The sequence below is a fragment of the Chitinophaga pinensis DSM 2588 genome, from assembly GCF_000024005.1.
In the GTDB taxonomy this organism is placed as follows: Bacteria; Bacteroidota; Bacteroidia; order Chitinophagales; family Chitinophagaceae; genus Chitinophaga; species Chitinophaga pinensis.
In genome coordinates this window covers 6,054,421-6,112,091 of sequence record NC_013132.1, presented here as the reverse complement: position 1 = coordinate 6,112,091, position 57,671 = coordinate 6,054,421, and the positions used below count along the sequence as shown (strand labels likewise).

The window sequence follows — 57,671 nt, the reverse complement described above, 5'->3', positions numbered from 1 at the left end:
CTATCTCGTTCGTATCTTCCAGTGATGCCAGGTTCTTGAAACGAATGGCTAATATCTTCATGCGTAATTACTCTTCTTTTGTGTTAATCTCCTGCAATACCTGCTGAAACAGGGCCACCAGTTCCTCCGGCGTTTCGCGCTCATAGTCTTCCTGGTAAATCTTTTTAAAGATATCCAGCGGACTTAATTCCTGCAATTGTGCAGCGCTGGCGATCCTCTCTCCTGTTCCTTCGGCTGCGGAGGAGGGGTAGCGGACGTCTATTTTTGCCAGTCGCACATGTTTGCCGGCAAGGGCTGTTTCTATCTTGTGCCGCAGGGCAGGTTCAGGTCCTTCCAGCAGTACACGTACTTCCAGGTAAGGAGCGGTATGTATTGTTTCCGTCGCTTCCGGCAATTGTAATAAGGCTTCCAGCACCGCTTCGATGGGCTGCGGTTTGGCAGGTACCCGCAGTAGTTCAGTCGTTACCGGTATTTCCAGCATTTCCAGTCCGCTCATGACGCCATTACTGATATCAAAGCTCACCACCTGGTGTTTGTAGTTCATTTCAGAGAATGACATTGGCAGCGGACTACCGCTGTAGCGGATATGTTCTTTTCCACCTATTTTCTGGGCTTTATGAATATGTCCCAAGGCTACATACAGCAGCTCTTCGTGAAACGCTTTCGCAGGAACGAATTCAATACCTCCCATGATCACTCTCTCAGATTTATCGTGATCAGACAGCTCAGCATCCAATGTATGCAGGTGTGCCATTGCGATGATGCCCTGTCCTCCTTGTTTTTTTGTCAGTGCATGTTCATAGGCTTCTTTATACAGTGCGCTTACACCATCCGCATACAGGGTTTCGCTTTCGGCTACCGCCGGATAATCGCCCATACGCAGAAACGGGATCGCCATACACCACAGCACTGTTTCGCCATTCCTGTCTCTCACAGGGATCAGCATTTTCTCATAATTGATACTGCCATCTTCCTTCCGTTCTATCAGTCCGACGATATGGATGTCCGAAGATTCCAGTAAAGGCTTCGGCGCTTCCAGTCGGGCGGCAGAGTCATGATTACCAGCCGTCACGATGATCTGTAATCCTGGTTGTGCCTTTACGGCACTATTGAGAAATGCGTAAAACAATTTGATGGCAACAGCGGAAGGGTTGGCGATATCAAACACATCTCCGCTGATGATCAGCAGTTCTACATCGTGTGCTTTAATGGTATCCACCAGCCAGTGTAAAAACTGCTGATGCTCATACGTCCTGTCATACTGATAAAAGGTTTGTCCGATATGCCAGTCCGCAGTATGCAATATTTTCATCCACTCTTTTTTACAAAGATAAATTACCTGAGTGGTTAAGCCAGAAAAGGGAGGGGAAATGTGTAAAAATCAGGTATTTTCCGCAGGCAAAAACAGGCTTATTAGCCTGGAGGTGAGGGGGATAGGAATTAAGAATTAAGAATTAAGAATTACCGCGAAGATCTCCGCTGCATTCCAATTCTTAATTCTTAATTGTTAATTCTTAATTGTTACTTATCCTACGTTCATCCTACATTCATCAACGTAGGATGAACGTAGGATAATGAATATCTAAACGGCATGTGAACGGGTTCAAAGCATCAGAATTTATAACTATATCCGGCACGGATCACCTGGGTCTCATTATAATCAGTCGCGAGATAACGGAATCCATTGCCCCTGATTTCTCTTTTATTACGCAGTGTATTGGCCACATCGGTTGCATTCACAAAGATCTCTCCTTTTCCCTGTTGAATCGTTTTTTTGACACCCAAATCTACAGAAAAACGGGAATAGATTTTTCCCTGCGGTACCAGGTCAGGCGCCTGGTAAATCGCACTCAATTGTGCGTCTATCTGTTTAGGGAAACGGAACTGACCGTTCAGCTTGACGTTACCGGAAAAGATATCTTCACGGGCAGCACTGAAGGTGTTTTCAACCGGGTATTTGTTCACCACGGTAAAGGAATCGATGATATTGTTATACCCGTTCAGGGCCAGGTTAAAGGTGGCCCATTCTGCCATCTTTTGGGAGAATACCAGTTCGATACCCGTCATGTAGCTTTTACCGGCATTCTGAAAGATATTATAGATGATATTACTGCCTGGTACGGTGCTGCCGATACGGGTAATGGTAGCATCCATGCGTTTGTGATAAACGGAGGAGAACAGGTATCCTTTATTCCAGCTGGTTTTATCACCCAGTTCGAAGAGATTGGTATACTGTGGCCGAAGTGCAGGATTACCTACCTTGATGATTTCCGCATCGTCATATTTCGGGAAGATGCGTATATCGCCTTCGTTAGGCCGGTCTACACGGCGGTTGTAGAAAAAGGATACCTTGTTGTTGTCCGTCAGTTTATAAGCCAGTCGTAGGTTTGGGAATGGCTGTGTATAGTTGTAGCCGTCGCTTTTGTATACCGGGTGATTCGGATTGACGTCATAGGCCAGGTGTACATATTCCAGTCGCAGACCGGCTTCCAGTTCGAAGTGTTTGTTCTCGTAGACGTAGTTACCATAAATAGCCGGGATATTCTCCTTGTAGCGTGTAAATCCACCGGCACGGGCATCCAGCACAGAATGTAGACCTGGTTTGAAATCCATGTTCACCGGAATATACCGGTACCTGAATTTCACCCCACCTTCAAAACGACCATGGCGCAGGGGCTGTACATAATCGATAGTCAGGTCGGTAACGTGCTCGTCAGACAGGACTTTGAATGAGTCAATACCGGTATATTCGGGCATAATGTTCGTAAAGAAGTACTTTTCATCCTCCCTGTGGAAAGTGCTGCTTAGGCTTACATTCAGGGTTCTGCCGGGTGCATGGAAGTTGTGCTGCCAGATCACAGATCCTACTATGGTAGTCTTCAGTTCATCTTCCAGGAATTGCCAGAGGCGCTGTCTTTCGGTCAGGTTACCATTAAAGAAAGGTTCATCTCCGTGGTCCAGTATTTTCTCTGTACCATACATCCCGGAAACGGTGATGGTATTGCGGCCGTCAATGGCCCAGTCCATACCTGCTTTTACATTGGAGAAATTGGTATTCCGGTTACGTTTGGTCTGTTGTTTTACCACATCACCGTTATCGTAATACCTGTCTGCAAATTCGTTTTTATTCAGTGTTTTGGTATACAGATCGTCTGCCTGCAGGAACAAATTGACTTTGTTTTTGCGGTAGTTCAGCGACAGCGAAGGATTGATCTTGGGCGTACCCTGGTATTGACGTCTTATAGTAGGATAATTCTGTCTTTTTATCCATAAAGCACCCGCACCTGCACTTAAACCGATTTTGCCGTTAAAGCCGTCTTTTTTCTCTTTTTTGTAGATGATATTGATAATGCCGGCATTGCCGTTGGCATCATATTTTGAAGAAGGGTTGTTGATGATCTCTATCTTTTCGATGGCGGAGGCAGGGATATTGTCCAGGCTTGTTTGTCCGCCGAAACCTGTCAGCGCCGTCTGTTTCCCGTCCATCAATACCATGACCTTGTCACTGCCTCTCAGCAGAATTTTTCCATCCTGGGTAGTTACACCGGGGAGGTTTTTCATTGCTTCCAGTACAGAGCCACCTGCCTGACTGATATTATCGGCTACACTGAATGTTTTCTTATCCGGCCGGATTTCTTCCTGTTTACCGGTGATGGTCACCGTGTTCAGGGATTTGGGGTCCGCAGCCAGTTCTATACTGCCCAGTTCCAGTACCGGACTTAATTGTCCGATAGTCAGATGTTGTATCAGCGGCTGATAGCCAATATAGGAGAATTCCAGCAGGTAGTTGCCACTGCTGAGGTCTGCGAGTTTGAAGCGGCCATCATCACCGGAGATAGTACCGGATACAAAACTACTGTCTTTTGCTTTTTTGAGGGTCACACTTACAAATGGTAAGGGGTGCTTGCCGGAATCTTCTTTCATCTGCCCGGAAAGCGTCACTTTTATGGATTGCGCGTGCAGGTGCTTCGCAAAGAAAAGTAAGATGATACAGAATAACGGGACACCTTTCATGCAGTTGATATTTTCTGCATAGTTAAGACCCGATTCGAAAGGAAATCTAAACTAGAAAGTCACGGAGAAGATGTGCCGCATATCACTGAAAGTATAATCCGTTTTCCAGCTATAACGGCTGCAGATCTGTTTCACCAGAGATAGTCCCAAGCCGGTACCAGGTGTTTCGACAGAGGTGGTGCCGAAGCGTTTGAACAACTGTTCCTGTTGCAGACTGAGCGTACCGGGATTCGCAATAAACATAGCTTTGTGGTTCAATGTGATCTGGATCGTATTGTCATTGGGGGTATAGCGGATAGCGTTGGTGATCAGATTATTTAATAATATTTCCACCAGAATCTTATTACCCTCTATTGTTACACCTGTAGCGATATCCTGATCAAATACCAGGTTTTTATTCTCTGAGAAATTAGAGAACAGGACGAGTGAATTTTTCAGTAATTCTGAAAGATCGATGGTCTCTTTATCCATAAACTGACTGTTCTCGATTTTGGTCAGCAGTAACAGGTTTTTATTGATACGGGTGACGCGGGCCAATGCTTTATTCGCATCTTCAATGAGGTCGTATTGTTCGTCGGTCAGGAGTTTGGTCTGTAACAGCAGATCCAGTTTGGACTGAATAACAGCCAGCGGCGTCTGTAGTTCGTGGGAGGCATTATCGGCAAATTCTTTCTGTTGATTATACACGGCAATATTACCTGCAATCAGTTTATTCAGACTGCTATTCAGTTCTGAGAATTCTTCGATATCTGTTTCTTCAAAATTAACGGTTTGCTGCTGATCGAGGTTGAATCCTTTGATCTGTGCGAGACTATTATAGAAAGGTTGCCAGAGACGTTTGGAGATCCTGCGGTTCAGTAGTATAAATCCGATCATCAGCAGAAGAAAGAATAATACGGTCAGTAGTGTTACGAAGAGAATGATGAGATATCGGTCTTCCCGTCCGGCAGCGGCGGTTAGCTCGATTTTATGTTCATCAAGTTCGTGATGCCATAACATATTGATCACGTAGTAATACACCGGTATACTGATGACCAGTACGAGTCCGGCGTATCCCATAAAACGTTTCATGGTGCGGTTCAGCAGCTTGCTCATATTTCCCATTTATAACCTGTGCCGTAGAGTGTTTTCAGGTAGTTGTCGCAACCGGCTTCTGTCAGTTTCTTTTTCAGGTTTTTGATATGTACATAGATGAAGTCATAGTTGTCGAACATGTCGGCAACATCACCGGAAAGGTGTTCTGCGAGCGCGCTTTTGGAAATGACTTTGTTCTTATTGCTGATGAAGTAGAGGAGGAGGTCAAATTCTTTTTTGGTCAGTACAACGTTGTTGTCGTTAACGGAAACCGTTTTTGCCAGCAGGTTGATCTTTAATTCATTCAATTCGATGATATTGACGTTTCCGAATTGTTTACGTCTGATCACAGAATAAATGCGGGCGGCCAGTTCAGGCAGGTGGAAGGGTTTGGTCAGATAGTCGTCCGCACCGATCTGCAGACCTTTGATTTTATCGTCCAGTGAGTTTTTAGCAGAGATGATAATGACGCCATCCTGTTTATTCTGTTCCTTGATTTCCTCCAGTATTTTTAGTCCGTCGCCACCGGGCAGCATCAGGTCCAGCAGGATACAATCATAATCATATACGGTGATCTTGTCGATGGCCTGTCCGAAGTTACCCGCATATTCGCAGAGATAATTTTCGTCCGCCAGATAAGCGCCGATGCTCTTTGAAAGGGCCGGTTCGTCTTCTATTATCAAAATTTTCATCCGTGAAAATATAGAGGAATTCTAAAAACATTCTGAAGGTAAGATTTATCGCGCTGTTTTCATGACATATATTTTACTAGGCGTTAATGTATTGTGAAAATATGAGGGCGTCCGGGTCTTAGGGATGATCAGCACCAATTTCCGACAGAATTCGCTGCTAAGTTTGCAGGCAGATTAAAACAGCTTGGATAATGAAGAATGTGTTTCGCAACAGATTCTCACTGATTGTATTGATTGTACTGTTGATGCTTGTACTTTCCTTCCTGACACGTGTCGTCTTACTGCTTAGTACACCGGCTTCAGGCGTATCTGCCATACAGTTTGTGAGTGCCTTGTTTATTGGCGGAATGTATGACCTTTCGGTCGCTTCCCTTATTGTCATTCCTTTTGTACTGCATCTCTGGTTACAGAATGAGTTTATTTACCGGCTAAAAGTATTGCCTTTTGTTACGGCGGGATTCCTCACGTTCATGGGCATCTTGCTCTTCACGCATCTCGTCCCGAAAGATTACAACAAAGACCTGTATCATATCTTGTTGTATTATCTGACGGCACGTTTTGCCATTTACCTGTTTCTCTTTTTTATGCCGTATCACTTTCGCTTACAATGGCGCACAGGCTTCTTGTATATCGTGACGGCATTGACGGTATTCCTGTTACTGATGAACGCTGTGAGTGAGTGGTTCTTCTGGCGGGAGTTTTCTACCCGGTATAATTTTATAGCGGTAGATTATCTGGTGTATACGACCGAGGTGTTAGGAAATATTTCTGAGTCATATCCTTTAGTGCCGATTGTCAGTACACTTGTCGTGATCGCCATTGTGGTCGTTGTGGTTATGCGGCATCCGATAAAGGAAAGTGTCAGCAGGGTACATATGTCCTTTGCCAAACGATCGCTTATTGCTGGCGGTTTGTTCTTATTTGCTTTTAGCAGCTATAATATCGTTAACGGGAAATGGCGGCATTTCAGCACGAATGAATATGCTAATTCGCTGGCAGGCAATGGTATCTACGAATTTGCGGTGGCCTTTACACAAAACGAGCTGGACTTTTATAAATTCTACAAGACGATTCCCGATACCACCGCATTTAGTAAGGTGCGGCAACAGCTGACTACGCCCAATAGCCATTTTATTGGTAAAGATCTTTATAGCATAGAAAGGGATATTACTTATCCGGGGCCTGAACGTAAGCTGAATGTGGTGATGATTAGTGTAGAGAGTCTGAGTGCTGATTTTATGAAGGCATTCGGCAGTACGGAGAACATTACCCCTTACCTGGATTCGCTGTCTAAAAAGAGTCTGCTGTTTACCCAGCTTTATTCCTCCGGCACAAGAACAGTCCGCGGTCTGGAAGCCTTGTCATTGTCTATTCCTCCATCACCAGGACAAAGCATCGTGAAGCGCCCTGATAATGCACACCTTTTCTCTATGGGGAGCGTTTTGCGCGCACATGGATATACTACGCAGTATCTCTATGGTGGTTATAGTTACTTCGATAATATGAAGGAGTTCTTTGGTAATAATGGCTATACCGTCATTGATCGCTCTTCAATACCGGCTGATAAGATACATTATGAGAATATCTGGGGGGTAGCAGATGAAGACCTGTTTACGCTGGCACTGAATGTACTGGATAAGGATAACAGCGCTGGAAAACCTTTCTTTACGCATATTATGACGGTGAGTAACCATCGTCCTTATACTTATCCTGACGGAAGGATAGACATCCCCGCTGCTATGCAGGTAAGACAGGGAGCGGTAAAGTATACTGATTATTCCATCAATAAATTCCTCCGGGAAGCGAGTCATAAACCCTGGTTTGACAGCACCGTATTCGTGATCGTAGCAGATCATTGCGCAGGCAGTGCGGGTAGCGTAGAACTGCCAGTTACAGGTTATCATATTCCCATGTTGATCTATGCGCCTAAGATACTGCAGCCGCAGGAAGTAAATACCCTGACGGCCCAGATAGATGTCGCGCCGACTATTCTTGGTTTACTCCACTTAGATTACCGCTCTAAATTCTTTGGGCAGGATGTATTAAACACACCGTCAGACAAACAACGTGCATTTATCAGCACTTATCAGGGATTGGGGTACCTGCGGGATGGAAAGCTCGTGGTGCAATCACCCGTAAAGACAGTACATGAATATATTCCCGACTTCCATAACGGCAATGCGGCGCCTGTACAGGTAGAGCCTGACCTATCCCGGGAGGCGATCGCCTACTATCAAAGTATCAGCTGGTTGCTGAAGAACAGGAAACAGTCCTTTTGATACATATGACCAATCCCGGTCCATTTCCTGATTGTCGTCATTGTTGTGGCGACAGAATAGTCGTCTATTTGTACTCATTGTAATTGCCAAAGCAAAAAAACAGGAACGTATGCTAGGTACACTCAATCAACAGGAAATGGAGGAATTACTGCTTCGTAATGTAACCGGTAGAATTGGTTGCCGTGATGGTGATCAGATATATATTGTGCCGGTGAGTTACGCTTATAATGAGAAATATATCATCGCGCATTCAGGAGAAGGTTTGAAGATAGATATGATGCGGAAGAACCCGCAGGTGGGCTTTGAAGTAGACGAGATCAGCGATCAGCGTAACTGGAAAAGCGTGATCTGTCAGGGAAGATTTGAAGAAATATTGGATGAAAAAGAAAAATATTATGCCATGAAGTTTCTGGTGAGTCGGCTGATGCACACGCAGCTGAGTGAGACAGCACGACTACCGGATGCGATAGGAGAAGGGCATGCGGCTCCGCTGATAAGACCTATCGTATATCGTATTCGTATGGAGACGATGACAGGAAGATGCGAATTTGCGTAATAGTTGTATAATGTATCCGAAAGTTGCAACGAAGTCTGCTTTATAGCAGACTTTTTTGTTTTGGGGGTATCATGCAGATAAAGCAACAGTTAGCTTATCCCAGCCAGACGGCATAAGCTAACTGTTGCTCTTATATCGTTATTAACTGGAATTATCCTGCTAATCATTAGACAAAATCACCTTCAATGATTTCTCTTGCTCCGCATGTGAAAACGTTTCATATGCCTTCAGAATATCCTGCAATTCAAACCGATGGGTAATCAATTGTTTCGGATCCAGTTTTTTTGAGACGACTGTATTCAGCAACAATGGTGTAGTTACCGTATCTACCAGCCGGGTTGTAATCGTGATATTCTTTGCCCATAAATCCTGTAAATGCAGGGTGACAGGTTTGCCATGTACTCCGACATTAGCGATACAGCCTCCGGGAGCGATAATGGATTCGCATAGTTCAAATGTGGCGGGTATGCCTACTGCTTCAATAGCGGTATCAACGCCACGATTACCTGTGATAGCCATGAGTCGTTCCACTACGGCTTCTTTTTCACTGTTAATCGTATCTGTGGCGCCGAATTGACGGGCTACCTGTAGCCTGTTTTCATCCAGGTCGATCATGATGATTTTTGACGGGGAATAAAAGTCTGCGGTCAGTAGTGCCGCCAGACCAACAGGACCGGCGCCGACGATGGCAACAGTGCTTCCGGGAGCTACTTTCCCATTCAGTACACCACATTCATACCCTGTGGGCAAAATATCACTCAGCATCACCAGGGCTTCTTCATCAGCTCCAGCCGGTATATGATGAAGACTGGTATCTGCAAAAGGAATCCTGACATATTCTGCCTGTGTACCGTCTATCAGGTGTCCTAATATCCATCCGCCGTTTTCACAATGCGAGTACATGCTTTTACGGCAATATTCGCATTTGCCGCAGGCGGTAATGCAGGAGATGAGTACATGGTCACCTTTTTTAAAGTTGGATACGTTGCTGCCCGTTTCGGCTATTACACCGACTCCTTCATGTCCGAGAATGCGACCATCGGTTACTTCGGGTACATCGCCTTTCAGGATATGCAGATCGGTACCGCAGATGGTCGTTTTAAGTATTCTGACGATGGCGTCAGTAGGCGCCTGTATAACAGGTTGTGGTTTGTCTTCGAATGCTTTCTGGCCGGGGCCATGATATACCAGTGCTTTCATGTTTTTTTCTGTGAATTTACCTTATGTTGCAATGGTAATGCAATGACCAGATACGGGTGTGAGGATGATTGTTGTCATTCGGGAAGACTTTACCGTTTTTATATGGAAAAGTCGGATTTAGAAGACTTGTATTGCTGATCTATGCAATCCTGATTTATTTAAACTTTTCATATACATCTTCAAAGAAACGCACTTTGCCGTTTGCGTCAGGCCAGGCCACTTCATACAGGATGATGACAGGTATACCGGGTTTCATGGGGATAGTTATCGGACTACCCGCAGGCGGTGTTTTCATCCGGGATAAACTATCAATACGCGGAGCTTCAGCTGGTACGAGTAGCTTCGCCAAGGGAATGGCGTCTTCTACTCTGATACAACCGTGACTGAAATACCTGCTGTTGAACATAAAGTAACTTCTTGCAGGGGTATCATGGAGATAAGTGCTGTATGGGTTAAAGAAATTCAGTTTAATAATACCCAGCGAATTATCGCAACCAAACATTTGTCTCAGCGTATAAGGGAAATTATGTTTATTCAGCGTATTCCAGTTAATAGATTGCGGATCCAGTATCCTGCCTGATTTATCCAGTACCTGGTAGTTGCCCGCTTCAAGGTATATGGAAGGAGCGCCTTTAATACCCGGAAGCAATTCCTTAACAGCGATGTTGTGCGGCACTGTCCAGTAAGGAAACAGGATGACTTCATCTATCCTGCTCGCCAGGGGAGAGGATGGCGTTTTTGCTTTACCTACGATTACCCGGGAATTAAGCATGGTACTGTCGCCAAGATATACAAACAGCTCTGCGGCGGGAATATCTACGACCACTACATACTGGTATTTCCGCAAACAGTTTAACCAGCGGAAGGTGTTTATGGCATGTTTGAGTTCGGACAGCCTTTTCTCCAGTGAAACATTTAACTCCTCGATTACACCTTGTCTCAATGCTCCATCTTCCAGGAATTCGAACATATATTCAGCCGCTCTTATCTTTATGCGAAGGGTGTCTTCATGCGCAGTATAGTCAGGCGCATCGAGGAAGCCAAGCTGGTATAATTTATCTATCAATGGATGATTGCTGCTATCGGCTGTTTCGGAGGTGATTTTTACAGGGTGATAATCCTGCCGCTGTAATCTGTCATTATAAAATGCAATCATACTTTTTAAGGCATTGTATTGTGGTGCCGAAGGTTCTACTTTTTCCAGCAATTTGTTAAAGTTGTTATTAGCAAGGGCGCTATAAAGAAGAGTGGGGATATCAAGGCAATCCGGCACGTATTTCAGACCATCATATCCAATGCGTGTGATTGCAGGGCCATAGGCTACATCCGTAAAAAATGCAATTGCCGCCTGAGTGAGCGCCCTGTCTGTCATGAGAGAGTCTGTCGGCATATAACCAGATTGCAGTTGCTGTACCAGGGCAAAAGCATAGTCCCGTTGTTCCAACCCTAATAAAGCCGCCTGCTTAAAATAACTGAATAGTTGCTGACGATTTTGCGAGCAATCAGCCGGTAACCAGTACATCTTTTCTGCGGCCCGGCCGGCGTTGGCGTACATCATCATTAAGATGATCAGATAGGCTATTTTTCTCATCATCGGTTTTTCTTAAAGCTACACTGCTATTTCTCTATGAGCAATGACGATCATTATGATGATGACTGTCTGTGGTCATTTTATAAGGATCATATATGTTAAAATCCTTATTCACACCGCTACCGGTGACCGATACTCCCACATTTGGGGATATCCCATGAATTGATTTATCCTCAATTTTGAGTCGTGAAATAATTGTGACAGATACACAAGAACGAACGATGATAAAACTTAGCGTAAAAGAACGAAGGGAACAATTCTTATTCCTTGGCGGAATATTTTTGTTCACCGTTAGCCTCCTCGGATTTGGATTGTTTCATGATTTCGGAGATAGCAAAACCATATCAAAAGAGGACCTCACAGATAAACTTTCCCGTGATGCGGAGTTTGAAGAACTGGTAAAAGTACAACGTGCGACCATTGACACGGCGTACCGGCAGATCGTTAACTTCGATCCCGCCGTGAAAGCAGTATTCCTGGAAAATGATATCCGGTATTCACTCGGCTCTATCAGATCCAATTACGACAGACAAGCATTTGACCCAAGATATAAGTCCTTTCTGCAGGTGTCGCTGTTGTATAATACTTTTTTCTTCAACAGACGGGAGCTGAAAGGGAATATCAATGATATCGATAACCTCAGAAAGACACTGGAGGATTGCAAATTATCGACCCGTCAACTGAAAGAAAGTATCGGGACACAGGGTAACCATTAAGCCCCCAAAATAACCATTATTTTTTCTTAAGTAAACACAACACAACATGTTCGACCCAATCATCGACGATGCAAAGTCAGTGAACAGTAACTCGAGACGATCCATCTTTATCTATGTCATTATTGTTATCCTGGCGCTGACAGCATTCATCTTTCTGTTTAAGAACGTCTTTGCAGATAAACGCACGAGTGACGCCAGCATCCTGAAAAATGAGCTGTATATGAACGAAGAACTGGTCTATGCGGATAATACCAGCGGCGCAAAAAACTGGCGCTGGGAATTCGGGGACGGTACCAGTTCAAATACACAGAGTGGTACTTATCACTACGGAAAGGCAGGCTCTTATATCGTGCGTCTCACCATAGATGGGGATATGAAGGTACAGTTTCCCGTAACAGTGAAAGATACCGTGATCGCACAGACAGATACGACACTCATCATCAACGGACCCACTTCCGGCGTAGTCAATGAAGAAGTACGTCTGGAAGCAGAAGGGAAAGGAACACAGTTTGAATGGTCTTTCGGAGAGACGGGAAGGGTAGATGTAAACGGCCGTACTGCGCTGTATACCTTCCGGAAACCGGGTACCTATATGGTAAGACTGATCAGTGATAAGAGTCATCCTGTCACCCATATCATGTATATCACTGATCCGAGTTTAGATACGGTACTGGTGGTGCCCGGAGAAGGGGAGCGCAAGATCATTGACGATATTCGTGCACGTCTGCAGGCCATTGCTGATGGAGAAGACTTTAACAGTAATTACTACTACCTCATCAATAAATATCTGTGCGGCAATGAAAAGATCACAGTTGCTATTGAACAGGATAGCAACAAAAAAAGCAGTGACTTCTATACTTACTGTATGGGACTCACATTCGGTGGAGAAATTTCTGTCGATCAGGCACAGTTAACCATTAGTCCGAAAGCATCCTGCGCCACATTGTTAAACATTAAACAACACTCCGCCCGCACAGCGAATAAATAAGTAATCATGAAGCACATATTTTCTCTTTTTATACTGCTTAGCCAGGCGGTCTGGGTAAGTGCGCAGATAACGCTGCCCTTTCATCAGAAGGTAAAGCCTTTGCCAGACGCTTTTGTGAAGCCAGCCGAAGACACAAGACTCAGTACACAAAAACCTAAGACAGCAGCGCCATGGGTGGTGTTTTCTGACAGAGATGATAACTACACCACCACGACACCCGGTGGAAGTCTGGTCATGAAGAAACTGACCTTTATGGAAGCTTTCTATGTAACAGCGGAAAAAGGCGGTTATGTGAAACTGGTAAAATATAATACCGGCTTACTAAACGGCAGAAAGATCAATAATAGGAAAAGCGCTGTCAGCTATGGATGGATCTCCCGTTGGAAACTGCTGATGTGGAACAGGTCCTGGTCAGATACGAAGACCGGCTTTCCGGCGAAAGCCATCACCGTGATCAGTGACAAGATGCCGTTGACAGCTGCACAGACCTATTATGACCGTACGGATTCTGCTTTTGTGTATAGTTCTCCGGAACTGAAAAAGGCAGTTGCAAAGGTCAGATTACATCAGATCAGTTATATCTACAAACGCTCGGAAGATGGCAGGAAATACCTGATCGGTAATGAAACGCAGCTGGTCGCGGATAGTGCAGATAAGGTGATCTGTGGATGGATCGCGGCGGATGCCCTGCACAACTGGGGTGACAGATTATATATATCACCTGCTGTTCCTGCGAATGAATCACTGGTGGACTCAGCTTCGCTTATTTTGCACCAGGAACATGCAGACCCTTTACTGCGCGAAGAGGATTTTATCCTGAAAAGCGCACCGGTACTGAATAATACAGCTGCAGGATATAAGGTAGGTAAAACAGTCGATGTATATGATAAATCACACAATACACTGATTACGATCGATGGTTCTGCCTTGCAATACAATGATTATCTCGATCTGCGGAAACATATCCATCAGCTGAACGTCGTGTTTGTGATCGATGCCAGCAGCGCCATGAAGAAATACTATCCCGGATTGACCAACACGATCCAGTCACTGGAGAATGTTTTCGGTGAATATGATAAACAGCATGAGTTAAGCTTTGGCGCGGTGGTATACAGAGATAATCAGAACTGTGTGGCAAGAGGTATCGAAACTACCGGAGGCATCTATCCGGATTACCGTAAACTGATGGCCTTTCTGGGTACACAGGCAGAGAAAACCGCCCAATGTAATAACAATGTGACTGCTGAACCCATGTATGATGGTGTACGTGCAGCGCTTGAGCTGTTTAAGTCCCATCATAATGAAACCAATCTCATTATGCTGATCGGTAGCGTAGGGGATTCTGCAGAACATTTTCAGCAGCTCAGCGAACAACTTGGGAAGCAGAACGTTCGCCTGCTGACAATGCAGATGTACAGTGATTACAATGAATGGTATAACAATTTCGTGCTGAACGCAAAGAAACTGGTATCCGAATCGGCGGTCTATGCATCCGAAGTAAAAAAGAAATTCCTCATCAATGGCGAAGGACTGGATGAACGTCATGCCTACAATATCAGTCAGCAGGATTCTGTGTCCTATTTCCTGGATTATCCGGAGAATAGTCTGATACAGGGTGGTGTGGTATTCCCGACAAAAGGGGAAGTGAACTCCAAGAAGTATATCACAGAAGCTACCAAAAGATTCCTGCGTGAGACGGACTACGATATCCGCACACAGATCAATTCTTTGGATAGTGCCTTCCGGCTGCGTGGCGTTGCAAATGCCAATCTTTCTGAAACAGTAAAGGGACAGTTGCCACCTCCTGTAGGAGAAGACGTTGCCGACAGAATGCCACACAACGGGTTCAAATATTTTATGACAAGTGATGTTCCTGCGAATGTGGTGGCTGCCAATCCCGGACTACTGCAATACACCCTGGTGCTGAATGCAGCAGAGTACAAACAGATGAACGACATCATTGCCTTTATGGCGGGGCAGAACCTGGCGCCTGATCAGGCCTCTTTCAGAAAGAAACTGGTGACTAACTATATCAGCATCCCACGTCATCTGTTAGACCTCGATCTGTCGAAGAATGACATCCGGTCTATGTCGCTGACGGCCTACTTTAAAACGGTGACAGGCTTCCCATTACATCAGATGTCCTTCGACCGCTTTACAGTAGGTGATTTGAAAAAGGATAGCCGGATGCCCAAAGCTGATTTTGAAAATTATATCCGCTTCCTGATCCGTTCTGGAGAGCAGATCAAGATTGCCACACAGGTAGGACAGCAGTTCATCTCCAACGGGAAGATCTACTACTACATCACAAGAGACAATTTCAGTGCTGACACCACAAAGTAAATAGCAGTATGAACATTTCGAATAGTAATGAATCAGTGAAGATTGCCATCCGGATCGCACAATCCCTGGCAAAGGAATATCATAACGGTGAAATTACACCTGCGCATCTGCTGAAGGCACTGATGCATAAGGAAGTAAGCCTTTACAGCTTTCTGACAGCCATCAATAAAGATGCGGCATATATCGCAGAGTGGGCGGAAGTGAGGATAGAAGCATTGGAGAAGACCGCACAGGTGACGGATGAAGTGAAAGGCAGTGCAGCAATCGCCAGCGTCTTTGAAGAGGCAGATCATATCAGACTGAAGATAGGTGCTGATCTCATCAATCCGGTGTGTGTACTGGCTGCGCTTTGTAAACCGACCGTTGGATTCACCGTAGAGCAATTGAAGTCTTTTCCCCTGAAAGAACGGGAAGTACTGGATGGTTTTATGCGGGATGAAGAGATCAGACAGGTGGTTGCGCCAGCTACCCAGCAGGGTGAGAAGGCAGTTATTAATACTACTGGCGCCTTGTACAAGTATTGTATTGACCGTCTGACGCCGGCACGTGAAGGCAAAACAGATCCTATTATCGGAAGAGACAGGGAACTGCGGATGATGATGGAAATACTGTGCCGCCGTACGAAGCCGAATGTCATCATTACCGGTGATGCAGGCGTTGGTAAGACAGCGCTGGTAGACGGATTTGCTACAGATATAGTGGCCGGTGAAGTACCGGAACAACTGAAGCGTACACAACTCTTCGAACTGGACCTGGGCGCACTGATAGCAGGTGCTTCCTATAAGGGGGAAACAGAAGACCGCCTCAAGAACATCCTGAAAGAGATCAGACAGTTTGACAAAGCCGTACTCTTCATCGATGAAATACATACCCTGCTGGATAGTAAAGGTCCGCTGGGAGCAGGAATCGGTAATCTCCTGAAGCCAGAACTGGCCAGGGGAGAGATCACCGTGATCGGCGCTACTACCCTGGAAGAGTACCGCAAATATATTGAACCGGAACAGGCGTTCAACAGAAGATTTGAAGTATTGCAGATAGGAGAACCGACTGAAGCGGCCGCTATCCGTATGCTGGAAAAACTGAGCGAACGGTATGCCACCCATCACCAATTGCAGATACGGCCTGCTGCTTTAGCCGACTGTGTACACCTGGCTAAACGATACATGAAAGACCGGCGCTTACCAGATGCAGCTTTTGATCTGCTGGACCGTACACTGGCTGCCATTAAACTCATGAACGATACCAGTGCCAAAGTATTAGTGGAACTGCAACAGGCTTTACAGGCATTACAGACAACGGAAACACCCCCATCACTCAGCGATTATCAGTGGTTGTATACACAATTGCAGGACAAGGTAAGTCCGGTGTTGCTGGGACAGTTACAGGACGAAACCGCTGTCGCTGGTTTTGAGACGAACGCACAATACCAGGAATACCTGGACAGGACACTCACGGCTTTACAGCAACGCGCGACTATACCGGTACAGGAAGTCAGCGGACAGGAAATAGCGGCTATCGTCTCTTATAAGACTGGTATTCCGCTGGGTAAGATCCAGGCGCAGGAAAGGGAAAAACTGCTGAATATGGTGCCTTTCCTGAAGAATAGGGTGGTAGGACAGGACCATGCACTCAGGGTGGTGGCAGATGCCATTCTGGAATCCAGGAGCGGACTGAATAAAAAAGGACAGCCTATCGGTTCTTTCTTCCTGCTGGGACCTACCGGTACAGGTAAGACAGAACTGGCTAAATCCATCGCGGAGTTCCTGTTCAACGATGAAAAAGCCATGATCCGTTTTGATATGTCCGAATTCAAGGAAGAGCATTCCGCTGCACTGTTGTATGGCGCTCCTCCGGGATATGTCGGTTACGAAGAAGGCGGATTGCTGGTGAACAAGATCAGACAACAGCCATACACCGTCCTGCTGTTTGACGAGATCGAAAAGGCACATCCATCTGTATTTGACACGTTTCTGCAGATCCTCGATGAAGGACATATGCATGATCGTCTCGGGAAAGAAGGCGACTTCTCCAATAGCCTGATCCTGTTTACTTCGAATATCGGCAGCGAGCAGATATCGGCACAGATGAACCGGGGAGAGATCCCTGCCTCACAGCAACTGCTGGAAATCATGTCTCCTTATTTCCGTCCGGAGTTCCTGGCTCGTTTGTCAGAGATCGTCCCCTTTGCACCGATCAGCGAGCAGAATGTGGTCCGCATTTTCGAAATGCAGTTGAATAGTCTGACACAGGCTTTACACCAGCAAGGTATCCGTCTGCAGGTAGAAGCGGAAGCAGCCCGTATGCTGGCATTGGGTGGGTTTAATCCGAAATACGGCGCCAGACAGTTATCGGGTGTTATCCGGAATGAACTGCGCAGACCTATCTCAAGATTTATCATCGCCGGAGATGTAAAGAAAGGACAGGAGATAAGTGTCGGCAGACATACCGATGAAGAGAAACTGGAATGGCGCATACAATAACACGTAATCATCACTTGTAAATAATAATACCATGTTTAACTACGAAATAGGCGGCAACGAAAGAAAGATCGATACCTCGGAGGCATTTGCTGACATTGCCTACAATAAGACACTCTTTGTACAGAAACTGACGGACAATGATCCGATCAGACCGGAAAAAGTGGAAGGGCTGAAAACGGTACAGGAAGTGTTCAATCACTACAAACCAAATGTGAATGTGGAGTTTGAACGCTACGACGGTTCCTTCGCTAATGAGAATCTGCAATTCAATAACCTGGGCGATTTCTCTATCAGGAGTATCGTCGGACAAAGTCAGCATCTCAACAACGTGAGTATTGAAAAGGAAATGTCTATGAGCGTGATCAAACAACTGAAGTCGAATAAGACTTTAAAGACAACGCTGGACAATGAAGAGACAAAGAACGCATTTATCAGTGCACTCAGGAATTTCATCACCGAACTGGAAGAAAATAAATAACCGGCACATCGTGCTATAAAATAAACGAATATGGCAAGTACTGAAAAACAACAGGCAGCCGGTGTTCAAACCGCAGAGAGAGCAGTAAAGGCGGAGCTGTCCCTGGCAGAAAGTCTGGAGAAACTGGCCCGTGTGGGTGGTATCGATCTGCTGGAAACAGCAATAGATGGTTTACAAAACCTGAACCCCGACAGAAAGGCCAGGAAACAGATCTTTCTGACCGGCAATGAGAAACGGAGGGAACGTGAAGAACTGAAAAAAAAGATCCGTCTCTGGATAGACATTCTGGAGAATGCAGACTCCGTAGCTACTATGATAGAACGTAGTAATGAGCGCTTACAGGTGGCAGAAGAGAATATCAATAAAAACATCGGCATCGCACTGAAAGCGACCCGTGAACTGGAACAATCCTATCGCGCAGTTAACCTGTTCTACCAGAACACAGAAGCAGATAAGCTCAAGAATGTCGTACTGCTGAATGCTTCCCAGGAGCAGATACAGGACCTCGATAATCCACGCTTCATCGAGTATGTAAATGATGAACTGAAACAGAAATATGACCGTCTGGATCTGCGGGAGAACTATTCCCTGCTGGTAGTGCCGGGTTATATGGGTTCCAACAAAGTGGTAGAGAAATGGGCGGCTATTGCCTATAAACATAAGGCGATGCTGATCACGGACTTTGCTGACCTGGATCATCCGGATGATGTGATCGACCTCTTTACAGAAGCTAATCTCACCGGCGGAGACGCATATAGATCAAATGTGATTATGACCTGCAACTGGCTGATCGGCCGTGGTAAAGTGCAGGAAGTCGGTGAAAACGACGACCTGACTGTGCCCGGTTCGGCAGCACTGGCCGGAAAGATGTATCATACGCTTATGTCGCAGGTGACGGCAGGTAAGAAACATGGTTCTATGAATGATGTGGATGGCGTGCGCTTCGAACTGAAGAAAAGTGAGATCTCTCACCTGGAAAGACTCGGTCTGGTACCCATGGTAAATGAGTATGGTAAAGTAATGGCCTTCTCTGCCAAAACGCTTTTCAACGGCGATAATATTGGTTTACAGACCTATTCAGTAGTAAGGGTATTTGACTACATCACCAAGGTGCTTTTTGATTTCCTCAACAGACGTGCTTTTGAAAACTGGACCTCCAAAACGGAAAAGGACCTGCGTGGACAGATCGTTAAATTCCTGGACAGGATACAGGGACCAGACCGCCTGATCGAGCATTTCAAGATCATGCGCTTCGAGCGGGATGAAGTACAGAAAGATACCATCCACCTGGATATCCATATCACGCCTTATTTCCCGGCAAAGAGTTTTGTGGTAAAACTCGATGGCTACAAAGGGGAAGACGAAGCGACCACCTGGGCATCAGAATATGCACAACAATAACAAACAAACCATCAAAACATAAACATTTAAAAAATTACAGTTATGGCCTTCAAAGCAACCTTAACCTTCTCTGGTAAACAATATGATGTATTGCAGTGCTCTTATTCCATGTATCGCGATGTGGATCTGAAAGGCAGACCTACTTCCGGTGTATACGGTGGTAAGATCGATGTAGAAGTAGAATCCAACCAGGATACTTCCATCATTGAAAGTATGGTAAATAACCAGTTTAAGCCGGTGAACGGCAGCATCACCATCAAGAAACAGGATGAAGATGCCAAGATGAAAGAGATCACCTTTTCAGATGCATATATCGTCAGCTTCTCTGAGGGCATGAATGCCTACAGTGATAGTCCGATGACTGTCAGCTTCCAGATCTCTGCCCGTCAGATCAAAATGGGTAACGCAGATCACGAAAACGACTGGCCTAAGTAGCCCGTTTAACCATGGTACATACGCCTGCGGAACGTCTGTTCCGTGGGCGTTCTCTGGAAACATTAAATACCGGATATGTCAGACTTACTATATCAGAAACCTTTTCGTCTCAGGAACATTTTCGCAGGAAAGGAACTTGACATCACCGATACCGGCCGCTCTATTTCACAGCATATTGAACTGATCATCTTTACCAGATACGGAGAGCATCGTCATAATGAAGACTATGGTTGTGAGATCTGGGACCTGGATTTTGAACTGGTAGTCAGTGAAAGGATATGGGAAGAGAAGTTTCGTCAGTCCCTGCAACGTTCTATTATGCGGGATGAACCAAGACTGGATCGCATAGAGGTAGAGGTGAAAATGAGTGAAGTAGAGAAACTGTTTTTCGGCAGGAATATCTCTGAGATAAAGAAGAAAGTAGCGCTTACCGTTACCGGTATCGTGCAGTCAACAGGCGAGCATTACAGTTTTAATACGGCGCTGTTTTTAAGTCCGCTATGCAGTTAGTCACCATTACCCGCAAGTGAAATGAACGAACTATTTTATTCTTCGAAAGACGAGATCAGGAACAGGGTGCTGAAACATGCACGCGAATACTGGGGACTTGCAGCAACGGCTGATTTTGATCCGCTGGTAAAACTGCTGATAGAAGCGCTGAGTACAGAATTGTTCAATATCTCCAATGAGGTGAGCAATTTACAGAACCGTATGGTCGATAAACTCTCGGGTATACTGGCGCCTGATACATTGATATCAGCAATTCCCGCACATGCTGTTCTGCACGCAAGGCCGGTAGAAATCGTAGAGACGATCGATGAAAAGAGCCGGTTTTATTATGGCAAACGAATGGTCGACAAGGAAGAGAATAACCGGGAAATGACGATGGATTTGTTTTTTAGTCCACTGCAACCCGTGAAACTATTCAATGCAAATGTAGCCTACATCGCGACAGGCAATAACCTCTTCCAGGTAGATGATCAGCAACAGCGCTCCTTATTGACACAAGCAAAGCCGGGACAGCAGTTGGCGCCTAACAGCTTTTATGTGGGCGTAAAGGTACCGGGAGATCTTCCGTCCGTCGACGGCATGACGTTTTACTTTGACTGGAAGAATTACCAGGTAGAACGGCAGACGTATGACTTGCTGTCTTTTGCAGCATGGTCTGTACGGGGACATGTATTGAAGGTGGTACAGGATCACTTTTATGATGTGGCGAAAGCAGGTATACGCTCTCCGTTTGAAGAACGGGAGATACTGCATATCCTCCTGCGTGACGTGAGTGCGTATTACCGGCACCGATTTTATACACTGACGGATATAGCCTGGGCGCCTGCATTACTGGAACCATATCCGGCAGCTTTTGCGACTGTATTTGCAAAGAATAGTCTGGAACCTTTAAAGGACGATTTGCTTTGGATAAAGATCCAGGTACCTGCCACGATTCAACAGCATATGCTCAATGAATTGTCTGTATCCATTAACGCCTTTCCTGTCGTGAATAAGAAACGACATGACAGCAAAAACAGGCTAAAGATCATGACGGATATTATTCCGTTGAAAATGGCAGACCATGAGCAGTTGCTGAGTGTAGACAGTCTGAGGGATAATATGGGCAATCGCTATACGGAAATCCCGCAGGGCTATAACGATGAAAGGAGTGCCGGTTTGTTCTCCGTGCGCTATGGAGGAACAGAACGCTTTGACAAACGAAATGCCCGTGAAATACTGGACTACCTGTTTGAACTGCTACGGGATGAAAAGGCCGCTTTTGCTGCTTATGGGACTGATTTTTTGAATACAGCCCTGAAGGAACTGGAACAGAATATCTCCATGATTGCACAGAAGACCGGTGGGCAACAGCATACCCGTGAACTGCTGAACTACCTTGTATTTAAACCCCTGGATCATGCAGATATCCTATTTCTGGAGTATTGGACCACCAATGCAGAGCTGGCAAATAATATCCGATCCGGCAGCCGTTTACAGCCATTTGAAAGTGCCAGGATACAACCTGATAGCCTCTTGCTGTTGAGCACTACCCAGGGAGGACGCTCCCGCTTAAATGCGGCTAACAGGGTGCGGGCGTATAAGTACGGCCTGACCACAGGAGACAGGATTGTTACACAGACGGACATCGTGAATTTCTGTCACTGGGAATTTGGTAGCCATATCACAGGAGTGGAGCTCAGAAAGGGATTGGTGAAATCGGCTAAACCCAAGGATGGATTTGTGAAAACGGTGGACTTAATACTGACACCCGCAGCGGGCAATGAACTGAAGGCTGAAGACTGGAACGCCTTGCTGGAACTGGCGCGTACAAAATTGCAGATGCGTAGTACCATGCACTTGCACTACAGATTAATGCTGGCATAAAGCAAAAAAGATGAAAGAAGGACTGCATATCATCAATGAACTGGATACGGATTTTAAGGCGACCGTTAAAGTAGCTGAATTGCTGGAAAACGGGATTGTCGACACTGACCAGGTAGCAGTGCTGCCGCTTGGTCCGCAACGAAGCGCGTATGCGAAAGACATCCAGGGCTACCAGACAAGCTATTCGGATAGTCTGTTGAAAGACAGACTGATTGTAGAGATCAACCGGGAAGGCTTGTATGATATGTTGCCTGAAGGATTGTTCCACGTAGCGCCGGTGAGAAGTTCCGGTTTGTCAGAAGTGGAAATGATGGCGGATGTACAATTGCGCAGGAATGAGGAGAAGGATGCAAGAAAGTTCTTTATGCCTTTTGAAGCGGAGCTGAATCACATGCGTATCCTGCTGGAATGGTATGAGAACCGTCTGGATAAGAAGACCGCCTACCATGATCTCTCCATGGTATTTGGTGCGGAGTGGGAAGAGTTCAGTATGCTGGATAATGACCAGCGTATCATCTGGATGCACCTCTTACCTGCTATACAGCAACGCCGGAATGATACCGCATTTATGGGCAATCTTTTGTCTGTATTGTTTGATATCCCGGTGAGCGTAAGTGTTAATCCTGCTGCCGTTATACAGATGGCTGTAGCGGATGATATGCGCTGTAAAGTAGGCAATGGCGCGTCTCTGGGTGCTGACATGGTGATCGGGAACAGCTTTGTCAGTGAAGGAGAAGAAATGAAGATCAGCATCGGACCTGCTACGAGTGAGAAGTTGCTGGCTTTTCTGCCAGGCAAACGGTATGCAAAACTGATTGATACGGTAACTGCTTACCTGGTACCGATAGAAACAACCGTGCATGTAGAATTGATCACAAGTGAGGCTGACCGGAAAGGATCATTGGGGAATGACAGCGCCAATACCTTCCTGGGATTTACAGTATACCTGTAGATGGCTTAACATAAATGTTACAGATAATGGACGTACAACAATTTTTTATGCGATACCTGCTTTTGCCGCTCATAGCGGTAGTATCGGCAACAATACTCGTTGTTGTTAATAAGAAGAACAAATTTATTAATAACAAAAAGCTGATCACCGCCATCCTGGTGATGGGACTGGTGTTAGCTATACCCGGGTTACTTGGCTTACTGGGGCTGGATTATATGCCCTGGGGCTACATACTTAGTATGCTTTATTTTATAGGGACCGGCTGCGTGTTTGTTTACCTGATGACAAGATACTATGTCAATGAATTACATGACCGGCGTCCCATTCTCGTAATCGCATTACTGATAGCCTGTCTGCTGGGATTTTACCTGTACCGGACCATCTTTGATTTTTTAAGTAAAGAGCAAATAGGCAGCTGGGCCGCTACCAGCACATTCAGTTTTATGTTACCCGTTTTGTTCTGGTGGAGTTATATCGCCTTGCTGAATATCCCCGCAGAGATCTACAAGGTATGGCAGTATCCTTTGCTGCCGGTCAGCCTGGATATGGAACACCTGGACTTTAACAGGATGCTTGTACTTGAACTGGAAGTATTCAAACATACCCGTGATGCGGAACCGATTAAAGTGAAGGTGAAAGCGCCGGAGAATATGCTTTTTGGTAATTGGTTCTATAAGTTTATTGATGACTATAATCTGAAGTTTCCCAAACAGCCGGTGAGTTATCTGGCTACGGCGGAGGAACCTTATAAATGGATCTTCTTTATCAGAACATCCGTATTCAAACGAAACGTCTTCATTGACCCTGACCTGGATATCAGGCAGAATGGTATTACGGAGAAGGTGACCATTCATGCTAAACGGGTGACAGAGAATATCGCCCGGCCGGTTGTAACAGGCGATGAATCCATTTTTATCTGATTAAAATAATGTGCAATGATAGTACCACTGAAATATAAGCCGGTTAACTGGGTAGATGGCATGAAGCTGTCGAGTACCCACTTTGTAGATACTGACCAGCATCACCAGGATATTGTGCGAGATGCGCGTTCGCTGGTACTGACCAGTTATAATTATGGCATCCTGCCGCCCTTTGCCGGACAACGTAGTGCCTATGATATTGAGATCATGGAGAAGGCGACGAACCATGTGGAGATCAGTGTCAGGGTGTTGAATGCGATTACGGCAGAAGGGAACAGGATTGATATAGACGGCGCTGGCAGCTTACAGCATCAGCTGCACTACGGCCATTATTTTCAGGAGAACAGCGAAGGCCGAACTATCTCCTATAATGTGATCCTTTCGGTGAATCCGTTTGAGCGGGTGCCTGCCGGTATTCCTGATCCGGAGGATAATCCGCCACGATATCCGGAGGTGGCGAAAGGGTATACTATTTCCCTCTTGCCTACGGCGGCAATCGCTCCGAAGGCAGCGGATAGTAACAGTCTGACGATCGGGCAGATTCATGTTTCCAATGGCCGTATCACCGTGAATAATAATTATATACCGCCCAGCAGTACGGTGTTGAGTCATCCGGTGCTGATACGCTATTATGAGCAGTTCAGCGCCTTAATGAACGACCTGCAATTGTCTGCCTTTACCATCATTGATAAAACAACAGGGAAAGAGTCTGTTACACCGCTGGGGAAGAATATCCGGCTGGTGTCAGAGAAGATGCTGGATTACCTGGCACAGGTATTCTTTAGCTATCGCAATCTGGGCTATCAACAGGCGCCTGTTTACCTGGCGCAATGTTTCTCCGGACTGGCACATGTGTTTTTTACCGGTATCCGGCATATTGCTGCAAAGGAAAGAGAAGAGATGCTGAAGTATTTCTATGAATGGAGGGATGTGACACCTGGCAATTTCGAAGAACTGCTGGCCCGTGCAATAGAGCTGATATACGATCACCAGGATATTTATGCCAGCGTGTCATTGATAGAAGAGTTCCTGAAAGTAGTGACCGCGTTGTGGAAGAAACTGAGCACGCTGGAATATATCGGTCAGCGGAGGGAGAATATTGTAGTCGCCGAACAACAGATTGTACAGCAGGTGCAGGCAAAACGTGCCTGGACATTATTGGATTGATCAATAGGATTTGTTAACAATTTAAAGCTTATGTAATGGGTAAGATCATTCAGCATTCCGTGTTTAAATATAATCATGCTATCAATGGTAACAGGATCAATAGCAGGGACGGTTCATTCAAGTTGCAGAAAGATACGGAACCGGATCAGCGGGAGAAGGAGACCATTATACGGAAGATACTTAATTCGGGAAAATTGTGTCATGGAGAAAACAGGTTTATCCGATATGGCAGATTTCATGTTTATAAAAATACCACACATATCGAATTTACCGGTAACGAAGGTTCTGGTATTAAACAGTATCAGCCGAGAGGAGTGAACGAGGATTATTCTACGGCCTATCACTGGTATGGATCTATGACAAAGGATGAGTTTCTTTATCTGGAACGTAATAATGCTATGCCTGTGCAGGAATCCTATGGCGGCATATGTGCGAATGCAAAATATAGTATCGGGTATTGTGATGGTACAGATAACAGTGATACGCATGTCGTGGAATATGCCATGAGCATTAATGGCGCAGAATTCAAGAAGACCTTATTCGAACATTATGAGTCAAAAGGCTTATCCAAATTGAAGACGGCGCTGGAGCCGAAGGGCGAAGCCGCAGGAGGCTCCTTCGGGTTGGGCAGAAAGGGCACTTATACTGCAAATAATCATGGTGCAGGAGCTGAAAACGTTGTAAGAGAGGTTTTCAATGAGATGCTGAAAGATGGGAGGATCACTTATAAACTGGTTTATATCAAGTTTAAGTTGTCCGATTTCAGGTAACTCAATTCTAAATACCGAGTAATGGATATTCAGCTAATTAAAGATATTACCATAGACGGCAAAGAGATCGCCTATGTTATGTCATTCGAGTTGCACCAGCGCTTCAATGCACATCACTTTTTTGAAGTACGCTTCAATCATGATCTGCTGGGGGCGCCGGGACTGATAGAACTGGATGACAGCCGTAACCTGGTCGGTAAGACACTCACCGCTTCTTTCGGCGTAGCCGGAGGCAAACAACAACAATTCTCCGGCGTAGTGACCAAGGTATCGCTGACACAGAGCCATGGTTACCATGGGGTCATCGTGGCCAGTGGATATAGTCCGACGATACTGATAGAACGTGGCCCTGATCTGGGTTCTTACTATAATAAAACACTGTCTGCAATTGTCAGGCTGGCCACACATGATACACCCGCAAACGATCTGCGGATGGTGGTCAATCCGGAGCGGAAGAAACCCATCGACTATGTGATGCAATACCAGGAAAGTGATTTCGACTTTCTCAACCGGCTCAGTGGTGAATACTATGAGTGGTTTTACTATGATGGTGAACAACTGAATTTCGGTAAGCCCGCTTCGCAGACAGAAGTATCGCTGGTGTACGGAAGAGATGTACAAAGTCTTGATTATGGGATTGAGGTCGCGCCATTACGTAACAACCGCTTTGCTTATAATCCGCAGCAGGATGAGATGTTGCAGAGTAAGGGCAGTCCCGGCAGTGGTGGCCGTCCGGATCTGACACATGCGAGCAGTACATCAGGTAAAACTTTCAGTAAAGTGTTTAATCAGCCTTCGATGGTCCGTGTAGAGAATAATGCAGAGTTGAAAGAGGTGGTGGACAATGAGGAGAAAGCCAATAGCGGACAACTGCTGAAGATCACAGGACGTGGCGATAATCCGGAGGCCGGTATCGGGAAGATCATCAATGTGTCTATGAGTCTGCGGCAGGGTACAGGGTTTACGACTAAAAGTCTGGGCAAGTTTCTGATTACAGCGATCGTGCATATGATAGATGGGGACGGGAGTTATTCCAATACATTTGAAGGGATCGTATCTACGGCGGAGAAAATATCGTTTAGCGGGTACCGCAGACCAGCTCCTGATATGTTACTGGCGGAAGTGATCGATAACGCAGATCCGCTTGGACAGGGCCGGGTAAGGGTGCAGTTCAAGTGGGTCTGTGAGACAAACGATCCTACGGTGTGGTTACGTGTCGTAACACCGGATGCAGGAAATAGTACGAAGGTGACCAAAAACAGGGGCTTTGTGTTTATACCGGAGAAGGGCGATCAGGTGCTGGTTGGATTTGAAGATGGCAATATGGCTCGTCCGATCGTCATGGGAAGTGTCTTCCATGGTAAAAACGGTGTTGGCGGTAATACGAATAATGACCAGAAGAGTCTGACGACTAAAAGCGGTCATACCATCAGCATGGATGACAGCGGCGGTATCCTGGTGAAGGATAAGACGGATCTCAACTTCATTGCCATAAACGGGAAGAATGCGATTACCGTGAATACGGATAACAACATCACACTGCAGACCGGCAAGGTGATGATCATCATGGATAAACAGCAGGATAAAATCGTTTTGCAGGCCAGGAATATTGAGATCCGTGCGGCAGATGATTTTACGGTTACCGGAGATGGCGCACCTACCAGGAATGGCAGTATGGAGTTCGGATCCCGGCTGCAGATCTCTTCGCAGAAAGAATTATCCGTGGTGGGTGCATCCAGTGCGGAGTTGAATGGTAAGACGGTGACAATTGCAGGGAGTAAAACAATTATTGAAGGTAGTCCGGTGAAAATAAATTCATAGTACAATGGAAGCGCAAAATGTGACAAGGTTTAGGCTGACGGTAAAAGGGAACGTGAAGATGCTGACAATGATGGACAGTTTTGCAACAGAAGGACGTTATGAACTAAGCGCGCGAGGCGCAAATAGTATGCGACCGGAGTTGCAGGAGTATGTGCTGGAAGAGAAGGAAGTAAAATTAACAGATTATTTCGATCCGAACACTTATCAGCTGATTGAGTACGTGAACCGGCTGGCCAGCATCTATAACCGCCAGCATATCTGTATCAGCAAGGACGGGGCTATCAGGGGGCTGCTGAATCTCCCGGAAATAAAAACGAAGTGGGAGGGCTTGAAAAAAGAACTGATGCAGGTGAATCCGGTAGCGGCATTTGAAGTGATCCGTCACCGGGACCGGGAGATGGACCAGCCGGTCGCGATTATTGATAATCTTTCCAATACGCATTTTATGCAGCTGTTCCTGTCTGACTATGGCGCACAGCAGGAATTGCCGGCTAAAAGGCAGACAGCAACACCTGACCGCATGGGAATAGGCTTTATGATGCCGGTGGTACAGACTTTCCGGAAGGATCAGCGGGAGGCAGGGTATACGATACATACGGAAGCCGTACTGGATAATAGTGGCCGTATCGATAAAGGTATGATCACGCGGGTGACCGGTCAGCAGGAACTGGATATCAGACATTTCACCAGAGGCAGTTTTCAGCATACAGCAGACGGCGTGTTGCAATCGGCAGAGATGACGGTATTTGAGCAGCTGAATGAGGAGTATAAGTCTGACCTGTATTTACAGCTTGAAAAGATCGGATAATGGAACAGCAGTGGTTAACAGAAAAGCATTACCTGGTATGCCCTAAGGGCGTCATGTTCAAGCAGATGAAGGTGATGAGTCAGCGGGAAGTTTCCTTTAGCGGACATCTGGCGGCAACAACGGCGGATACGATGATCGGGAATGCGTTCATGTGTATGGGTAATCTGGCGGTTGCAGCGCCGCCGGTATCTGTTTTGCAAAAGAAGGCAGTAGCGGTGATGAGTGTGCCGGGTATCGGATTGCCACGTATGGGTATACCCCCTAATCTCCTGTTGCTGGCCAGTGGTATGGGAACGATGAAATGTAACCTGAGTGCGCCTGCAAGGAAGTGGATCGGTGCATCTACTAAACTGGAGATCAACGGACATGCGGCATTGGTAGTGGGCCGGAGTAAGTTGTTATGTCCTTCAGAGGCGGTGATGATTGATAGTGTGGATACTTTCTGGCTGGCGATGACGGCCACTAGTCGCCGTAACCTGGGCAATATTGCAGCGTTTGCGTATAGTCTGCTGGCAGGCAGGGGATTGGGTAATATGAATGGCGGGCAACAAGGCGCGCCTGCGATGTTCAATCCGGCGGCTTTATCAGGAGCGACCAGTCTAATAAGTCGTCAGGTAAAGGGGACGTCTGTTTTTTCCGGTTCACCGGAGGAAGTCTGGAATAGCGAAGAACAGCGCAGCGCTAACCAGTTACAGGCCAGCGGTACGGAGCTCACTATCTCCCTGTTTGCTGCGAAGGGCGCAACCATGACCTGTTTTCCGGCAGGCACATTGGTATATACGAATAATGGCCTCTTACCGATCGAAACGATCACACAGGAGGTGTTGCTCTGGACAATGGACGAGCAGACAGGTGAGCGACAGCTGAAACCGATTAAGGAACTGCATAGACGTACGGCTTTGAGTATGGTGGTGGTCGAACTGGAAAACGGGATTCTGTTTGAAGTGACCCCTGAGCACCCGTTTATGACAGCAACCGGTTGGATGGAAGCAGGAGCCTTGGCACCCGGTCATGTGTTAGAGAATATTACTGGTCAGCCGGTAGGGATACGCCATACAGGATTGATTCCTGCCAGTACAACCGTATATAATTTCTCGATGTATGATAACGAGAACTATTTCGTGACAACAGAAGGCATATTGGTACATAATGCCTCTTATTGCTGAGTGTAAGGGGAAGAATTAAGAATTAAGAATTAAGAATTAAGAATTAAGGTTGCGTGTTGTATAGCACGATTAGCTGATAATAGTAAAAGAGATATGAAACCGATCAATGACAGCGAGTTAAGGAAAGCATATATCATGTTTGGTATTAATTTCCTGATACTGGCGCTTTTCTCCCTGGGTTGCCTGTACTTCTTTTTCGCTACACAGCGGCATGAGTACGAATTGTTGCAACATGAAGTGGATGATGCGGAGCAATTACTCGCCAAAAGAAAAGACATCAACACACAGTTTGACGCGATGCTCAACCGCTTCAATGAACTGTCCCGTTTTTCCTCTATCAATGCGGCAGAGATGGATAATCAGGCTATCATGCTGGCGGATATACAGAATTCCATTTTTAAGATCAAAGAGCTGTTGAAGCAGCAGCCTCAAAACACGCCAAGTTTTGCTTTGTATCAGAAGATGGCGGATGATGCGTCGCAGATGGCTGGCATACAGGATTCTTTGTTCACCACCCGTTTCCAGCTGGAGAGTGTGAAGTCACAGCTGGATGCTTGTCTGCGGTTGAACAAATCCGCACAGGACAAACTCAGTTTAGGCATATTCAGGCATTAACCATTAAATACCATTTTTATGAGTGCACAGGGAGAGCACATATTCAATGCCCTGGGAGATCTGGCGCAGGAGCTGGCCGGTGTATTGAGAGGACGGATCAATCCAGCGGCGACGACAGAGCGACGTACAAGGGCATTGACGGCGATTGCGCGGCTGGAGACACTGGCGGAGCAGTTTATCAGAAGCAGGAATAATGCAGAGTTCCGGACGGCATCCGTTGGCGATCCTGCTAATGATCAGCGTTATTCCAGGTTTGCGCGAGATACGAGAAGTGCGGTAGACAGGATACTGCCACAGTATGCAAATGATGTGATTGTATCAGATGGCGGTTCTACGCATACACGGGGGTATGTAGAGATGACCCGTTTTCACCGGGATATTACTTACTACACTGTAGACGCAAAAGCCCAGGAATCAAGATTAGGTGATTTCAATGGGAAAAAACGAAAGGAAGCGGAATATTTGGCCTGGTATAATACCACCAGGGATCTGCTCAGTGAGTTATACCGCGCATTGCTGGATGCCGCAATGGCTGTCAACGCGACCTATATTCCATAATTCATTGGTTTAATCAACTTTTTTAAAGAGCGTTCGTTATCTGTCACATGGCGGCTGTCTTCCGACGGGGAGGCAGCTGCCTCTTTTTAAGCCTATAACCCTGAAAAATACCGTTCTTACCCCGATTCGTACTTTTTCTCCGGACAGGCATGTATGACCTTTGTACTGTTCAAAGACATATAAACAGATAGAAACACACAGTATGAAAGCGATTATTATAAATGAATTTGGCGGTACCGATAAGCTGATAAATGCCGAATTACCTGTTCCGGAACCTGGCGAGCATGAAGTGCTGGTAAAAGTACATGCACTCAGCATTAATCCTGTGGATGTAAAAACACGTGAAGGGAAAGGCGTAGCAGGCCGTTTAAAGACCGAAAACCCAATTATCCTGGGTTGGGATATCTCCGGTGAAATTACGGCTGTAGGAAGCGCCGTAAACGATTTTAAGGTTGGTGATGAAGTATTTGGAATGGTGAATTTTCCCGGGCACGGTAAAGCGTATGCAGAATATGTGGCTGCTCCGGCTGCCCACCTGACCCTGAAACCGGCAAATGTAACCCATCAGCAGGCCGCGGCCGCTACACTGGCAGCTCTGACGGCCTACCAGGCACTGGTAAAACAGATCTACCTGAAAAAGGGACAGCGTATACTGGTGCATGCCGCTGCAGGTGGTGTAGGGCATTTTGTGGTGCAGATCGCCAAACACCTGGGCGCCTATGTGATCGGTACTTCTTCTGCTGCCAATAAAGAGTTTGTACTGGGCATTGGCGCAGATGAGCATATCGACTATAAAAGCCAGCGATTTGAGGAAGTGGTAAAGGATGTGGATGCGGTATTTGATGCGCTGGGTGCAGAGACGATCCTCCGGTCTATCCCGGTGGTAAAGGAAGGCGGTTATATTGTAAGTATTCCTACTACCGTTCCGGAGGAAGTGGCAGCAAAGGCAAAAGAGAAGGACGTACTTGCCTTTTTCTTCCTGGTACAGTCCAGCGGCGCGGACATGAAGATCATTGCAGACCTGCTTGAAAAAGGCATACTAAGACCTTATGTGAACCATTATGACTTCTCCCAGATGGATATTGCCCATCAGCAGCAGGAAACGGGCGGCACCCGTGGCAAGATCGTATTGACCCTTCCATAGAAAATATGCGCTAACTTTGAGTACCAGAAAACAGATCATATGCAGGTAGAACATTCGGCGCAACCTTTTTTTGTGAGCAGGGAATCTTTACAGGAATGGACCAAACGTCCGCACCAGCATAATTTCTTCGAACTCGTTTATATAGAAGAAGGCGCCGGGGAGCAGTGTATCAATCATACAGTAATACCCTATCAGCAGGACAATATTTTCCTGCTGCCGCCACTGGACTGCCACACTTTTATGCTCTCGCAGCCTACTACCTTTATCTTTATCAGGTTTAACGGACTGTTCTTCAAAAAAGACAGTATGCAGATGATGGACTATACGGAATGGTTCCAGAATCTGCACTATATACTGAGCAGCTATAACCGTCAGCCGGGAGATATCATCCATAATACTGCCGATAAGAACATGCTGGTGACCCTGATCAAAGGTATTCATGGGGAGTATATTGATAAGCGGGAACAATCTGACTCGATCATCCGTGCGCATATGTTTGCCTTGCTGAATATTCTGCGCCGTAATTTTGAACAGACTTTCAAGCGCGAGCATCAGTCGGGCGATAAGCAGGTCAGTGACATGTTGCAATATATTCAGTTCAACCTGTTTGACAATGAGAAACTGCGGATAGAATCACTGGCCGGGCAGTTCAATCTGTCTACGACTTATGTCAGCGAGTATTTCAGGAAGAAGACTGGGGAGAGTTTAAAAGAGTATATTCTGAAGTCGCGTGTCAATGTAGCACAGAGTCGTTTACAGAACTCTGACCAGAGTGCGAAGGAGATTGCGTATGAACTGGGTTTTACGGATGCCAGTCATATGGCGAAGGTGATTAAGAAATATTATCCGACAGAACCTGCCTGTTCGACAGGGGCGTGATATAAAGATCTTGTGTGTAATTAAAAAAGCCGTGCTGTGTGATGATACAGCGCGGCTTTTTAATTATAATGTAGTATTAAGTCTTAAGGAAGGTCTTTTTATTTTCCTGTATCTGTTCTGAACGGAGAAGCAGGCAGGTCAGCCGAATTATACAGGTTTACATCCGGTACATTCGCCCAGCCATATCTTACTGCTACAGGATCCTTCAGCCCTTTGCGGGAGACGATGATACTGTTTCCCTGAATCACCGCCTTCGCTGGCTGGAACTGTTTATCCGCGCCTGCTATTGTAAAGCCTTTTAAAGCTGTATTGGCCTTTGTTTTTAAGCCTTCGCCGGTGTGCGAGAAATAGACGATGATTTCATGACCTTTAACTTCGTATCCCTCGTAAACAGGGCCGGCATATTCTCCCGGTTGCTGATAGACCATACCGATAGCAGCTGTAGCCAGGCGTTCGCCTACAGGACGTTTATTGGACGGGTGGATATCCTTGGGATCTCCGCAGTCCGTAGTAACGATCAGGGCTGTGTTTTTTACCTGTTTTGTTACGAGCAATTGCGCTTCTCTGATCTCAGGCGTCATGTCTTTGTAGGGGGCGATCTGTACAATCAGGAAGGGGATGTCTCCCTGTCCGAAGTCGGTACGCCAGTTCCGGATCATATTAGAGAGAATGGCCGGATAGATCCCTGGTAATTCGTTATTGGCTTCTCCCTGGTACCAGGCGACACCTTTTACGGCGTAGGGTAGAATCGGGTAGATCATGCCATTATAGAGGCCGCTTTTCTTCTTGCCCTGTGGCATGTATCCATATTTGATATTGTCGTAGTTTTTTGAGAAATCGGCCAGTGCGGGATCGCTGTTAAGGGCTTCTTCGCTGGTCCAGTCTTCCGCCGGCGTACCACCATAAGCGGTGAAGATAAAACCTACAGGGATCTTTAATTTCTTGTATAATTCGCTGGTAAAGAAATAACCTACTGCAGAAAAGTCGGCGGCTGTCTGTGGAGAGCAGACAGTCCATTGCTGGTGTACGTCCGGGATCTTTTCAGCAGAATACTTCAGCGGTACATAATATTCCCTGATCAGGGGGTAATTGGCTTTATCTCTTTCCTGTTCCCAGTTGGTGATAGGTAGCTGTGGCGGTCTTGGTCCCAGCTGGCGTTCCATGTTTGATTGTCCGCTACACACCCATACTTCTCCTACCAGGACGTCGCTGATACTGACGGTATTGGTGCCTTTGATGGTCATCGTTGCGGGCGTAGTGATATATGGCAGTGGATTTAGTTTCACCATCCATTTGCCATTTTTTGCTACGGTAGATACCTCCTGTCCATTGAAGGAAACAGATACCTGTTCCCCGTCGGCTGCTTCGCCCCATACCGGTACAGGAACACCTTTCTGCAATACCATATGATCGGTGAAGAGGCTGTGTGGTTTTACGGTAGCTTTCAGTGCAAGGGGCAATGCCAGGAGGAGGGCGCAGGTGAGGTTGAAACAATTCATGTTGGTCATAACGTTTTGAAGGGTGTAGGTAAATATAAGAAAAGAGTTAGAAAATTAGGAATTAAGAATTAGGAATTAAGAATTAAGAATTAAGAATTAAGAGTTACCGCGAAGATCTTCGCTGCATTTCAATTCTTAATTCTTAATTCCTAATTCCTAATTCTTGTATGATATATCATAAAAAACGTCATTAATTTCCGAAATAGCGTAAAAAATAATGCCCCTTATATTTCAGAACTGACTCAGCTGCAAAACATTAATGACATGGCCTGGCATTTGCAAACAGGGCCTTACTGAAAACCGGCCTTTACCGGCCTTTAATAACCATTACATAACCAGTTATCTTATGAAGAAAACCTTGTTCGCCTCGGGGCTTTTGCTCGCCCTGTTATCAGGTTGTACCAAGAAAGAAAACAGTGAAAATGCCCTTGACAATTCCTCTTTAAAAGCTGATGCCGTTGTTGCCGGTTCACCCGTCGGAGATGTAGTAGGAAAAGTAACTGTCGGTTACCAGGGATGGTTTACCGCACCTGGCGATGGCTCTGCTGTAGACAGATGGACGCACCAGAACCTTGAAATGTGGCCTGAGATGAAAGAGTATACGACTAGTTATCAGACGCCTTTTCCTGCATTGCCTGACGGACGCCCCGCAAAGATGTTCTCCTCTTATGACCAGTCTACCGTGGACGTTCATTTCAGATGGATGCAGGAGAATGGTATTGACTGTGCTGCCTTGCAGCGTTTTACCGGGGAGTTATCCGACCCGCCGTTTAAGTCTATGCGCGATGGTATGGCGCAGAAAGTGAGAAATGCGGCTGAAGCGAGTGGCCGTAAGTTTTATATCATGTATGATATTTCCGGTGATGCGGATATGCAGAGCCGTATAAAAACGGATTGGACTAATACGATCACGGGTACTTTAAACCTGCTATCTTCTCCTGCTTATGCAAAACAGAACGGCAAGCCTGTTGTCTGCATTTTCGGGATGGGATATCTCGGTGCAAAAGTGCCTGGTGCAGGCGATTCTGCGCAATGCCTGGATGTTATCAGCTGGTTTAAAAGCCAGGGATGTTATGTGATCGGTAGTGTACCGATGGACTGGCGTACGCCGCAGGGGGTATTTACAAGGGACAACTTTATGACGGTCTATGAGTCATTTGATATGTTGTCTCCATGGGCAGTGGCTGCGCAGGTTGGTCCGACATATCAGCCATGGATCAAAGGAGATTACGATTATTGCGAAGCGCATGGTATGGACTATCAACCGATCGCTTACCCGGGATTCTCTTTTCATAATACGAATGCGGGTAGTCCGCTGAATGAAATTCCGCGCAATCACGGTGATTTCATGTGGGCACAGGTAGCCGTGATGAAACAGGTAGGAGCAAAGAGTCTGTATGTGGCGATGTTTGATGAAGTGAATGAGGGGACTGCTATTTTCAAAGTAGCGGAGAATGCATCACAGGCGCCTGCTAATACGAGTTTTGTTCACCTGGATCAGGATGGCGTAGCGGTATCTTCCGACTTCTATCTGCGTCTTGTGAATGATGCAGGTAAAATGATCAAAGGTCAGATTCCTTACCAGGCTACCCATCCAACCCCACATGTTATAGGCGGTGCTGGTCCGCTGGCAGATGGCACCTACAGGATTATCAACCGTAACAGTAACCTTGCACTCGATGCAAAGGGACAGGGCACGGCGAATGAGACGGCTATACAGCAATGGGGATATTCCGGTGGTACCAACCAGCAATGGACTATTACCAGTCTGGGAGGCGATCACTATAAGATTATCGGTGTACAGAGTGGAAAGTCGCTTGATATAAAGGGGCAGTCATTATTGGATGGCGCGACATTGCAGTTGTATGATTACAATGCGGGGGCTAACCAGGACTGGATCATTTCACCCGCTGCGGGAGGTGGTTATACGATCCAGGGCGCTCAAAGTGGTAAGGTGCTGGAGGTACCTGCCTTCTCGACGACAGCAGGTATTATCATCGAACAGTACGGCGTCAATAACGGTGCTAATCAGCAGTGGCTGATCAGCGCTCCCTGATATCATCCATTGTAAATACATCAACTATAGTAAATGTTAAGAACATTAAGCGGATTTGTACTACTATTGCTTGCCTTTTTCTTGAGCGGTTGCGCAAAGAAAGAGGATAATGAAGCAAAGTTACATATGGACGCAGCAAAATTAGCGGCAGCGCAGCCTGGGAGCGGGTATGGTAGTCTGCGGGATGAAAATATCCAATACTTTGGCCGCTGGGATTTCAGCGACAGTACAAAGTTCAGTGCCTGGTGGGGCGGCGCCTATATCCGGGTAAACTTCACCGGTACGACGGTGAAGATCAAAACGGGTAACATCAGTGATTTTTATGTGAGTATCGATGGCGGTCCCTGGATCTCTTACAGGAATATCGGTGGGGTGATCGATCTCACGACTACCCCCTTGCCTGATGGCCAACATACACTCAGTGTGGCGCAGGGGAGGGATTATGATTACCTGTTTGTATTCGAAGGACTGATACTCGATATAGACGCCGTAACAAGCAAACCTGCGACTTCTTCCTATCTCATAGAATATATCGGTGATTCTATTACTGCGGGTTTCATGGATGATCAGGCGAATGTTTCTGACTACGCCTGGATCTGTTCGGAAGCGCTCGGTACGGAGCATACCCAGATTGCTTATCCGGGTATTGCGCTAGTGAGTAGTCCGCGGCACGGTGTCGCGATGGACAGGCAGTATTTTAAACTAAAAACGCCGAATTATCCATCTGCTCCCAACTGGGACTTCAGCCGGTATACGCCGCAGGCAATTGTACTGAACCTGGGTACGAATGACAGCGACTATGAGGATTCAGACAGTGTATTTCAGGCGGTATATTTCCAGTTATTACAGGATATCCGTACGAAGTATCCGCAGGCGGAAATATTTGTACTGCGTACTTTTCTGGGCATCCGTGCACAACCTACGGCCGCTGCTGTAGCTGACCGTATTGCAGCTGGTGATAGAAAGGTACATTATGTGAATACGGATGGCTGGATTACCCAATCCACTGCTGACTACCTGCCGGATAACCTGCATCCCAGTGAGTCTGGACATATTAAGATCGCCGGATTACTGAAAGCGGTATTGGCGCCTTATGTCAATAATACACCTGTGCTGGCAGATGGTATTTATAGCATCGTGAACAGGAACAGCGGACTTGTAATGGATGCTGCCGGACAGGGAACTGTCAGTGGTACGGCGATACAGCAATATACGGATAATGGCGGCGTGAATCAGCGCTGGCAGTTGACATACCTGGGCAACAACCGTTATAAGATCATCGGTGTACAGAGTGGAAAATCGCTGGATATAAAGGGGCAGTCTTTGCAGGACGGTGCAGAGTTGCAATTGTATGATTATAGCGGAGGTGAGAACCAGCAATGGACATTGTCGGCTGTTTCCGGTGACTATTTTTATATCACGGGTGTACAGAGTGGCAAGGTGCTGGAAATTCCTGCGCAGTCTACGGCTCCCGGCGTTGCTATCGAACAGTATGGTAACAATGGCGGTGCGCATCAGCAATGGGCATTTTTAATTAGGAATTAGGAATTAAGAATTAAGAGTTAAGAATTAAGAGTTAAGAATTGGTGGCGGGTAACGCCTGCATATAGCGCGACAGGTCTTCAATGGAGTGCCTGTTGCTTTATAGGCAGTTTACGGTGAGCTTTCCTGCGTTCTTAATTCTTAACTCTTAATTCTTAATTATTTATCGCATGTCGCCTTTTCTGTTTATGTTTGCTGGTAGCATAGTAGGAAACAGTGAACAAAATATTAATGTATGGAGATGTTTTCGGAGCAACTTGTACAAAAAGAGAAAGAGCAGGCTATTTTGCTGGAGTTGAGTAATAGAATCGCGGCTGCGCGGCACCGGGAAGATCTCTGGGATAATCTGATTACAGCACAGCTGCTGGAACTTTTTAACAGTAAATACTACACCATCTGTATGATCAATGAGGATGGTGTGACACATTCGCCTTTTCTACATAGCGAGGAATCGACTATAAAATCCAGAACAGGCGAGACGCCTATCATCAGTGATCTGCATCCGATTGAGGACGGGGTTTTTAACCTTGTGCTGGAAGCAGACGGTCCCGTGAGCTTTGAACTGCAAAAGCTCATGCGGGGCAGACTGGTACCGCCTTATATCTATCGCTGGTTCAATGTCGGTGTTGTGGAAATGATGGCGGTAAAGATCTGTAATGGTCAGCAGCCGAAGGGTCTATTGTATTTATTTACCGATCAAAGGGATGCATTCAGTGAGGTGGATGCCCGGCTGACCAACGCTATTACCAATATACTTGGTATCGGGATCAGTAATATCCTGGCGAATGAAACGATCGAAAAGCAGTTGCAGGAGATTGAACGCTTCCGCCAGAAATTACAGAACGAGAATCATTATCTGCAGGAGCAGCAGGGTTTACAGAATACGTTTGCCGATATTGTAGGTACTTCTGCCGAGATGCAGCGCCGTATTACCATTCTTTCCAGGGTGGCTCCTTCGGAATCTACCGTATTACTGCTGGGAGAGACGGGAACGGGTAAAGAAGTGTTTGCGCGTGCTATTCATGCCGGCTCTCCGCGCAGGGACAACCTGATGATTAAGGTAAACTGTGCGGCTTTACCACCCCATCTGATCGAAAGTGAGTTGTTCGGGCATGAGAAGGGGAGTTTTACCGGCGCGACGCAGCGCAGGATCGGGAAGTTTGAGCTGGCGGATCACAGTACGTTATTCCTCGACGAGATCGGCGAATTGCCTTTGGAGTTTCAGTCGAAATTACTCCGTGTTTTACAGGAAAAGGAAATAGAGCGCATCGGGGGGAAGGGTTCTATTAAAGTGAATGTGCGTATTGTGGCGGCTACGAACCGTAACCTGGAAGAAGAGGTAAGAGCGGGGCGTTTCAGGAGTGATCTGTATTATCGTTTGCATGTATTCCCTATTGCGATTCCACCGCTTCGTGAGCGGAAGGAAGATATACCGGCACTGGCGAACCATTTCCTGCAACGCTTTGCTGCGAACAGCAGGAGGGAGGCGCCTTCCATATCGGCGAAGGCCATGGAGGGGCTGATGCATTATGAGTGGCCGGGTAATGTGCGGGAGCTGGAACATCTGATGGAGAGAACTTTGCTGCTGACCACCACACCGGTCATTGCAAAGATAGACCTGCCGGGTGTGCCTGTTACGGCGTCCAAAGACCCGGATAGTACATTTATACTGCCCCTTGACCTGATGGAGAAAGAGTATATCCTGAAGGTATTGAAGCTTTGCAATGGCAGGATTGCCGGGCCTAACGGGGCCGCGGCAAAACTGAAACTGCCTTCTACCACGCTGAATTCGCGAATGAAAAAATTAGGTATTAAAAAGTCGCATTACGTCAATGTAGACGGCGCGTCCCAGGAGGAATAAAGATCTACCCTTTAAAAGTCTGTTTAATGCCCAGTTTTTTCATGCGGGAGTAGAGTGTCTGGGCGGGCATACTAAGTAGTTCGGCTGCGCCGCCTGGTCCGGATACCTTTCCTTTGCCTGCTTTCAGGGCATTGATGATATGATCACGTTCCACTTCTTCCATTGTTTTCAGTTTCCCTGACTGCACCGTTTCAGTTTCCCGTAAGAGGGCTGCCGGCATATCGATACGCTCAATCTGATGGGTGGTTGACAGCAACACATGTCTTTCGATGACGTGTTCCAGTTCGCGGATGTTACCCGGCCAGTCGTAGGACATCAGTTCCCGCATCGCATTATCGCTGATACCTTCTACCGGTATATTATTCTTTGTAGCATATTTTCTCAGGAAATGGTGCGCCAGCGCATGAATGTCTTCTTTTCTGTTTCGCAGCGGCGGTAATTCCAGGGGGAAGATACTCAGGCGGTAATAGAGGTCCAGTCTGAACCGGCCTTCTGCTACTTCTTTTTCCAGTTGTCTGTTGGTAGCTGCAATGATACGAACGTCCACTTTTACCGGGCTTTCTCCGCCTACACGTTCGATCTCTTTTTCCTGTAATACCCTTAGTAGTTTTACCTGTGCATCCGGCGGCATTTCCCCGATCTCGTCGAGGAAGATAGTGCCTTTATCGGCTTGTTCGAAGCGGCCGGTACGTTTCTGTGTTGCGCCGGTGAAAGCGCCTTTTTCATGACCGAAGAGCTCTGTTTCTATGAGGGAGAGGGGCAGGGCGGCGCAGTTCACGACTACCAGCGGCCGATTAGCACGTGGAGAGAGACGGTGTATACATTGTGCCACCATTTCCTTACCGGTACCACTTTCGCCGGTGATCAGCACAGAGGTATCGGAGGGGGCGACTATTTTTATCTGTTCTATCAGTTCTTTGGTTTTCGGACTGGTCCCGATAATAGCATCCAGGCAGTTGGTGTCTGCTTTTACGGCAGCTTCCCGCTGCAGGCGCACGTTTTCTGTCTGATGTTTGTATCGTGCGATGTCCAGCATCACAAAGAGGTCTTTTTCCCGGAAAGGCTTTACAAGGAAACCATAGGGCTGAGTTAGTTTGGCCGCTTCCAGGGTACGGTGGTTGGTATTGGCGGAAATGTAAAGGAACGGTACTTTTTTCTCCATTAACTCTTTTCCCAGGTCAATACCGGACAGGTCGCCTTTAAGGATGATATCCAGTAATACCCATTCCGGACTGTGTTTTTCAATCAGCGCACGCGCCTGCACAACAGAAGCCGCAATGCCACAGATGGCGTATCCTGCTTTCTGAAGCATAAGACGCAGATCATTTGCGACAATAAATTCGTCTTCAACTATCAATATGTTTCCTTTACTGTTCATCAGGTGTGTGTATGTATATTTTCGTTCGATATAAATTCCTTGCATCTGAAGGCGACCGTAATGGATACGCCCGGATGATTGTCGGACAGTGTAAATGTACCATCCAGCTGAAGGCTGAGTCCCTGCATCAGGCTCATACCAAGAGAGGCGGATTCGGCGATGTTTTTCCCTTCGGGAATACCGACGCCGTTGTCACTGATATCCAGGAAGCAATTGCCGTCCTGAGTGGCTTTAAAACTGATTTCAATGTTGCCTTTGGTCTGATGGGGAAAGGCGTATTTCAATGCATTGCTGACGGCTTCGTTCAGAATGAGTCCGAGTGGTACTGCTTCTGCTACATCCAGCGCCACATGATCGCTATCCACTTTGAAGGTGATATGCGCGTTTGTATCCAGGCTATCCCTGATGTAGGTGATCATTTCGGGAATGTACCAGTTCATGTCTATCTTTCCGAGGTTTTCTGTCTGATACAGGCGCTGGTGAATAAGCGACATGGAGTACATCCGTTGCTGGCTGTTGCGGATGGCTGCCAGTGCATCTTCATTGTTCAGGTATTGCGATTGTGTGTTCAGCAGACTGATAATAATCTGCAGGTTATTCTTTACCCGGTGATGTATTTCTTTCAGCAACCATTCTTTTTCATCGAGCAGTGCCTTCAGTGTTTCATTCTGTTCGTTGATCTCCAGCTGCTGACCTTCCAGTTTGATGTTGGTCCGCTTATTACTTCTGTAGCGGTTGTAGACCAATACAAGAAAAACGATCAGGACTAATATCCCGCCGATGATCAGGTACCGGATCATGATCTCCTTTTCCAGGGAGCTGGCCTGTAGCTGACTTTTCTGTGTCAGCAGCAGAATGTCTTTATCCTTTTCTTCAGTTTCAAACTGCAATTGCAGTTGCCCCAGCTGTCTTGTCTGTGCCACGCTATTCAGTGAATCTGATAAGACGGTATACTGCTGAAAGTGTGCAATAGCGCCAGCCAGATTACCCAGTGCCGAATCCGTTCTGTAGCGGAGGCGTTCCAGCATAGCGTTGCCCTGTACGGATGAAATCTGTTGTGTGGCAGCGCTATTCAGGTACGTTGCCGCTTCCCGGAAGCGACCTGTTTCTACAAGATACAAAGATAGGTAAGCAGAGGATACCGTTTTTTCATATGCGGAAGCTTTGTCGCTATTATAGAGTTGCAGTATTTTCTGGTACCAGGTATTTGCTTTGTGGTAGTCGTGCAGGGCCAGGTATAAGCGCAGGTATTGCCGGTATACGTAACTGAGGTCGTCTGCTTCGGTGATGGGATGGTAATTGACAGCAACGTTGAGCGTATCGATACTTTCCTTGTATTTACCGGTTTTGATGAACAGTTCGGCAATGTTGAGCTGATAGTTCTGGACAGCGGCCGAGTCGTTCAGCTGATAGGCGAGGAGGAGTGCTTTTTTATAATATTCCAGTGCCTGCCGGGTATAATTGATACTATGATAGCTCATGCCCAGGCGGTGGTAGACGGTGGCCATCAGTTGACTTGTATCCTTTACCTGTTCGCCGGTTTGAACGGCGAGCATATTATAACGTAAGCCTTCGACGAAATTGTTCTGTTCATTGCAGACGGTGCCGATCAGTGCATAGACGCCCTGCAGGCGCTGAAAGCCGGCGGACTGGTAAAGTGCCAGTGACTGTTTTAGCCGGGACAGGGCGGTGGTATAGTCTTTCTTTAGCTGATAGAGATCGCCGATCATTTCCAGCAGGGCGGCTTCGCGGACTTTATCGCCCAGCTGGTGATAGCTACGGGCGCCTTTTTCATACAGGGATATCTTAACAGGAAGGTCGGTATCGGCATTGCTGTAGCAGCCTGCCAGTTCGATAAAGGCGTCTGCTTTCTGTTTTTCCGTACCCGCTTTACTGAGGATGTCTACGGCTTCCATGGCATAAGCGATGGCCTCGTTGCCCTGGTTATTGTAACGCAGTGCAGCGCTCATGAGCTGTTGGCTGAGACCTAATCCCTGGTCATAATTAAACCTGCGGCTGAGGGTGGCCATCTTCTGTGAGATATGTTTTGCGCTATCGCAATCGGCTGTAAGCGGATGGGGTTTAGCAAGAATGCGATCCCCCTGTTGCCATAAGGTATGTATGGTGGCAATGGCAGCGGACCGCTCGTCTTCTCCGGAAAGAAACACAGTTGCGTGAGACCGTCCACAGACCGTAAGCAGTAGAAAGCTGATAGAAAGTATATAGCGGATGCCGCTCATGCTGTAATAATCAATTTTGATAGGTTCGCTGCTGATTCAACGAAGTGTAGTACCTACCAATATCGGTACCAGAATGCTATTATTTGATTATCAGAAGGTTTGATGAAAATGAGCGTTAAAAGAATTTACGATATATCGCAATTTTATGAAAAGCGTCAGAAGAAAACCTTTAGTCGGCGTAAGCGAGTGCTTTTTCGCTGGCAGCAAAGTTCTGGTATTTGAACGAAATTCTGACAGAAACGCCCGGATAATTATTGCGCAGGTCAAAAGTTCCATCCAGCTGCATGGCGAGACCCTCCATGAGGCTCATACCAAGAGAGGCGGTGGCTAACGGGTCTTTTCCTTCGGGGATACCGACACCGTCGTCGCTGACACTGAGTTCACAGGTATCTTCTGCGATCATCTGTAAATTCACCGATATCCTTCCCCTGCGATCATCCGGAAAGGCATATTTAATGGCATTGCTGACCGCTTCATTCAAAATGAGGCCCAGAGGTACTGCCTGGATCACATCGAGCTCTATAGGGGTGCAATCGACCTTAAAACTGATCTTTTTCTCTGTTTCGAAGCTGTCCTTCATGTACCCGATCATCTCGGGGATATACCAGTGCATGTCGATCTTACCCAGGTTGTCTGTCTGATACAGTCGCTGGTGTATGAGGGACATGGAATACATGCGCTGCTGGCTGTTGCGGATAGCTGCCAGGGCGTCTTTGTTATTCAGGTACTGGGATTGTGTGTTGAGGAGGCTGATGATGATCTGCAGGTTGTTTTTCACCCGATGGTGAATTTCTTTCAGCAGCCATTCTTTTTCATCCAGCAGTCCTTTGAGTGCTTCGTTCTGTGCGTTGATCTCATTCTGCTGGGTTTCCAGCTGGATGTTGGTCCGCTTTTTACTCCGGTAGCGGGCATACATCAGGGTGAGGAAGGCAATGAGGATGATTACACCACCAATGATCACATAGCGGAAGACCTTTTCTTTTTGCAGGTCAGCTTCCTGCAACTGGTTTTTCTGTACCAGGAGTCTGATGTCTTTATCTTTCTGCTCCGTTTCAAACTGTAGCTGGATCTGTCCCAGTTGTTTTGACAGGGCGAGATTACGCGCGGAGTCAGACAACATTTTGTGCCGAAGTATATGTTTAATAGCGCCTGAAAGATTGCCTAATGCGGAATCTGTTTTGTATTGCAGAAGTGCGACCATGGCGTTGCGCGATACAGCAGCCGGATAAGAAGTCTCCATAATCGCGAAGGAATCCAGATAATGTGCTGCTTCTGCGTAATGATTGGTTTTGGTCAGGTAGGAGGCTATTGTTACCCTCAGCTCCTGTTTCATGCCTTCATTCACCTGTCCGTAAATGGGTAGTATTTTCCGGTAATATTTTTCTGCATTGCTATAGTCCTTCATGTTGCCATAGATAGTCAAATACCGCATCATAAAGTACCCTTCGTCGTATATGTCGGCTACGGGAAAACGAGTATAGGCCGTATTCAGGCTGTCCAGTGCTTCGTCATACCGTTTCATTTTTCCCAGGATCTCTCCGATATTAAAAAGCAGGTTTTGCACACCGGCAACATCGTTGTTGATCCGGGATATGCGGATGCCTTTCTGGTAATATTCCAGCGCCTGTTTATTGTAATCGATGCTATAATAGCTGATGGCAAGCCGGTTATAAATAGCGGCCATAAGGGTACTGGAATCGTGCTGCTCCTCGCCTCTTTTCACGGCCAGCAGGTTATAGCGCAGTGCTTCCACGAAATTACTCTGTTCGTTGTACACACTGCCCATGAGGGCATAAATACCCTGCAGCCTTGGATAGTTGAGTGATTTATAAAGTGCCAGCGCGCGATTCAGGTGGGCCATGGCTGTTGGAAGTTCCTGTTTCAGCAGATATAGGTCTCCTAATACTTCCAGCAGGGTGGCCTCTTTCATTTTATTTCCCAGTTGCTGGTAAATGGCAATGCCCTGTTCATAGAGCGCTATTTTGGGCAGGAGATCGGGGTCTGAATTACTATAAGTACTACCTAATTCCAGGATGGCGTCTGCCTTCTGGCGTTTACTTCCTGAGCGACCGAGCAGATCAACTGCTTCCCTGGCAAATGGTCGTCCTTTTTCAGGGTGGCCATCTTCCCGGAGTGCCATCACCCTTAGCAGTTTACTTAATCCGAGTCCCTGCTCATCTTGTAGCTGTTTGCTTACTGCTTCCATCCGATCTGCGATTTGCAGCACGCTATCTATATCTTTCCGCTCAGCACCTGGCTTTAGCAATATATGCTGGCCTTTTTCCATCAGGTGTGTAATTTCTGTTACGGGCGCCTGCCGGTCGTCGGCCGAAGCCGCGTAAGTAAATGCTGTTCCACAGGTAAGGAAAAGCAGGTTTATAATAAAGAATAACAGGCGGGTGCCGCCGGTTTTGTGGTGATGATTCATATTGTTCACATACTCTTTCTACACGCAAAAAGAGCTCATTTGCCTAAAAATAAGGCGGAAAGATAGCAAAAGCAAGGTGATTTTTTGCTATAAAAAGGATGTCCGGAGGATTCCATCTTTTTTTCTGATCTGTTGAAAAGCGGTAGGCGTCATCTTGAACTGCCGGAGAAAAGCCTTGCCAAAACTGCTCTGGGAATTGAATCCGGTCATCAGGGCAACTTCAAATATTTTATACCCCGTACCTGTCAGTAATTCGACTGCTTTTTTCAGTCTGGTTTCCATGACGAGTTCATTGGGCGTCATATCAGACAGCGCCTTGATCTTCCTGTAAAGGGTAGGGCGGCTGATGTTCAGCAGTTTTGCCAGCAGGTCTACATCCAGGGCCGTGTTTTCGATATTGTCGAGAATAAGGCTGTTTAATGCAGCGAGAAAGTCTTCTTCCGGTTTGGGACAATGGGCAGTTGCGATATGGCCCTGTGGGTAGCGGGTGTAATAGGCCCTGATCTTTTTCCGGTTGTTCAGCAAGCTATTGATCTGGGCCTTCAGGTGTTCGGAGGAAAAGGGTTTATCAATACAGGCATCGGCACCTGCTTTCAGTCCATCTAACTGGGATTGCAACCTTTTTCCTGCCGTCAGAAGAATAACAGGAATATGCGCGTAGTGCAGGCTTGTTTTGACGTGCTGACAAAGGTCAAAACCACTGAGCAACGGCGTCTGCATATCTGAGATGATGATGCGGACAGGATGATTTTCTATCATTTCAAGCGCATGTTGGCCGTTTTGAGCGGTAACGACGAGGTAGTCCTTCCCCAGGTCCCTGGACAGCAGCTGTAATATGTCCTTGTTGTCATCCACTATTAATAGTGTGTCTTGCATACGTGGTTCAGATAAAAGCGATAAATAAATGTATCAGTATAACGTTCCTGTTCTCAATATGGCCAGACTTCCGGATTCATTATTTCGGGTTCACTCCCTAAATTTACGCAACCGATTGTGATTTGAGAAATAATAACTAATTATTGATAAGCACTGACCAAAGAATCTGATAATTTATAAGGTACTTCACACCTGCGTTCAACAGCGAGAACCAATATCTGCTTAACAAAAAATAATTCCCATATGAAATACTGTGTTCCCCGGAGATGATGTTCTCTACTCAATGTTCTACTTAATGTGTGTTAAGTTGACAATATTTTTTCTCTGCTAGTATATTATCATTTAAAAACTATCAATTTCCCGCGTTATGAAGCTTTCTTTACGAGCTTTTCTCCGGATGCGTCCGGCCCCCGGCAAACAGAAAAGTGCGCTTCCGGTTTGGCTGACCACAATTGTGGCCATGTTGTTGCTGACCGGCGCCTATGCCCAGAACAACCCACCAGTCAGAGGTAAGGTACTCGACGAGACAGGGAAGCCCCTGTCTGGTGTTACCGTCGCTATTAAAAACACTTCCAGAGGTACTGTTACCGGTACTGATGGTAGTTACAGTATCAGTGCTGCCGCAGGCGACGTACTGTTATTCAGTTTTGTGGGGTATACCACCGCACAGGTAACGGTGGGCAGTGGCGCCAAGTACGAGATCAGCCTTGCTCCGAATTCACAATCACTGGAGCAGATGGTGGTGATCGGTTATGGTGCACAGAAGAAAAGTTCCCTGACGGGTTCTGTGGCTTCTGTCAACAGTAAGACCATTGCCGAATTGCCGGTAGTCAGCGTACAACAGGCCCTGCAAGGTCGTGTGGCTGGTCTGACCGTTACTAATAACGGTACGCCTGGTTCCGATCCGATCATCCGTATCAGGGGTATCAGTTCTATCAGCTATGCTTCTGACCCGCTGTATGTGATAGACGGATTTCCGACTTCTAACCTGGCCAGTTTCGACAGTAGAGATGTGCAATCGGTAGAAGTGCTGAAGGATGCGAGTGCGGCAGCTATTTATGGTTCCCGTGCCACCAATGGCGTTATCATCATTACCACCAAGAAAGGTTCCCGGGATGGCAAACCGCATGTCAACTTTGACTCTTACGTGGGCGTACAATCTGCCTGGAAGACCGTCGACCTGCTTAATACGCAACAATACCTGCAATATGAGCGTGCCTTGAATGGTGCAGCGGGTATTGCCAAACCTCCGCGTCTGGAAGATGCTAATTTCAATCAACCGCTGTATGACGGTACTTCCCAGAGCTTTGCACAGACAAATACAGATTGGCAGGATGCTTATTTCAGAAAAGCACTGATCACACAGTCGAATGTATCTGTGAGCGGCGGTAATGAAGCCTCCCGTTATTATATGTCCGCCGGACACCTGAAGCAGGATGGTATCGCGCAGGGTGTTAATTATGAGCGTGGTAATTTCCGTATCAACTCAGAACATAATATCAGTAAGGCGTTTACCGTAGGAGAAAACCTATTGCTGTCTTATTCCAAACAGCGCTATGACAATACTTCCGGTAACAGGACCCGCCTGGCTAATATTATCAGGGCATTGCCCTATCTGCCGGTATATGATCCGACGACTAATGGCGGGTTCCGGAATGCGGAGAACAGTGTGGATGGTGCAGACCCTACCAATCCGGTGGAAGATGCAATTCTTCTGGGTAATGCACACCGCCAGGTATTCAAGTTACTGGGTACTGTGTATGCGCAGGTGAATCTTACGACCTGGCTGAATTTCCGCTCTACATTCGGGGCGGATTATGTTTCGAACTATCAGCATGAATTCCTGCCTATTTACAATGACAAGGGTAGGAATGCGTCTGTCGCGACGATCAATGACCAGCGCTCCAACAGAACAACTTTGTTATATACACAACAGCTGACTTTTGACAAGACATTTGGTCAACACCATATCAATGCGGTGGCTGTATATGAGAGGCAACAGGCGGATAATTTCGGGGAGACACAATCCGGCAACCAGAGTACTAATGACCGGGAAACATTTGTGGGTGCTACGAATGTGACGGCTTTTTCCTCCCGTACGGCTACTTTGATACAGTCTTATATTGGTCGTGTCAGTTATGATTTTGCCGGCAAATATTTGCTTAGTGGCGCTATCCGTCGTGATGGACTTTCCGTATGGGCGCCCGGTAAAAAGTTCCAGAGTTTCCCATCTGTATCAGCAGGTTGGAAGATCGACCAGGAGCCTTTCCTGCAACCGGTGACTGCTCTCTCAGAATTGAAGCTTCGTGGTGGATGGGGTGTCACAGGTCTGAATGCAATCGGCGTCTTTCCTGCATTGCAGAATTCCATTCTTTCCAACGAGTATCCCTGGCAGGCGGTAGTACAAGCCAATGGTGCGAGTTATCCTTTTGGTAATACCATCACAGTCGGTAATGCTTCTTATTACAATCAGCTGGCCAGCAGCGGACTGGAATGGGAGAAAACCAAACAGTTGAATATCGGACTGGACCTGGGTTTGTTTAATAACCGTATCACTTTTACTGCTGAATGGTACCGGAGACAGACAGATAACCTGATCCTGACAATTCCGACGCCTTATAGCTTTGGTTTCGGGGGAACTGGTTCGGAATTGAATGCGGCTTCTATGAGGAATAACGGCGTGGATCTGCAACTGGGCTATAATAAAACCGGTGGCAACTTTACCTGGAATCTGAGCGGTAATATCGGGTTTATCAAGAACAGGATTCTTAGTCTGAATACCCCCGGTGCTACGATCGACGCCGGTGCAGATGCGGACTTTGGCAACGGCAACATGACCCGTACAGTAGCCGGACAGGCGATCCAGTCTTTTTATGGTTACGTGGTAGATGGCATTTTCCAGAGTCAGGACGAAGTGAATAAGAGCCCGGTGCAGATTGAAGGGTCTGATCCGGCAAAATCTACTGCTGCCGGTGATATCAAATTCAAAGACCTGAATGGAGATGGTAAGATCACTGCGGATGACCGTACCTTCCTCGGTACCTATATTCCTAAGTTCACTTATGCGCTGAACTACAGCGGTAGCTATAAAAGCTTTGATCTCTCCTTATTCTTCCAGGGAGTGCAGGGTAACAAAATCTTCAATGGTACCCGTGTATTGCGTGAAGGTATGGCCCGTCTGTTTGGTGCAGGTGTGGAAGTACTGGATGCGTGGACACCGGGCAATACCAATACAGATATCCCGAGGGCAGTCAGTGGTGATCCTAACCAGAATGCCCGCGTATCAGACCGCTGGATCGAGAATGGCTCTTATCTGCGTCTGAAGAACGTTATTCTTGGTTACTCATTGCCGGCATCTGCGTTACGTACGCTTACCCATGGGGCAGTCAGCAATTTCAGGGTGTATGTTTCCTCTCAGAACCTGCTGACTTTTACCGGTTACAAGGGATGGGATCCGGAGATCGGTTCCAAGAATACGACACTTACCAATGGTGTTGATTATGGTCAGTATCCTTCCGCAAGGTCATTCCAGTTTGGCTTGCAGGTAGGTTTCTAAAAAAGCGCAGTAAAAACGATCAGACATGAAAAAGAGTATTTCCTATAAACATATTATGACGGCGCTTTTGACAGCGGCCCTGTTTACCAGCTCCTGTACAAAGGATCTGGACAAGACGAATCCCAGTTACGCTACACTGGATAATTACTTTAAGAACAGCGCTGAGATGCAGAAAGGCACGAATGCCATTTACTCCGCTTTTCATGCGGGTAACCTGGTGGGCAGGGAATGGTTTTTTGTACACGATCTCAGGAGTGATGATGTGTCATCAGGTGGCGGACAGCTGGAAGTGCCCAGGGCACAGATGCTGAACGGCGCTACTTCTTCTGATAATGCGGTGATGGCGAGTGTGTGGAGAGGGCTGTATACGGTAATTCATCGTGCGAATACGGTGATAGGCAGTGCGCCGAATGTAACAGACAATGATGAGTTACGCGACCAGTGTGTCGCTGAAGCCAAGTTCTTTCGTGCCTGGGCTTATTTCGAGCTGGTGACCCTCTGGGGGCCTGTACCGCTGTATACGGTGGTTGTCAGTGCGCCCGATCAGTTTCAGGCAAGAGCGGCGACGGACGCTGTATATACTCAGATCATCAAAGACCTGACAGAAGCTGCTGCTGATCTGAAACCCAGCTATGGCGCCGCGGACCAGGGGAAGATCACTTCCGGTGCTGCCAATGCCATGCTTGGCAGGGCGCAGTTACAGAAAGGCGATTATGCGGCTGCAAAAGAAGCTTTGCTGAAAGTGACGGGTTCCGGTTTGTATCACCTGGTGAACAATTACATGGATAATTTCCTGGAAGAAACGGAGTTCAATGCAGAGTCAATCTGGGAGGCCGTTTATTTCGACAGGGGCGATAATGGTTTTGACTGGAATGGTACCGGTGATGGAGCAGGGACTGCGCAATCTACTATCCGTAATCAGGAGTATAGTCCGGTAGCCTGGAGAAATCTTATTCCTTCCAATAAATATCTCAACGAATTTGAAAATACGGCTACCGGTGCTGCTAAGACCGATCCGCGTTATGGCGGTTCTGTATACCAGACCGGGGATAAGTTCAATAACGATGCAGATGTACTGACAGACGCGATGCAGAATGGGAATGCTTCGTTGGTGAATGGCGTTACCAAAAAAGTAAGCTGGCGTAAGTTTATGATAATCTATAAGCAAAGTCTATCGACAGCTTCTTATCACCCGGGGGGCAACAACCAGCGTATTATCCGCTATGCGGAAGTGCTGCTGATGCTGGCGGAATGTGAGAATGAACTAGGTAATACAGGCGCCGCTGTGGGTTATCTGAATCAGATCAGGGACAGGGTATCAGTCGCCATGCCGCATTATCCCACCGCACAGTTCCCGGTGTCTAATAAGGAGCAGATAACGAAAGCATTGATGCATGAGAAAATGGTAGAAATGGGAGGTGAAGAGATCCGCAACCGGGATATTCTGAGATGGCGGAAGAAGGGGTATTTCACGACGGATCCGTTGTCTTACTTCAGGGCTAACAGGGATGAGCTGTTGCCCATCCCGCAGCAGGAAATTGATAACAACCCACAATTGGGAGCCGGAGGCGTAGCCAAACAGAACCCGGGTTATTAAGTATTGGTGTCATAGATCTATATTCAATTCGAAAGGGGAGGCCGGGAGGCCTTCCCTGTTATATAAGTTAGGATTGTCAGGATTGTCTGCCCAGGCATACCGTACACGTACCGGCGCTACTACTTCCGGCGACCATATGATCACGTTATTTCCTTCCAGTTTTGTTTGTGCCCATACAAATTTTCCGTCCTTTCCGGCAATAGCAAACTGTCCGGGTGTAAGACCGTCACTGGTGATCAGACCACTACCGGTATCTGTAAAAGTTATCACTACTTTATTATCGCTGATATTCGCCTTTTCCGCCAGCGGTCCACTGGCCACCAGTTGTTCTTCACCATAGACCATTTTCCTGGCGAGTAAAGCCAGCCGGTCGCCTACCTCCTTTTTTCTGTCCGGATGCACGTCATTCCATTCTCCCAGATCTATCGCAATTGCCATAGCGGTATGCGGCAGAGACCCGCTTTTGCGCTGTGATTCCCTGAGGGTGGCCCAGCTACTTTCGGAAGGCAGGTATTGTACTTCCAGGAAACCCGGAAGTTGTACAAAGAGCACAGGCAATGCAGGGTTGTGCCATTTGTTTCGCCAGTCATTGATCAGGGCGGGTAGGAGACGGCTGTATTCCTGTGGATTGCCCATGTTGCTTTCACCCTGGTACCATAAAGCACCTTTGATCGTATAAGGAATAATGGGGGCGAGCATCCCATTATGCAGTGCGGCAGGACAGTTCGTTTCTCTGAAAGTTGTTTGTGGCGGAGGCGCCTGGTAAACGCCGCCTACTTTGTATAACCAGTCGCCTTTGAGGTCGAGTGTGTCATTGCCGGCAGCCAGGTAATAAGGTTTATCCGGTATGAATCCACCTTTACCTGCGGTGTTCGTTATCCGTACCACGATCAGGTTTTTACCAGGTTTCAGGATGCCTGCCGGCAGCGTATAACGTCGTTGGGGATACTGATAGGAGGTATTACCGACCTTTTGTCCGTTTACATATACGACATCCGCATCAACGATTCTGCCCAGGCGAAGCATGGCGGATGTATCCGTCATGGTCGCCGGTATATCAATTTCCCGCCGGAACCAGACAATGCCATTCAGTTCCCGGACGCCCTGGTCATTCCAGTAGCCGGGCAAGGTGAAAGGATGCCAGTGTTGGGGGGTATAGGCCGGGTCGTACCATGCGGGGTGATTGTCCAGTCCTGCGTCAGCTGGTTCCGGTACCGCTGGTGCAGGAGGCGGCGTAATAGTTTCATTATTTCGGATGGACGTCTGTATGTCAGGGAAGTCCTTGAGTCCTTCTTTGCTGGTCCAGGCTTCAATGGGCGTACCTCCGACAGATGCGTTGATTAATCCGACGGGTACATGATAACGCTGGTAGAGATTGCGGGCAAAGAAGTAGGCTACCGCAGAAAAATCAGCCACGTCTGTGGGCGTGGCTGATTTCCAGTAAGCGGCTGACAAATCATCGGAGGGTGCTTTCAGATTCGTCGTCTGCGGAATTTTAAAGTGCCGGATTTCCGGGAAGTTGGCATTGGTTATGTCAAAGGCATAACGTTCACTGTGCAGGGTCATCTGATGCACCATGTTGGATTGTCCGGCGCAAAGCCATACGTCACCCACTAGGATATCCCGGAGGATGATATGGTTTTTCCCTTTGATGTCCATGGTAAAGGGACCTCCATGACTCATGGCCGGGATGGTGGCAGACCATTTTCCGTCCGATCCTGCGGTAGTCCTGATTTGTTTCCCCCGGAATGTTATCCGGATCTTCTCCTGCGGAGAGGCCCATCCCCAAAGCTGTACCGGTGTATTGCGCTGCAGCACCATGCTGTCGCTTACAAGCCGGGGGAGTCTTACCTGTGCCACTGAACGGGCATGTAACAGGGAGAAGAGCAATGCGCCGGCGATCAGATAGCGATAGCGCATCATAGGGATGGATTGATGGTTTGAATACTGCCATCCTCGTTATAATGTAGTTCGGTCACCTTGACATTACGGAGGTAGGTTTTGCCGGATAACTGCACGTCATGGTAGAACAGGTACCATTTACCATCTTTTTCAATGATGGAATGGTGACTCGTCCATCCTTCCACAGGTTTCAGGATAATACCTTTATAGGTGAACGGTCCCCGGGGACTATCACCGATGGCATAACACAGATTGTGGGTGTCACCAGTCGAGTAGGAGAAGTAATATTTCCCTTTGTATTTATGCATCCAGGATGCTTCAAAGAAACGTTTATCGTTGTCTTTTTCATGGAAAGGCTGTCCTTTTTCGTCCACTATTTTTACTTCATCGACGGGGCCGTCGAAATGTTTCATGTCTTTGTCCAGCATCGCCATTCTGGGCAGGATAGCCAGTTCTTCGGGTGTACGGTTGCCTTTGGCAGAATCGTACTGGTTACTATTCCAGCGTTGCAATTGTCCGCCCCAGATGCCACCGAAGTACATATAAAACTTACCATCATCATCTCTGAATACACAAGGGTCGATACTGTAGCTGCGGGGGATCGGTTCTTTTTCTGCAGTAAAAGGTCCTTCGGGTTTGGTGCTGGTGGCTACGCCGATATGGAAAACATCCTTTTTGTCTTTTACCGGGAAGTAGAGATAATAAGTTCCGTTTACATAAGCCGCATCCGGCGCCCATAATTGGCGGCCGGCCCAGGGAATGTCTTTGATACTGAGTGCTACACCATGATCTGTTACGGGACCGCCGACAGCGTCCATGGACAGGACATGAAAGTCTTTCATATCGAAATGGCTGCCCAGATCATCTTCCGGGATACCGGTGGCGGTGTCATGGGAAGGGTAGATATAGATCCTGCCATTGAACACATGGGCGGACGGATCAGCGGTGTAGATATGGCTGACCAGGGGCTGTGAAAGGTATTCCTTTCCGGTGCTGTCAGCGGAGATAGTGGTGTGTGTACTATCGCCGGACTTTGAAGAACCGGCTGGCTGGCAGCTATAGCAGCCGAAGGCTAATGCAGCCGGGAGGATAAAAACAGGTGAAAATTTTAAAACGCGCATATTTCAGAGTATTGAAGTGTCAGGGTAATTGTTAACGGGAACCGGTGGCAGGTGGCGGCAGATAGGTCTCCTGTAAACCACCTGCGTCCACTACCAGCTGTTGCAGGACAACAGCCGGAGAGATCATCCAGTAACGGATGATATGGCGGCCGGCCGTATGTAGTCTGTGGGAAGTGACAGGCCGGAGAATATTATCGGCTACCCATTTGTTCCAGTCCCCGTTTTCATGCAGGGACATGACCACAGGGGTCTCATTATCCACAGAAATGCCATATTTAAGCCCTTTACCGCCCGTAAAGTCCAACGTAGGGCTTATGAGCGCTGTAATAGTAATCAGGCCCGTATCGGGGCTGTTAATCACATATTCCAGGCAGGGACTGTTTTTACTGAGCGGGACCGTCCTGGTAACAGGAAAGGTAGTGATACCATCCCCTGTACGCCCGATATCGGGAATCACTTTCCAGGTGATGCCGGCACTGTTGACGGCTTTGGAGTAGCGGGCAGCCGGGAGGGAGAAGTACCGGGAAGTATCGTTTGTGGATGGGGGAGTAGTCGGTGTTGGTTGATGGGTGGAGACATAGGTGACAGCAGGCATACTGTTGTAGTCTGGTTGTTGCCAGTAAGTATAACCGATATGTGTCTGGTCCATCATGTGATTCCATTTACCGTCTGCCAGCTGATTGTATTCCTTTGATAAAAGGGAGTCGCTGATATACAGCTGTTTTGCTTTATCGGCCCAGGCGTTAGCGCCGGAATCCTGTCTTGCGGCCAGTTGTCTGTTCATGGCAACAGCATAATACAGCTGGTGGACAATGGTGTTTGCTTTTACGGGGTGCAGCACTAATTGGAAGCACGCATCTTTGTGGGCCGGAGGAATGTTTTTATACAGTTTTTCGGTGACGGCCTGCAGGGATTCCCATTCGTGTAAAACGCGGGCTGCCTCGTTGTAGGCAGTCAGGCTATAAGTGTCAGCGTTCAGCAGTTCTGGTTTTCTTCTGGCGGCGTATTGTCCGTAGAGACGTTGTATTTCTCCGATCTGTTTTGCATAAGCGGCGCCAAATTGTTCTGCAGCCCATTGCGTGTAGTAATCTCTCAGGTTGTCTTCCTGCCAGCGATTTGTATCCCAGGCATATTCCAGAAAAAAGGAGATCGGGAATTCCATGGGTTTAAGATCCCCGACGTTGACGATCCATATTCTGTCAGCGCCGTATGCTTTGGCCAGGTGCATCTGTTCCCACACGCGGGCGATATTGTTGGTGTTGATCCATTTGTAGTTACGTGGATCCCCGACATAATCGAAGTGATAGTAGATGCCGTAGCCACCACCTCGGACAGTTTCTCCGGGGTGTGGCAGTTTACGGATGTTGCCCCAGTTGTCATCACAGAGCAGCAGTGTCACATCATCCGGTACCCGCATACCTTTATCGTAGTAATCCTGTACTTCTTTGTACAGTGCCCATAACTGGGGCGTAGCGGCGGCCGGTTTGCCGGTAATGTCGGTGATGATCTGCCGCTGGTCTTTTACGATGCGTTCCAGTAATGCGGTGGCGGTGCCTTCTGTCATGGGTTCATCTCCGTCTCCGCGCATCCCGATGGTGACAATACTTTCATGGTTGCGCATCCGCATGATGCCTTTACGCCAGAAATCGCGTAAGGTGGCCTCATTCTTTACATAGTTCCAGGGACCATTACCATAGCGCCGCCATTCATCATGTGCACGCAGCATGGGTTCATGGTGGGAGGAGCCCATCACAATACCCCATTTGTCGGCGATCACGGGGTTGAGCGTATCATCGTCATTGAATGCGTTGCCCCACATGGCCGGCCAGAGGTAATTGGCTTTCAGGCGGAGCAGCAGTTCGAACATGTGTTCATAGACCTTGTGATTGAAGCCGCCGAATTTCTCTTTGGTCCAGTTGGCAAAGGCGGGTGCTTCGTCGTTAATGAAGATACCCCTGTATTTCACCGATGGCGTTGTGGATTGCCAGGAGCTGCTTTTGATAAATATCGTCGCCTGTTTTTTAACAGGTACATCCGCCCACCAGTACCAGGGGGAAACGCCTGCTTGTCTGGATAGTTCCAGTACGCCGTAAGCCGTGCCGCGTTTATCGCTGCCGGTAATGACCAATGCTTTTTCCACCTGAGGAAAGGGGGATTGGATGGTGTGTATGCGGTATGTTTCCCATTTGCCT

At 47.1% G+C, this 57,671-nt stretch carries 42 protein-coding genes (2 of these 42 only partly in view); 27 read left to right on the top strand and 15 right to left on the bottom strand.

Annotated features, from left to right (window positions below; genetic code table 11):
- From CPIN_RS24240 to CPIN_RS24220, 5 genes are all read right to left on the bottom strand, one after another.
- A protein-coding gene (locus CPIN_RS24240; protein ID WP_012792488.1) for an AAA family ATPase crosses the window boundary here: on the bottom strand, positions 1-61 show its 5' portion. The gene continues 3,674 nt to the left of window position 1, outside the view; 61 of the gene's 3,735 nt are visible here — the first part of the coding sequence; the start codon lies at positions 59-61; its stop codon lies beyond the left edge, outside the window.
- Positions 62-67: 6 nt separating this feature from the next.
- Complete coding sequence (locus tag CPIN_RS24235) at positions 68-1,312, bottom strand: exonuclease SbcCD subunit D C-terminal domain-containing protein (protein ID WP_012792487.1); 1,245 nt, start codon at positions 1,310-1,312, stop codon at positions 68-70.
- A 299-nt stretch (positions 1,313-1,611) separates the two neighbouring features.
- The gene (locus CPIN_RS24230) at positions 1,612-4,014 is read right to left on the bottom strand and encodes a TonB-dependent receptor (RefSeq protein WP_012792486.1); all 2,403 of its coding nucleotides are present in this window, start codon (positions 4,012-4,014) and stop codon (positions 1,612-1,614) included.
- Positions 4,015-4,065: 51 nt separating this feature from the next.
- The gene (locus CPIN_RS24225; RefSeq protein ID WP_012792485.1) at positions 4,066-5,109 is read right to left on the bottom strand and encodes a sensor histidine kinase; all 1,044 of its coding nucleotides are present in this window, start codon (positions 5,107-5,109) and stop codon (positions 4,066-4,068) included.
- Positions 5,106-5,780 (bottom strand): response regulator transcription factor, encoded by a 675-nt coding sequence (locus tag CPIN_RS24220; protein WP_012792484.1) that lies wholly within the window; start codon positions 5,778-5,780, stop codon positions 5,106-5,108. Before CPIN_RS24220 ends, CPIN_RS24225 begins: the two co-directional genes overlap by 4 nt.
- Before the next feature lie 191 nt (positions 5,781-5,971).
- Between CPIN_RS24220 and CPIN_RS24215 the strand changes: the two genes are divergently transcribed.
- Together CPIN_RS24215 and CPIN_RS24210 are read left to right on the top strand one after the other, a co-directional pair.
- Positions 5,972-8,059: an LTA synthase family protein gene (locus CPIN_RS24215; protein WP_012792483.1), complete on the top strand. Its 2,088-nt coding sequence runs from the start codon at positions 5,972-5,974 to the stop codon at positions 8,057-8,059.
- 109 nt (positions 8,060-8,168) lie between these two features.
- Complete coding sequence (locus CPIN_RS24210; RefSeq protein WP_012792482.1) at positions 8,169-8,615, top strand: pyridoxamine 5'-phosphate oxidase family protein; 447 nt, start codon at positions 8,169-8,171, stop codon at positions 8,613-8,615.
- A gap of 159 nt (positions 8,616-8,774) precedes the next feature.
- Here CPIN_RS24210 and CPIN_RS24205 read toward each other — a convergent pair whose 3' ends face one another.
- A complete protein-coding gene (locus tag CPIN_RS24205) occupies positions 8,775-9,815 on the bottom strand; it encodes a zinc-dependent alcohol dehydrogenase family protein (protein ID WP_012792481.1) in 1,041 nt (346 codons plus the stop codon).
- Between the two features lie 154 nt (positions 9,816-9,969).
- Complete coding sequence (locus CPIN_RS36995; protein ID WP_083781142.1) at positions 9,970-11,409, bottom strand: L,D-transpeptidase family protein; 1,440 nt, start codon at positions 11,407-11,409, stop codon at positions 9,970-9,972.
- A gap of 218 nt (positions 11,410-11,627) precedes the next feature.
- On the opposite strand from CPIN_RS36995, the gene CPIN_RS24195 reads away from it, so the two are divergent.
- The 20 genes from CPIN_RS24195 to CPIN_RS24100 all read left to right on the top strand — a co-directional run bounded on the left by CPIN_RS24195 (position 11,628) and on the right by CPIN_RS24100 (position 33,423).
- Entirely contained in the window at positions 11,628-12,122 is a 495-nt protein-coding gene (locus tag CPIN_RS24195; RefSeq protein WP_012792479.1) for a type VI secretion system transmembrane protein TssO, read from the top strand.
- Positions 12,123-12,168: 46 nt separating this feature from the next.
- Positions 12,169-13,110 (top strand): PKD domain-containing protein, encoded by a 942-nt coding sequence (locus tag CPIN_RS24190; RefSeq protein ID WP_012792478.1) that lies wholly within the window; start codon positions 12,169-12,171, stop codon positions 13,108-13,110.
- Between the two features lie 6 nt (positions 13,111-13,116).
- Positions 13,117-15,453: a type VI secretion system protein TssR domain-containing protein gene (tssR, locus tag CPIN_RS24185; RefSeq protein ID WP_012792477.1), complete on the top strand. Its 2,337-nt coding sequence runs from the start codon at positions 13,117-13,119 to the stop codon at positions 15,451-15,453.
- A gap of 8 nt (positions 15,454-15,461) precedes the next feature.
- A complete protein-coding gene (locus CPIN_RS24180) occupies positions 15,462-17,933 on the top strand; it encodes an ATP-dependent Clp protease ATP-binding subunit (protein ID WP_012792476.1) in 2,472 nt (823 codons plus the stop codon).
- A gap of 31 nt (positions 17,934-17,964) precedes the next feature.
- Complete coding sequence (locus tag CPIN_RS24175; RefSeq protein ID WP_012792475.1) at positions 17,965-18,411, top strand: hypothetical protein; 447 nt, start codon at positions 17,965-17,967, stop codon at positions 18,409-18,411.
- A 30-nt stretch (positions 18,412-18,441) separates the two neighbouring features.
- Entirely contained in the window at positions 18,442-19,812 is a 1,371-nt protein-coding gene (locus CPIN_RS24170) for a DUF5458 family protein (RefSeq protein ID WP_012792474.1), read from the top strand.
- Between the two features lie 42 nt (positions 19,813-19,854).
- On the top strand, positions 19,855-20,247 hold the full coding sequence (gene tssD / locus CPIN_RS24165) for a type VI secretion system tube protein TssD (RefSeq protein WP_012792473.1): 393 nt from the start codon (positions 19,855-19,857) through the stop codon (positions 20,245-20,247).
- Positions 20,248-20,322: 75 nt separating this feature from the next.
- A complete protein-coding gene (locus CPIN_RS24160) occupies positions 20,323-20,757 on the top strand; it encodes a GPW/gp25 family protein (RefSeq protein ID WP_012792472.1) in 435 nt (144 codons plus the stop codon).
- A 21-nt stretch (positions 20,758-20,778) separates the two neighbouring features.
- On the top strand, positions 20,779-22,623 hold the full coding sequence (locus tag CPIN_RS24155; RefSeq protein WP_012792471.1) for a type VI secretion system baseplate subunit TssF: 1,845 nt from the start codon (positions 20,779-20,781) through the stop codon (positions 22,621-22,623).
- Between the two features lie 10 nt (positions 22,624-22,633).
- A complete protein-coding gene (locus tag CPIN_RS24150; protein ID WP_012792470.1) occupies positions 22,634-23,575 on the top strand; it encodes a type VI secretion system baseplate subunit TssG in 942 nt (313 codons plus the stop codon).
- A gap of 47 nt (positions 23,576-23,622) precedes the next feature.
- Positions 23,623-24,495, top strand: coding sequence for a TssN family type VI secretion system protein (locus tag CPIN_RS24145; protein ID WP_222838149.1), 873 nt, complete (start codon positions 23,623-23,625; stop codon positions 24,493-24,495).
- A gap of 15 nt (positions 24,496-24,510) precedes the next feature.
- The gene (locus CPIN_RS24140; RefSeq protein WP_012792468.1) at positions 24,511-25,662 is read left to right on the top strand and encodes a hypothetical protein; all 1,152 of its coding nucleotides are present in this window, start codon (positions 24,511-24,513) and stop codon (positions 25,660-25,662) included.
- A 35-nt stretch (positions 25,663-25,697) separates the two neighbouring features.
- Entirely contained in the window at positions 25,698-26,432 is a 735-nt protein-coding gene (locus tag CPIN_RS24135) for a hypothetical protein (protein ID WP_012792467.1), read from the top strand.
- A 21-nt stretch (positions 26,433-26,453) separates the two neighbouring features.
- Entirely contained in the window at positions 26,454-28,253 is a 1,800-nt protein-coding gene (locus CPIN_RS24130; protein ID WP_012792466.1) for a type VI secretion system Vgr family protein, read from the top strand.
- Between the two features lie 4 nt (positions 28,254-28,257).
- Positions 28,258-29,061 carry a hypothetical protein gene (locus tag CPIN_RS24125; RefSeq protein WP_012792465.1) on the top strand — a complete coding sequence of 268 codons (804 nt, stop codon included), beginning with the start codon at positions 28,258-28,260 and terminating at the stop codon, positions 29,059-29,061.
- Positions 29,061-30,227: a Hint domain-containing protein gene (locus CPIN_RS24120; RefSeq protein ID WP_012792464.1), complete on the top strand. Its 1,167-nt coding sequence runs from the start codon at positions 29,061-29,063 to the stop codon at positions 30,225-30,227. Before CPIN_RS24125 ends, CPIN_RS24120 begins: the two co-directional genes overlap by 1 nt.
- 93 nt (positions 30,228-30,320) lie before the next feature.
- Positions 30,321-30,842: a type VI secretion system TssO gene (locus tag CPIN_RS24115; RefSeq protein WP_012792463.1), complete on the top strand. Its 522-nt coding sequence runs from the start codon at positions 30,321-30,323 to the stop codon at positions 30,840-30,842.
- Positions 30,843-30,860: 18 nt separating this feature from the next.
- A complete protein-coding gene (locus CPIN_RS24110) occupies positions 30,861-31,400 on the top strand; it encodes a hypothetical protein (RefSeq protein ID WP_012792462.1) in 540 nt (179 codons plus the stop codon).
- A 202-nt stretch (positions 31,401-31,602) separates the two neighbouring features.
- The gene (locus tag CPIN_RS24105) at positions 31,603-32,544 is read left to right on the top strand and encodes an NADP-dependent oxidoreductase (RefSeq protein ID WP_012792461.1); all 942 of its coding nucleotides are present in this window, start codon (positions 31,603-31,605) and stop codon (positions 32,542-32,544) included.
- 39 nt (positions 32,545-32,583) lie between these two features.
- Positions 32,584-33,423, top strand: a complete 840-nt coding sequence (locus CPIN_RS24100) for a helix-turn-helix transcriptional regulator (RefSeq protein ID WP_012792460.1) — start codon at positions 32,584-32,586, stop codon at positions 33,421-33,423.
- A 98-nt stretch (positions 33,424-33,521) separates the two neighbouring features.
- Here the strand turns inward: CPIN_RS24100 and CPIN_RS24095 are convergent, their stop codons facing one another.
- On the bottom strand, positions 33,522-34,922 hold the full coding sequence (locus tag CPIN_RS24095) for a sialate O-acetylesterase (RefSeq protein ID WP_187294688.1): 1,401 nt from the start codon (positions 34,920-34,922) through the stop codon (positions 33,522-33,524).
- Positions 34,923-35,268: 346 nt separating this feature from the next.
- On the opposite strand from CPIN_RS24095, the gene CPIN_RS24090 reads away from it, so the two are divergent.
- The 3 genes from CPIN_RS24090 to CPIN_RS24080 all read left to right on the top strand — a co-directional run bounded on the left by CPIN_RS24090 (position 35,269) and on the right by CPIN_RS24080 (position 40,381).
- Positions 35,269-36,978 carry an RICIN domain-containing protein gene (locus CPIN_RS24090; RefSeq protein WP_012792458.1) on the top strand — a complete coding sequence of 570 codons (1,710 nt, stop codon included), beginning with the start codon at positions 35,269-35,271 and terminating at the stop codon, positions 36,976-36,978.
- Between the two features lie 33 nt (positions 36,979-37,011).
- The gene (locus CPIN_RS24085; protein ID WP_012792457.1) at positions 37,012-38,523 is read left to right on the top strand and encodes an RICIN domain-containing protein; all 1,512 of its coding nucleotides are present in this window, start codon (positions 37,012-37,014) and stop codon (positions 38,521-38,523) included.
- A gap of 232 nt (positions 38,524-38,755) precedes the next feature.
- Complete coding sequence (locus CPIN_RS24080; protein WP_012792456.1) at positions 38,756-40,381, top strand: sigma-54 interaction domain-containing protein; 1,626 nt, start codon at positions 38,756-38,758, stop codon at positions 40,379-40,381.
- 4 nt (positions 40,382-40,385) lie between these two features.
- Here CPIN_RS24080 and CPIN_RS24075 read toward each other — a convergent pair whose 3' ends face one another.
- The 4 genes from CPIN_RS24075 to CPIN_RS24060 form a co-directional block, all read right to left on the bottom strand.
- A complete protein-coding gene (locus tag CPIN_RS24075; protein ID WP_012792455.1) occupies positions 40,386-41,759 on the bottom strand; it encodes a sigma-54-dependent transcriptional regulator in 1,374 nt (457 codons plus the stop codon).
- Entirely contained in the window at positions 41,759-43,999 is a 2,241-nt protein-coding gene (locus CPIN_RS36990; protein ID WP_012792454.1) for a tetratricopeptide repeat-containing sensor histidine kinase, read from the bottom strand. The genes CPIN_RS24075 and CPIN_RS36990 overlap by 1 nt, the downstream gene beginning before the upstream one ends.
- Before the next feature lie 169 nt (positions 44,000-44,168).
- Positions 44,169-46,427 carry a tetratricopeptide repeat-containing sensor histidine kinase gene (locus tag CPIN_RS24065; RefSeq protein WP_012792453.1) on the bottom strand — a complete coding sequence of 753 codons (2,259 nt, stop codon included), beginning with the start codon at positions 46,425-46,427 and terminating at the stop codon, positions 44,169-44,171.
- A gap of 87 nt (positions 46,428-46,514) precedes the next feature.
- A complete protein-coding gene (locus CPIN_RS24060; protein WP_012792452.1) occupies positions 46,515-47,303 on the bottom strand; it encodes a response regulator transcription factor in 789 nt (262 codons plus the stop codon).
- 367 nt (positions 47,304-47,670) lie between these two features.
- On the opposite strand from CPIN_RS24060, the gene CPIN_RS24055 reads away from it, so the two are divergent.
- The gene (locus CPIN_RS24055) at positions 47,671-50,859 is read left to right on the top strand and encodes a SusC/RagA family TonB-linked outer membrane protein (RefSeq protein ID WP_148230631.1); all 3,189 of its coding nucleotides are present in this window, start codon (positions 47,671-47,673) and stop codon (positions 50,857-50,859) included.
- Between the two features lie 25 nt (positions 50,860-50,884).
- Entirely contained in the window at positions 50,885-52,456 is a 1,572-nt protein-coding gene (locus CPIN_RS24050; RefSeq protein WP_012792450.1) for a RagB/SusD family nutrient uptake outer membrane protein, read from the top strand.
- 9 nt (positions 52,457-52,465) lie between these two features.
- Here CPIN_RS24050 and CPIN_RS24045 read toward each other — a convergent pair whose 3' ends face one another.
- The 3 genes in view from CPIN_RS24045 to CPIN_RS24035 are tightly spaced (at most 31 nt apart) and all read right to left on the bottom strand, a layout consistent with a single transcriptional unit that may run on beyond the window.
- On the bottom strand, positions 52,466-54,379 hold the full coding sequence (locus CPIN_RS24045; RefSeq protein ID WP_012792449.1) for a sialate O-acetylesterase: 1,914 nt from the start codon (positions 54,377-54,379) through the stop codon (positions 52,466-52,468).
- Positions 54,376-55,479 carry a glycoside hydrolase family 43 protein gene (locus CPIN_RS24040; protein WP_012792448.1) on the bottom strand — a complete coding sequence of 368 codons (1,104 nt, stop codon included), beginning with the start codon at positions 55,477-55,479 and terminating at the stop codon, positions 54,376-54,378. Before CPIN_RS24040 ends, CPIN_RS24045 begins: the two co-directional genes overlap by 4 nt.
- A gap of 31 nt (positions 55,480-55,510) precedes the next feature.
- Positions 55,511-57,671, bottom strand: partial view of a glycosyl hydrolase 115 family protein gene (locus CPIN_RS24035; RefSeq protein ID WP_012792447.1) — the 3' portion only. The gene runs 329 nt beyond the window's last position; the window shows 2,161 of its 2,490 coding nt (coding positions 330-2,490); its start codon lies beyond the right edge, outside the window; it ends in the stop codon at positions 55,511-55,513.

What these genes read in the sequence shown, in the direction of transcription:
- CPIN_RS24235 (WP_012792487.1), bottom strand. Translation starts at nt 1,312, where the DNA reads ATGAAAATATTGCATACTGCGGACTGGCATATCGGACAAACCTTTTAT.
- CPIN_RS24230 (WP_012792486.1), bottom strand. Translation starts at nt 4,014, where the DNA reads ATGAAAGGTGTCCCGTTATTCTGTATCATCTTACTTTTCTTTGCGAAG.
- CPIN_RS24225 (WP_012792485.1), bottom strand. Translation starts at nt 5,109, where the DNA reads ATGAGCAAGCTGCTGAACCGCACCATGAAACGTTTTATGGGATACGCC.
- CPIN_RS24220 (WP_012792484.1), bottom strand. Translation starts at nt 5,780, where the DNA reads ATGAAAATTTTGATAATAGAAGACGAACCGGCCCTTTCAAAGAGCATC.
- CPIN_RS24215 (WP_012792483.1), top strand. Translation starts at nt 5,972, where the DNA reads ATGAAGAATGTGTTTCGCAACAGATTCTCACTGATTGTATTGATTGTA.
- CPIN_RS24210 (WP_012792482.1), top strand. Translation starts at nt 8,169, where the DNA reads ATGCTAGGTACACTCAATCAACAGGAAATGGAGGAATTACTGCTTCGT.
- CPIN_RS24205 (WP_012792481.1), bottom strand. Translation starts at nt 9,815, where the DNA reads ATGAAAGCACTGGTATATCATGGCCCCGGCCAGAAAGCATTCGAAGAC.
- CPIN_RS36995 (WP_083781142.1), bottom strand. Translation starts at nt 11,409, where the DNA reads ATGATGAGAAAAATAGCCTATCTGATCATCTTAATGATGATGTACGCC.
- CPIN_RS24195 (WP_012792479.1), top strand. Translation starts at nt 11,628, where the DNA reads ATGATAAAACTTAGCGTAAAAGAACGAAGGGAACAATTCTTATTCCTT.
- CPIN_RS24190 (WP_012792478.1), top strand. Translation starts at nt 12,169, where the DNA reads ATGTTCGACCCAATCATCGACGATGCAAAGTCAGTGAACAGTAACTCG.
- tssR (WP_012792477.1), top strand. Translation starts at nt 13,117, where the DNA reads ATGAAGCACATATTTTCTCTTTTTATACTGCTTAGCCAGGCGGTCTGG.
- CPIN_RS24180 (WP_012792476.1), top strand. Translation starts at nt 15,462, where the DNA reads ATGAACATTTCGAATAGTAATGAATCAGTGAAGATTGCCATCCGGATC.
- CPIN_RS24175 (WP_012792475.1), top strand. Translation starts at nt 17,965, where the DNA reads ATGTTTAACTACGAAATAGGCGGCAACGAAAGAAAGATCGATACCTCG.
- CPIN_RS24170 (WP_012792474.1), top strand. Translation starts at nt 18,442, where the DNA reads ATGGCAAGTACTGAAAAACAACAGGCAGCCGGTGTTCAAACCGCAGAG.
- tssD (WP_012792473.1), top strand. Translation starts at nt 19,855, where the DNA reads ATGGCCTTCAAAGCAACCTTAACCTTCTCTGGTAAACAATATGATGTA.
- CPIN_RS24160 (WP_012792472.1), top strand. Translation starts at nt 20,323, where the DNA reads ATGTCAGACTTACTATATCAGAAACCTTTTCGTCTCAGGAACATTTTC.
- CPIN_RS24155 (WP_012792471.1), top strand. Translation starts at nt 20,779, where the DNA reads ATGAACGAACTATTTTATTCTTCGAAAGACGAGATCAGGAACAGGGTG.
- CPIN_RS24150 (WP_012792470.1), top strand. Translation starts at nt 22,634, where the DNA reads ATGAAAGAAGGACTGCATATCATCAATGAACTGGATACGGATTTTAAG.
- CPIN_RS24145 (WP_222838149.1), top strand. Translation starts at nt 23,623, where the DNA reads ATGCGATACCTGCTTTTGCCGCTCATAGCGGTAGTATCGGCAACAATA.
- CPIN_RS24140 (WP_012792468.1), top strand. Translation starts at nt 24,511, where the DNA reads ATGATAGTACCACTGAAATATAAGCCGGTTAACTGGGTAGATGGCATG.
- CPIN_RS24135 (WP_012792467.1), top strand. Translation starts at nt 25,698, where the DNA reads ATGGGTAAGATCATTCAGCATTCCGTGTTTAAATATAATCATGCTATC.
- CPIN_RS24130 (WP_012792466.1), top strand. Translation starts at nt 26,454, where the DNA reads ATGGATATTCAGCTAATTAAAGATATTACCATAGACGGCAAAGAGATC.
- CPIN_RS24125 (WP_012792465.1), top strand. Translation starts at nt 28,258, where the DNA reads ATGGAAGCGCAAAATGTGACAAGGTTTAGGCTGACGGTAAAAGGGAAC.
- CPIN_RS24120 (WP_012792464.1), top strand. Translation starts at nt 29,061, where the DNA reads ATGGAACAGCAGTGGTTAACAGAAAAGCATTACCTGGTATGCCCTAAG.
- CPIN_RS24115 (WP_012792463.1), top strand. Translation starts at nt 30,321, where the DNA reads ATGAAACCGATCAATGACAGCGAGTTAAGGAAAGCATATATCATGTTT.
- CPIN_RS24110 (WP_012792462.1), top strand. Translation starts at nt 30,861, where the DNA reads ATGAGTGCACAGGGAGAGCACATATTCAATGCCCTGGGAGATCTGGCG.
- CPIN_RS24105 (WP_012792461.1), top strand. Translation starts at nt 31,603, where the DNA reads ATGAAAGCGATTATTATAAATGAATTTGGCGGTACCGATAAGCTGATA.
- CPIN_RS24100 (WP_012792460.1), top strand. Translation starts at nt 32,584, where the DNA reads ATGCAGGTAGAACATTCGGCGCAACCTTTTTTTGTGAGCAGGGAATCT.
- CPIN_RS24095 (WP_187294688.1), bottom strand. Translation starts at nt 34,922, where the DNA reads ATGAATTGTTTCAACCTCACCTGCGCCCTCCTCCTGGCATTGCCCCTT.
- CPIN_RS24090 (WP_012792458.1), top strand. Translation starts at nt 35,269, where the DNA reads ATGAAGAAAACCTTGTTCGCCTCGGGGCTTTTGCTCGCCCTGTTATCA.
- CPIN_RS24085 (WP_012792457.1), top strand. Translation starts at nt 37,012, where the DNA reads ATGTTAAGAACATTAAGCGGATTTGTACTACTATTGCTTGCCTTTTTC.
- CPIN_RS24080 (WP_012792456.1), top strand. Translation starts at nt 38,756, where the DNA reads ATGGAGATGTTTTCGGAGCAACTTGTACAAAAAGAGAAAGAGCAGGCT.
- CPIN_RS24075 (WP_012792455.1), bottom strand. Translation starts at nt 41,759, where the DNA reads ATGAACAGTAAAGGAAACATATTGATAGTTGAAGACGAATTTATTGTC.
- CPIN_RS36990 (WP_012792454.1), bottom strand. Translation starts at nt 43,999, where the DNA reads ATGAGCGGCATCCGCTATATACTTTCTATCAGCTTTCTACTGCTTACG.
- CPIN_RS24065 (WP_012792453.1), bottom strand. Translation starts at nt 46,427, where the DNA reads ATGAATCATCACCACAAAACCGGCGGCACCCGCCTGTTATTCTTTATT.
- CPIN_RS24060 (WP_012792452.1), bottom strand. Translation starts at nt 47,303, where the DNA reads ATGCAAGACACACTATTAATAGTGGATGACAACAAGGACATATTACAG.
- CPIN_RS24055 (WP_148230631.1), top strand. Translation starts at nt 47,671, where the DNA reads ATGAAGCTTTCTTTACGAGCTTTTCTCCGGATGCGTCCGGCCCCCGGC.
- CPIN_RS24050 (WP_012792450.1), top strand. Translation starts at nt 50,885, where the DNA reads ATGAAAAAGAGTATTTCCTATAAACATATTATGACGGCGCTTTTGACA.
- CPIN_RS24045 (WP_012792449.1), bottom strand. Translation starts at nt 54,379, where the DNA reads ATGATGCGCTATCGCTATCTGATCGCCGGCGCATTGCTCTTCTCCCTG.
- CPIN_RS24040 (WP_012792448.1), bottom strand. Translation starts at nt 55,479, where the DNA reads ATGCGCGTTTTAAAATTTTCACCTGTTTTTATCCTCCCGGCTGCATTA.